Raw genomic sequence first — 57278 nt, 5'->3', positions numbered from 1 at the left:
CCAACGCCGACGGACGGGCCGTCACCACCGACGCGAACGGCGGCTTCAGCAAGCAGCTCCCGGTCGCCGAACCGCCGGCTCCCTGCCCCTGTGTGGTGCACGTGGCCACCGTGACCGGCGCCGGTGCCGCCGCGGACGCCGCCTTCGAGGTCGCCGGACACCCCGTCGAGGCGCTGCCCGCAGAGTCCACCGGCGGTCGCCTGTCGATGCTCACCGACATCCGCCTCGACGGCTCCTCGGGCCTGCTGACCTGGTTCGGCGCGCCCCCGTCCCGCACCCTCGTCTTCACCATCGGCAACGCGGGCACCTCCACCCTCAAGGACCCCGTCTTCCAGGTCGGCACCGCACACGGCGTGTTCGCGCCCCAGTGGGACGAGCAGCAGTGGCACGGCACCCTCGCGCCCGGCAGGAAGGCCCAGGTCGAACTGCCCGTCGAACTCTCCGCCGGGGCGCACGGCGACTACACCGTCTCCCTCAGGTACGACGGCAGGTCGCTCGCCCAGGAGCCCTGGGGCGTCGGCCGCCCCTGGGGCGTGACCGTCTTCTGGATCCTGCTCTGCGTGGTCGTCCCGGCCGCGGTCTTCCGCATCGGCATGGCCGTGGTGGACCGGGTACGGCCGCCCCGCGCCGGCGGCATCCGGCACCGGGGGGTACCCCGCCCGGTCCTGCGCGTGCCGCACCTGCGCACGCCGGAGCCCGCGCCCGCGCCCGCGACGACCTCCACCCCCTCGACCCTGCCGTGGTTCACCCCGGACTCGGATCCGGGCGCGACGGCCGGCCGGCTCTCCGCACCGCACGACGACAGTTCCACGAGTCCCACGACTCCGACGACGAAAGGACCCACGTGATCATGCGAAGGAGAGTGACACCGGTACCGGCCAGAGCGGGCGCGGCGGCGGCCGCCCTGGTCCTCGCCGGGGCGGGCGCCCTGCTCGGCGCGACCGCGGGGACCGCCCAGGCGGCCGAGGTGTCCTACGCCACCCACTGCGTACCGCCCGCGGCGGTCGCCGACCCGGTCGACGGCACCACCAAGGTCGAGATCACCGCGCCCGCCGCCGCGAAGGTCGGCGACACCGTCGACATCACCTGGAAGTTCGTGCAGGCCGCGTCCAAGAACCCGGACATCATCGTCATCGAGAAGAACAAGGTCCAGCCGTCCGGCACGCTCAAGGCGGCCGGTGCCCAGACCGCCGACATCGCCATGCAGGGGCCGCGCGAGAACCCGGAGATCCCCAAGGGCGGCGCCATGGTGCTGTCCGACATGACCGGCAAGCTGAAACTGACGTCGCCCGGCGAGGTGACGCTCACGCCGGACGCGTACACGGTCAACGCGTACTCGACGGACACCGTGTGCACGCCGACGCAGACGGTGCCGAAGGCGGCGACCATCGAGGTCACCGGAACCGGTTCGAGCGACTCGGCGAGCCCGTCGGACAGCACCTCGGCCTCGGCCTCGGCGTCCCCCTCCGACTCGGCCTCGGCGTCGGCGTCGGCCTCCGCGTCCACGTCGGCGTCCGCGTCGGCCTCCGCGTCCGCCTCCGACGGCACGGGCAGCGACCAGACCGACTTCACGGGCAAGGAGGTCAAGATCCCCTACGCCTGCAAGACGCCCCTCGGCGACAAGAGCGCGACCTCGCCGGTGCAGATCAACGCCAAGAAGGACGGCGGCAGCTTCGACCTCACCGTGAAGTTCAACGGGTCGGTGATGGACAGCCCGGCCCCCATCCCGGCGGACTCGGTGAAGCCGTCGATGGAGGTCGTCCTGGGCGGCGCCGACAAGGGCACGGTCCATGTGGAGGGCCCGACCAACTCCTCGGCCATCAACACCGGCGACCCGATCACGATCCCCGACCTGACGGGTACGTACAAGCCGGGGGCGAGCGGCGAGTCGACCCTGTCGCCGGGCGTCCTGACGGTCAAGGCCCTCGGCACGACCACGACCTGCACACCGACGAAGACGGCGGTCTCCCTGACCCTGGACACGACGCAACAGGCGAGCGGCGCGTCGGGTTCGTCGAGCAGCAGTAGCAGCACCAGCGGTGGCCTGGCCGAGACGGGCGACAACAGCCATGGCGCGCTGAAGGCGCTCGGACTGGTGGCGGGAACGGCGATCCTGTTGGGTGGCGCCGTGTTCACCTTCATGCCTCGAAAGGGGACACGGTGATCCCCTGCCTTTGCCTTTAGGGGCGCGGGGAACTGCGCGATCAACCCCCACGCACCGTCAGTCGAAAACGCACGAGGGCCACCGGGATCCGAGAATCCCGGTGGCCCTGCGTCGAAGACGTCAGTGCACGTCGCCCATGAGCTCCCGCACCTTCTTCCGGTACACCCACACGGCCACACCGGCGAGCACCGCGAGCACCGCCTGGAACGTCACGATCCCCGTCTTGTTCAGGTCGACACCCGCGATGGAGAGCAGACCGGTCGTCGCGTCGCCCGCGGTGACCGCCAGGAACCACACGCCCATCATCTGGGACGCGTACTTCGCCGGAGCCATCTTGGTGGTGACCGACAGACCCACCGGGGACAGCATCAGCTCACCCACGGTCTGCACGAAGTAGATCCCGACCAGCCACATCGCCGCGGCCTTGTGACCGCCGTCCGCGATCGACAGCGGCGCGAGGAACAGGAAGAACGACGCACCGATCAGCACCAGGCCACCGGCGAACTTCACGGCCGTGCTCGGCTCCTTGCCGCGCCGCGCCATCGCCAGCCACGCCCAGGCGAACACCGGCGCGAACGCCATGATCATGACCGGGTTGACGGACTGGTACCAGGAGACCGGGAAGTTCCAGCCGAAGATCGTGTTCTTCGCGGACGCGTCGGCGAACAGGGAGACGGTCGAGCCGCCCTGGTCGTAGATCATCCAGAAGACCGCGGCGGCCACGAAGAACCAGATGTAGGCGCTCATCTTGGACTGCTCGGCGCGGTCCAGGTCCCTGTCCCGCTTGATGCGCGCGATGACGACGACCGGGATCAGCAGACCGGCGATCGTGATCGGGACCAGCAGCCAGTTCAGCGTGTAGACGCCGGAGACACCGACGACGAGGTAGAAGACCGCGGCGACGGCGGCCCAGAAGCCGGCCTTCGTCAGCGTCGCCTTCTTCTCCGCGGCGGACAGCGGCGTGGGGACGATGTCCGAGCGCGAGCTCAGGTGGCGGGTGCCGAGCAGGAACTGGGCCAGGCCCAGCGCCATGCCGACCGCGGCCAGCGCGAAGCCGAGGTGCCAGTTGTAGTTCTCGCCGACCGTGCCGATGACCAGCGGGGCGGCGAACGCGCCCAGGTTGATGCCGATGTAGAAGAGCGTGAAGCCACCGTCACGGCGCGGGTCGTCCGGGCCGTCGTACAGGTGGCCGACCATCGTGGAGATGTTGGCCTTCAGCAGACCTGAACCTATGGCGACCAGGCCGAGGCCGGCGAAGAAGGTGCCGGAGCTGGGCAGCGCCAGCGTCAGGTGACCGAGCATGATGACCGTGCCCGCGACGGCGACCGTCTTGCGGGGGCCGAGGACACGGTCGGCGAACCAGCCGCCCGGCAGGGCGAGCAGGTACACGAGCGACAGGTACACGGAGTAGATCGCCGTCGCCGTGGCCGCGGTCATGTGCAGGCCGCCGGGAGCGACCAGGTACAGCGGGAGCAGGGCCTTCATGCCGTAGTAGGAGAACCGCTCCCACATCTCGGTCATGAAGAGAGTGGCCAGTCCGCGGGGGTGGCCGAAGAAGGTCTTCTCGGAACCGGGGGTGCCCGGTCGGACCGAGTCCTTCGTCAGGCTGGACGCCATGGTCGTTCCTTGCTGGTCGGAGCGCGCGGTGGGGCTCTGCGCACCCGTGGGGGGAGCGGCCGGCACCGGCAGGGTCCGCCGGTATCCACGCCCCGTGACGCTGTGTCGCGTCCGGAGCCCGGCCAGAGGTCATTCCTTTCGGGGCTGGCCGGGCCAACCCGCACACAAAAGAGACCTTCAGCGTCTATATGCCCGCCAAAGGTCACTGGGTGTACTACAGGCGTTCACATCACTGTACGTCAGGACACTGCCGGATATGGAAGGACTTGAGACACGGATCACAGGTGTCGATGGAACCTCGCACCCGGTTTCGAAGGTCCTTCCTACGATCGCACCTTTCGCCCGTAGGTTCGTACCGCTGTGCCCCAAGGTAAGAATCCCTGGTGCCGATCACACTCCAGTACTGCGCGTAATCGGACTACCATCACCCCATGACCCGTGTACTGCTCGCCGAGGACGACGCGTCCATCTCGGAGCCGCTGGCCCGCGCACTGCGCCGGGAAGGTTACGAGGTCGAGGTGCGCGAGGACGGACCCACCGCGCTCGACGCCGGAATGCAGGGCGGCGTCGATCTGGTCGTGCTGGACCTCGGGCTGCCCGGTATGGACGGCCTGGAGGTGGCGCGCCGGCTGCGTGCCGAGGGCCACACCGTGCCGATCCTCATCCTGACCGCGCGGGCCGACGAGGTGGACACCGTCGTCGGTCTCGACGCGGGTGCCGACGACTACGTCACCAAGCCGTTCCGCCTCGCCGAACTGCTGGCCCGGGTACGGGCGCTGCTCCGCCGCGGTGCCGCGGAGCCCGCGCAGCCGCCGGCCACCCACGGGGTGCGGATCGACGTGGAGTCGCACCGGGCGTGGATGGGTGACGAGGAACTCCAGCTCACCGCGAAGGAGTTCGACCTGCTGCGGGTGCTGGTGCGGGACGCGGGGCGGGTCGTCACGCGGGACCAGCTGATGCGGGAGGTCTGGGACACGACGTGGTGGTCGTCGACCAAGACGCTCGACATGCACATCTCGTGGCTGCGCAAGAAGCTCGGCGACGACGCGGCGAACCCCCGGTACATCGCCACCGTGCGTGGTGTCGGGTTCCGTTTCGAGAAGAGCTAGTCGGCTCCGCGCGTCGCGCCGTGGTGGCTCGGGCAGGTGTGCGGCCTGCTGTCGTGTGTGGCTGGTCGCGCCCACGCGGCGGAGCCGCACATGTTCAGGGCCCCGCGCCCCCGCAGGGGCGCTGAAGTCGCCGTTTCCCGGAGAGTGCCGTGCGCCGTCGTCTGATCCAGTCCACCCTCGCCGTCGTACTCGTCGTGATCGCCGTCTTCGGCGTCTCTCTCGTCATCGTCGAGTCGCGCACCATCAGCAACAGCGCCCAGGAGCGCGTCGACTCCGAAGCCCTTCGGCTCGCCAGCATCGTCGACAGCCGCATCCTCGAGAACGAGGACATCACCGCCGAGATACTGCGCAGCCAGGTCGGCAAGGAGCAGTACGCCGTCATCCGGATCCCCCGGAAGCCGCCGATCGAGCTGGGTGTGAAGCCCGAGGGCGATGTCATCCACTACACGGCCGACGGCGAGGAGGGCGAGACGGTCACCGTGCAGGAGCCGCGGTCGACCGTGACCCGGGAGGTCGGCCGTACGCTCCTGATCATCGGGGCGGTCGCGCTGCTCGCCGTGATCGCCGCCGTGCTGCTCGCCATCCGGCAGGCCAACCGGCTCGCCTCCCCGCTCACCGATCTCGCGGAGACCGCCGAGCGGCTGGGATCCGGTGACCCGCGGCCCCGGCACAAGCGGTACGGGGTTCCGGAGCTGGACCGGGTCGCGGACGTGCTGGACTCGTCCGCCGAGCGGATCGGGCGGATGCTCACCGCCGAGCGGCGGCTGGCCGCCGACGCCTCCCACCAGCTGCGCACCCCCCTGACCGCGCTGTCCATGCGCCTTGAGGAGATCACCCTCACCGACGACCCGGACATCGTGAAGGAGGAGGCGAACGTGGCGCTCACGCAGGTGGAGCGGCTCACGGACGTCGTCGAGCGGCTGCTGACGAACTCCCGGGACCCGCGCACCGGCTCGGCCGTCTCCTTCGACCTGGACGAGGTCATCCAGCAGCAGCTCGCCGAGTGGCGGCCCGCCTACCGCAGCTCCGGCCGGGCGATCGTCAGCTCCGGCAAACGGCACCTGCGGGCGGTGGGCACGCCGGGCGCGGTGGCCCAGGTACTGGCCGCGCTGATCGAGAACTCGCTGATGCACGGGGGCGGCACGGTCGCCCTGCGGACCCGGGTGACCGGCAACCAGGCGGTGGTCGAGGTGACCGACGAGGGCGCCGGAGTCCCGGCCGACCTCGGCAACCGGATCTTCGAGCGGACCATCAGCGGCCGTAACTCCACCGGGATCGGGCTGGCCGTCGCGCGTGACCTCGCCGAGGCCGACGGCGGCCGTCTGGAGCTGCTCCAGGCCCAGCCCCCGGTGTTCGGCCTGTTCCTGTCCCGTACCCCGCCCGCGCACAAGCCGGACGCCGACCAGCCGATGGTCAGGTGACGAAGCCCCGGCGGACCCGCCCGCCGGACCCGCCTAGCGGACCCGCTGCCTGGGCTTCTCGGTGTCGGCGGCCCGCTCCAGGATCGCCTCCGCGTCCGCGACCGTCTCGCGGGCCGGCAGCGTCTTGAAGACCCAGGTGCGGTACGACCAGAAGCGGAACAGCGTCGCCACGCCGATGCCGACGAACTTGAATACGTTGCTCTGCAGCGGGCTGTCCCAGCCGAAGCCGTAGGTGGCGAGATACAGCAGACCGTTCTCGATCACCAGGCCGACCGCGCTGAACAGCAGGAACAGGGTGAGTTCCTTGGTGCGGCCGCTCTTCTCGCGGTCCCGGTACGTCCAGTAGCGGAAGCCGAGGTAATTGAAGATGATGGCGACGACGGTCGCTATGACGCTGGCCCGCACCACCGGCAGGTCCGTGACATGCCGGACCACGTTGAACACGCCGAGATTGACGAGAATGCCGGCCCCGCCGACCGCGCCGAATTTGGCGACCTCGCGTACGAGCCGTTGCAGCCCCGAGGAACCACGTTCCATGGTTGTGCGGGCTCCTGTCCGTAGGTATTGCGACCCAGCCACTCTAACGACCCAGTATGTCCTGCGCCTGTGGATGGCGACACAGGTCGGGAACGGCTTGGAAAGAGCACCGGAAAAGCGGGGCAAGAGACGGCGAAGCGGCCGGTAAGAGGCCTGGTCGAGGGCGCGGAATCAGGCCACCCTGGCGCGGCCGATACCCTAGGGGCGTGACGTTCCCGGTAGTCGGCATGGTCGGCGGGGGTCAGCTCGCGCGTATGACGCACGAGGCGGGCATCCCGCTGGGCATCAGGTTCAAGCTCCTCAGTGACACTCCGCAGGATTCCGCGGCCCAGGTGGTGAGCGATGTCGTCGTCGGCGACTACCGCGACCTGGAGACGCTGCGTGCCTTCGCGCGCGGCTGCGACGTGATCACCTTCGACCACGAGCACGTGCCCACCGAGCACCTGCGGGCCCTGGAGGCGGACGGCATCCCCGTGCGACCCGGCCCCGACGCGCTGGTGCACGCCCAGGACAAGGGCGTGATGCGGGCCAGGCTCGACGCGATCGGCATCCCGTGCCCGCGCCACCGCATCGTGGCCGACCCGGAGGATGTCGTCCGCTTCGCCGCCGAGGGCGACGGCTTCCCCGTCGTCCTGAAGACCGTGCGCGGCGGCTACGACGGCAAGGGCGTGTGGGTCGTCGAGACCGCGGAGGAGGCCGCCGACCCCTTCCGGGCCGGCGTGCCCGTCCTCGCCGAGGAGAAGGTCGACTACGTCCGCGAGCTCGCGGCCAACGTCGTGCGCTCCCCGCACGGCCAGGCCGTCGCCTACCCGGTGGTCGAGTCCCGGCAGGTCAACGGCGTCTGTGACACCGTCATCGCGCCCGCCCCCGACCTGGACGAGTCCCTCGCCCTGCGGGCCGAGGAGATGGCCCTGCGGATCGCCAAGGAACTGGGCGTGGTCGGCCACCTGGCCGTCGAGCTGTTCCAGACCCGCGACGGCCGCGTCCTCGTCAACGAGCTGGCGATGCGTCCGCACAACTCCGGCCACTGGAGCCAGGACGGCGCGATCACCAGCCAGTTCGCCAACCACGTCCGCGCGGTCCTCGACCTGCCCCTGGGCGACCCGCGCCCGCGGGCGAAGTGGACGGTCATGGTCAACGTCCTGGGCGGTGACTACCCGGACATGTACTCCGCGTACCTGCACTGCATGGCCCGCGACCCCAAACTGAAGATCCACATGTACGGCAAGGACGTGAAGCCCGGCCGTAAGGTCGGCCACGTCAACACCTACGGCGACGACCTGGACGACGTTCTCGACCGCGCACGTCACGCTGCCGGCTACCTGAGAGGCACGATCACCGAATGAGCCCCGTTGTTGGCATCGTCATGGGTTCGGACTCCGACTGGCCCGTGATGGAGGCCGCCGCCAAGGCCCTCGACGAGTTCGAGATCGCGTACGAGGTCGACGTCGTCTCCGCGCACCGCATGCCGCGCGAGATGGTGACGTACGGCGAGCAGGCCGCCGAGCGCGGTCTGAAGGTGATCATCGCGGGCGCGGGCGGCGCCGCCCACCTGCCCGGCATGCTCGCCTCCGTGACCCCCCTCCCGGTCATCGGCGTGCCCGTCCCGCTGAAGTACCTGGACGGCATGGACTCCCTGCTCTCCATCGTGCAGATGCCGGCCGGTGTCCCGGTCGCCGCGGTCTCGGTCGCCGGTGCCCGCAACGCGGGCCTGCTGGCCGCGCGGATCCTCGCCACCCACGACGAGGACCTGCTCGGCCGGATGCGCGACTTCCAGCAGGACCTCAACGACCAGGCCACCGAGAAGGGCAAGCGGCTGCGGGCCAAGGTCGAGGGCGGCTCGAACGGCTTCGGCTTCGGCAAGTAGGACTCCGGGAAGTAACAGGCAATGACGTCCCTCGATGAAGCCCGGTCCCTGCTGCGCGAGTTCCCGGTCGTCGACGGCCACAACGACCTGCCGTACGCACTGCGCGAGCAGGTCCGCTACGACCTCGACGCCCTTGACATCGCCGCCCACCAGAACGCGCGTCTGCACACCGACATCCCGCGGCTGCGCGAGGGCGGGGTCGGCGCGCAGTACTGGTCGGTGTACGTCCGCTCGGACCTGCCGGGCGCGGTCCCGGCGACCCTCGAACAGATCGACTGCGTACGGCAGCTGATCGCCCGTTACCCGGCCGACCTGCGGGCCGCCCTGACCGCCTCCGACATGGAGGCGGCGCGCGCCGAGGGCCGTATCGCCTCCCTGATGGGTGCGGAGGGCGGCCACTCCATCGACAACTCGCTGGGCACCCTGCGCGGTCTGTACGAGCTGGGCGTGCGCTACATGACGCTCACCCACAACGACAACAACGACTGGGCGGACTCGGCGACGGACCAGCCGAACGTGGGCGGTCTGTCGGCCTTCGGCCGCGAGGTCGTGCGGGAGATGAACCGCCTGGGCATGCTGGTGGACCTGTCCCATGTGGCGGCGACGACCATGCGCGCCGCCCTCGACACCAGCACCGCCCCGGTGATCTTCTCCCACTCCTCCGCGCGGGCCGTCTGCGACCATCCCCGCAACGTCCCGGACGACGTCCTCGAACGCCTCTCCGGCAACGGCGGCATGGCCATGGTGACGTTCGTACCGAAGTTCGTGCTCCAGGCGGCGGTCGACTGGACGGCGGCGGCCGACGAGAACATGCGCGCCCACGGCCTCCACCACCTCGACACCACCGAGGAGGCGATGAAGGTCCACCGGGCCTTCGAGGAGACCACCCCGCGGCCGGTCGCCACCGTCTCCACCGTCGCCGACCACCTCGACCACATGCGCGAGGTGGCCGGCATCGACCATGTCGGCATCGGCGGCGACTACGACGGCACGGCCTTCACCCCCGACGGCCTGAACGACGTCTCCGGCTACCCCAACCTCGTCGCCGAACTGCTGGACCGCGGCTGGTCCCGCCCCGACCTGGCCAAGCTCACCTGGCAGAACGCGGTCCGGGTGCTGGGCGCGGCGGAGGACGTGGCCCGGGACCTCCGGGAGACGCGGGGTCCGTCGAACGCGACGATCGAGTCCCTCGACGGCTGACCGCACGGCTCGAAGCGACCTTGGCCGATGTGCGTCCCCGCGGCGCCATCGGCCACGCCGGGAGAGCGGCAGTCTGTTGAACGTCCGCCGTCATGGGTAAACCTCCCACGAAGTCCAAGGCGAGGTGCATCTCCGCGGAGGAGGGGGGAACGGCGTTGGCCGGAGACCTTGGTGCAGTCGTCTGGTGGAAAAGCAGCCACAGCGGGAACGACGACGACAACTGCTGCGAGATCGCTGTGTCGTCCGGGCGGGTGCGGGTGCGTGATTCCAAACATCCGGAGGCGGCCAGGCTCTCGTTCGCCCCTGCCGCCTGGCTGTCGGCGCTGCCCATGTTCTTGACCCCGTACGGTGCCGGGCAGGACCATGGGTGACCCGCATCCAGCCGGACGGACGATGAACGGTCAGAGTGGACGGTCGACGACCAGGGAGCCCGGTGTCCTCGGGTACTGCCTGGTGACCGGTGTGTTCGCCTCCGCCGCGGGGGCGGGCGCGTCCCTGCTGGGCGGGAACCTGTGGGTACGCCTGGCGACCTGGGTGACCGTGCTGGTCGCGGTGACCGTCGGTGCGGGCTGGTGGTGGGTGAGGTCACCGGTCAGGGCCCGTCGATGGACGGTCGGTCTTCTGGTGCCTTCGGCAACGCGGGACGCACCGACTCGAAAAGCCTGATGAAGCTCCGGACCAACACCGGGCCGCTGCCGACGCTGCCGACCCAGCAGACCTCCGGTGACACGCCCATCCTGATGCCGGCGTAGGCCACCAGGGCGGAGGACGCCGAGAAGAACAGCAGCATCGCGGCGACCGCGCGCAGGACGCGTAGAACGTCGTCCACGTGGGTGCTGCGGCGCCGGATGTCGCTGTCGGTCACCGCTGTGTTCAGCAGGAGGAAGCGGGCACAGGCGTCCCGGCTCTCGAGCGCCGCGCGGCCGAGGACCGTGCTCCTCGGCCGCCGAGCGGGCCCGGGGCCCGGGACAGCGGCAGGACGCGAGGGGTCCCCCGGCGTACCGTCGGCGTTCGGCTCGGGGCCGCGTCGCCTGTGCCTGCTGTTGTCCGTCCTCATGACTCCCCCCGGGCCCCCTGGCACGCCGTGTAGGTCAGGCGGGCTGCAACTGTTCGATCAGTTCGTCGAGCATCGTCAGGGTGTCCTCCCTGCCGAGGGACTTGCTTCGAAGATCCTCGAAGCACTCCTGGTAACGGGCGACCACCGCACGGTCGTCGCGCACCGTGTCCACACCCCCCGGACCGGCCTTGTAGAGCACGTCCTCGTCATCCTTGAAACCCAGGAGGAAGAAACTGCCGTCCAGGCTGTCGTGCGCGCCCGCCGTGAAGGGCAGCACCCGCAGGACGGCCTTGTTCTCCGTGATGAGCTCCTTCAGGAACCCGAGCTGGCGGCGCATGACGGCGGGCCCTCCCAGCTGACGGCGTACCGCCGCCTCGTCAAGGATCATTTCCAGTTCGGGGCCGCCCTCCTGGAAGGCCCGGTCCTGCCGTGCCATGCGGAGGTCCAGACGGCGCTGGATGCTGGCCGGACTCCGCCCGCCCTCGAAGATGGCGGTGATGTAGTCCGCGGTCTGAAGGTGTCCGGGAATCAGACTCGGGTGGTATCCCCGGATGTTGGTCGCCGCGCTCTCGTACCCCAGGTACTGGGCGAACGGTGGACTGATGACGTCGTTGTACTCGGTCCACCACGACTGGCCCTTGCTGCCGCGGGCGGCCTCCTCCAGTTCGGCGACGACGTTCTGGTCTTCGACCCCGTACTCCCGGAGCAGCGCGCGAAGATCCGTGACGGACAGGCTGACGGTGCCCGCCTCGATACGGATGAGCTTCGACAGCGACCACTCCAGCGCCTCCGCGGCCTCCCGCTGGGTCAGCCCGCGTTTGTCGCGGGCCGCCTTCAGGGCGAGGCGTAGCTTGCGGCGGTTCAGGCTCGGGTCGACGGCCGTGGGCATGATGCTCCTCTTCTGCGTGACGGTCGATGGCGGAAGACGCGAGTCCTCCACATCGACCATCGCCATCGGCGAGGCGGCGTTACGGTGTTGCTCAATTGCAGCCGTCCGCTGGCCATGGGCGTCAAGCCGGGCGCGCATCGATACCGTCATTCGGGTGACTACCCGAATGACATGTCTCTAATCGCCATAGTCCGGAGTGAGCCGCAGATATTTCCATGTTCGAGGGATAGGGGAGAAGGAATTGCTGAGAGATGGGGGATTTCGCTGAAGTTCTTCGGGGTGGGCGGGTGTTCTGTGAGTGCCGGACACGCGGACGGTCACTCGTGAGGTGACGGGCGGCAGCCGTACCCCGAACGCCCCGTCCACCAGGAACCCCCAGGCCAGGCGTGCGACGGTGAGCTACAGCCGCATTTCGACGTAGCTCGCGACGACGTACGGAGCCGCCATGGCCGACCTCCAGGACCACATCCCCACGACGACCGAGGTCGGCGAGGACGGCGGTTTTCTGGACGCCCCGCTCCCGGTGGCGTCCGGCGCCGAGTTCCTGGCGCGGGCCCGTGCCCTGCTGGCCCTGCATCCGGTCGCGGACGGGTACAGCGGGCTGCCCCGGGCGCTCGTGCCGTTGCCCTGGTACGACCTGGAGCTGGGAGAGGCGGCCGTGGACACGGATGTGCCCCGGCTGCGCGAGGGGCATGTGGGCGCGCTGTTCTGGTCGCTGGACCTGCCGGCGGCGGAGCGCGGCGACCGGGCCGTGGGAGCCACGCTGGAACAACTGGACCTGGCACGCCGGGTGGTGGAGGCACACCCGGAAGGGCTCCGGCTGGTGCGCACCGCCGGGCAGGTCATCGACGCCCGCAACTGCGGCCGGGTGGCCGTGGTGCTCGGCCCGGCCTCCGTCAGCGCCCTCGGCGACTCCCTCGGCATCCTGCGCGTGCTGCAGTCCCTGGGCCTGCGCGTGCTCAGCCTGGCCGGTGCCGCCTGGGCCGGGCATGAGGGGCTGACCCGGTTCGGCGAGGAGGTGGTCCGCGAGATGAACCGGCTCGGAGTGCTGGCCGACCTGTCCGGCGCCCCGGAGGCTGTGCTCGCCCGGGTGATCGCCCTTTCCAAGACGCCGGTCCTGTGCACCCGCTCCGCCGCCGCGGCCGTACGCCCCCACCCCGCCAACCTCTCCGACACGCTGCTCGTGCGGCTCGGCGAGCAGAGAGGCCTGTGCATGGTGCCGCTGAGCGCCGAGCAGAGCGGGCCGACCGTCTCCGACGTCGCCGACCACCTCGACCACGTCCGTATCGTCGCCGGCCCCGAGTGCGTCGCCCTGTCCGGTACCTATGACTCCGGCGTCGCCCACCCCCGCGACCTCGCCGACACCTCCTGCTACCCCCACCTGATCGCCGAACTGCTCCGGCGCGACTGGTCCGAGACCGAGCTGTCCATGCTGACTTGGGGAAACGTCCAGCGGGTCCTGCGCAGCGCCGACTTCACCGCCCGCGCGACCCAGCGCCGCCGCGAGCCGAACCCGCCTCGGCCGGCCGACACCGAGCCCTGACCGGCCGGGGCGGGTCCGGCCGGCGCTCGATCGGCCGGGACGTGACCGGCCGGGGCCCGATCAGTCGATCCGGCACAGGCAGAACGGGTGGCCGGCCGGGTCGGTGTAGACCCGGAAGTCCTCGGCGACCGGGTCCTTCTCCCGTCGCAGCAGCCGGGCCCCCAGCGCCAGCACCTTCTTCTCCGCCACGTCGACGTCCTCCCACGTCGGCCCCGCGTCGAAGTCCAGATGGAACTGCTGGGAGTTGTGGTCGGCCCGCGGCCACTCCGGCGGCGTGTACCCCTGCGCCAGCTGGAAGCCCAGCCGCAGCCCGTCCGGCAGCCTCAGCACGACCCAGTCGTCCTCCTCGGCCACCAGGGTGCCCCCGGCGACGGCCGCGTAGAAGGCGGCCAGGGCATGCGGGTCGGGACAGTCGATCACCACGTTGCGCAGACGGGCGACGGACGCCATGAGCGGTCCTCCTTGTCTCAGCCTTGTCTCAGCAGGCGCAGAGACAGAAAGGGTGCCCCGCCGGGTCGGCGTACACACGGAAGGAACGCGACCGGTCCGCCGCGTCCAGCGGCTTCGCGCCCAGCTCCAGCACGCCCTTCTCGGCCGTGTCCAGGTCGTCCACCACCAGGTCCAGGTGGAACTGCTGCGAGTCGTCCGGCGCGGGCCACTTCGGCGCCACGAACCCGGGCGCCTTCTGGAACGCCAGCGCCTGCCCGCCGGGCACCGCCAGGTCCACCCAGTCGCCGTCCCCGTCCCCCTCGACACTGCCGCCCAGCACCCCGGCGTAGAAACCGGCGAGCGCGGACGGGTCGGGACAGTCCAGGACGACGACACCGAGCTTGGCGAGAGCCATGACTTCCTCCTCTTACCTCTTAGGCGGAGTTACCCTTTGAACGGGTCAACCAGTAACTTCGGTTACCGCATGCTCCCGCACAGGGAGTAACGCCGCAACCGGATTCCGGGAGGTAACTTGCAGGGATGAGTGAGAGATCGCCCGCGCCGGGCGGCCTGGCCCTGGTCGAGGCCCTGGTGAACACGCTGGACGTGGAGTCGGGCGCCGACGCGCTCGACACGGCGGACGGCAGGGCACGCCTCGGCGTCACGGAGGCCGAACTCCCACCGGCCCGCGTCCTGCGCGAGTCCCTGCGCGCCGCCCTTCTCGCACACGCCGGGTACCCCGCGCACCGCGAGGTCACCCCACTGGGCGAACTGCTCGCGCGCGCCCCCCTGTACGCCGCCGTCGACCCTGCCGACGGCTCGGCACGCCTCCTGCCGGGCGACGAGGACGCGCTGGTCTCCCGGGTGGCGGCGGCCGTCGCCACCGCCGCGATCGAGGGCACCTGGACCCGCCTCAAGGCCTGCGAGGCCGACACCTGCCACTGGGCGTACTACGACCGCAGCCCGGCCGGCCGCGGCCGCTGGTGCTCGATGCAGGTGTGCGGGGCGCGGGCGAAGATGCGCCGCTACCGGGCCAAGGACCGGTAAGGCACAGCCGGTTCACCGCTCACAGCCGTGCCGCGTGGTGCAGAATGCAACAAGACACCGGTTCGGCCGACTGAGCCTCGGCCGAACCGGTGTCACCTGTTGATCTCGGACAGATGCGGTGCCATGCAGTTCCCCGCACCGGAGCGTCCCTTCAGGGGCGCGGGGAACTGCGCGACAAACCCCCACCGGCCCGCAGTTTCAGGCGGTGGGACGCCCCATGGCGCGATACGTCCACCCCGCCCGCCGCCAGATCTCGGGATCCAGAGCGTTACGTCCGTCGAGCAGCACCCGAGCCGCGGCCACCTCTCCCAGCGCCGCCGCATCCAGCTCCCTGAACTCCCGCCACTCGGTCAGGTGCAGCACCACATCAGCCCCCCGCACACACTCCTCGGCGCTGTCGGCGTAGCCAAGCGTCGGAAACAGCCGCCGCGCGTTCGCCATCCCCTTCGGGTCGTACACCGTCACCTGGCCGCCCTGGAGATGGATCTGCCCGGCGACGTTCAGCGCCGGCGAGTCCCGCACGTCGTCCGAGTCCGGCTTGAAGGTCGCGCCGAGCACCGCGACCCGCTTCCCGAGGAAGGACCCGCCGCCGAGCGCGTCCCGGGCCATCTCGACCATCTGCCCGCGGCGCCGCATGTTGATGGAGTCGATCTCGCGCAGGAAGGTCAGCGCCTGGTCGGCGCCCAGTTCGCCCGCGCGGGCCATGAACGCCCGGATGTCCTTCGGTAGACAGCCGCCGCCGAACCCGATGCCGGCACGCAGGAACTTCTTCCCGATCCGGTCGTCGTACCCGATCGCCTCGGCCAGCTTGACCACGTCACCGCCCGCGGCCTCGCAGACCTCGGCCATGGCGTTGATGAAGGAGATCTTGGTCGCCAGGAAGGAGTTCGCGGCCGTCTTCACCAGCTCGGCGGTCGGGAAGTCGGTCACCACGAACGGCGTGCCCTCGCCGAGCGGCGTCGCGTACACCTCGCGCAGCAGTTTCTCGGCGCGCTCGCTGCGCACGCCGACCACGACCCGGTCCGGGTGCAGCGTGTCCTGGACGGCGAAGCCCTCGCGCAGGAACTCCGGGTTCCAGGCCAGCTCGGCATCGGCCCCGGCCGGCGCGTGCTCGGCGAGGTAGGCGGCCAGCCGGTCCGCCGAACCGACCGGCACCGTCGACTTGCCGACGACGAGGGCGGGCCCGGTCAGATGCGGGGCCAGCGACGCGATCGCGGAGTCGACGTACGACATGTCGCAGGCGTACTCGCCGTGCTTCTGCGGGGTGTTCACACAGACGAAGTGGATGTCACCGAAGGCGCCGGCCTCGGCCCAGTCGGTGGTGAAGCGCAGCCGCCCGGAGGAGCCCTCGAAGCCGGTCACGTGCCGGCGCAGCAACTCGTCGAGCCCCGGCTCGTACATCGGGGTCTCGCCGCGCTCCAGCATCGCGATCTTCTCGGGCACGACGTCCAGCCCGAGCACCTCGAAGCCCAGCTCGGCCATGGCCGCTGCATGGGTGGCGCCGAGATAGCCGGTGCCGATCACGGTGATCTTGAGGCTCATGAATGCTCCAGCTCGGGGACGTCGGTGCGGGCTGCGGCCCGAGCATAACCGGGCCGTGTTCCGGGCAACTTTCCCGCTGTCGCCAAGCTCACGTGACCTATCCGTGGGCCACGTTCTAAACTTTGAGTTACTTAACAGTAATTAGTGTCAGCACCACTGCGTCTGGAGTGAGAGACCTTGGCCGGATCGGCTGACTTCGACCTGTACCGCCCGTCCGAGGAGCACGACATGCTCCGTGACGTCGTCCGTGCGCTGGTCGAGGCGAAGATCGCCCCGTACGCCGCCGCGGTCGACGAGGAGGCCCGCTTCCCGCGGGAGGCGCTGGACGCGCTGGTCGCGAACGACCTGCACGCGGTGCACGTCCCCGAGGAGTACGGCGGGGCCGGTGCCGACGCGCTCGCCACCGTCATCGTGATCGAGGAGGTCGCTCGCGCCTGCGTCTCCTCCTCCCTGATCCCGGCCGTGAACAAGCTGGGCTCGCTCCCGGTGATCCTCTCCGGCGGCGAGGAGCTGAAGAAGAAGTACCTGACCCCGCTCGCCAAGGGCGACGCGATGTTCTCGTACTGCCTCTCCGAGCCGGAGGCCGGCTCGGACGCGGCCGGCATGAAGACGAAGGCGGTCCGCGACGGCGACCACTACGTCCTCAACGGCGTGAAGCGCTGGATCACCAACGCGGGCGTCTCCGACTACTACACGGTCATGGCCGTCACGGACCCGTCGCAGCGCTCGAAGGGCATCTCCGCCTTCGTCGTCGAGAAGGCCGACGAGGGCGTCTCCTTCGGCGCCCCGGAGAAGAAGCTCGGCATCAAGGGCTCCCCGACCCGCGAGGTCTACTTCGACAACGTCCGCATCCCCGCCGACCGCATGATCGGCGACGAGGGCACCGGCTTCGCCACCGCGATGAAGACGCTGGACCACACCCGGATCACCATCGCCGCCCAGGCCCTCGGGGTCGCCCAGGGCGCCCTCGACTACGCCAAGGGCTATGTCCAGGAGCGCAAGCAGTTCGGCAAGCCGATCGCCGACTTCCAGGGCATCCAGTTCATGCTCGCCGACATGGCCATGAAGATCGCCGCCGCCCGCGCCCTCACCTACCAGGCCGCGGCCGCCTCCGAGCGCGGCGACGCCGACCTCACCTTCCAGGGCGCGGCGGCGAAGTGCTTCGCCTCCGACGTCGCCATGGAGGTCACCACCGACGCCGTCCAGCTTCTCGGCGGCTACGGCTACACCCGCGACTACCCCGTCGAGCGCATGATGCGCGACGCCAAGATCACCCAGATCTACGAGGGCACCAACCAGGTCCAGCGCATCGTCATGGCCCGCAACCTGCCGTAACGGCACCCGCATTCGGCGGAGAGGCGCCCCTCGGGGCGCCTTTTCCATGCCCGTCCCGAATGGCACTACCGGTCGGTCGGGCTTAGGAACGAAAGCGAACGGGGCCCACCCCGGGCCCTCCCCCTCCCCTGGAGGAGCCATGACCCAGACCGGACCGATGACCGCCATGTCCAAGCAGATGCAGGACTGCGTCAACATGTGCATGGCCACCCACACGATGTGCGAGGAGACCATGAGCTCCTGCATGTCGATGGAGGGCGGCCAGGCCCAGATGCGCATCATGCGCGCGCTGATGGACTGCTCCGAGGCGACCCGGATGTGCGCCGACATGATGATGCGGCGCTCGCCGCTCTCGCCCGAGATGTGTGCGATGTGCGCCAAGGCCTGTGACATGTGCGCCGAGGCGTGTATGACCATGCCGGACGACCCGCAGATGAAGCGCTGCGCGGACGCGTGTCGCCGCTGCGCGGAGATGTGCCGCTCGATGGCGGGCATCGCCATGTGATTCCCCGGGAAGGAGAGCGAGGGCACCCAACGGGGTGCCCTCGGTTCCGCAGCGGATCAGCTCGGTCGGATCAGACCATGTTCGTGCAGTTGGCGATCTGTTCGTCACCCTCCATGACCGCTACCTGGATGCCGACCCCGTTCATGTGACCGGTCGAGTCGTCGGCGCTGAGCGTCCAGCTCTTTGTGGTCCCTTTGCCGTCGTAGAGGTGATGCCACTTCCAGTACTTCAGGTTGTACGCGTTGTCCTGTGAGACGAAGCGGATCGCCACGTGATGGCCGTCCGCGGCGTCGTCGTTGACCTTCAGAATCATGTCGACGTGCTTGGGCGTCCAGTCGCTGAACCATCCGTTGCCGAGCACGCCAGGCGTCTCGCAGTCCGTGTAGAACGGATACGACACGGCGTGAGCGGGCTCCGTGGCCCCCACGATCATGAGCAGGGCCCCGACGCTGGTCCCCAAAGCTGCGAGTCTCTTACCCACAAACCCTCCCCGTATGGAATTGGTAAGAAGCAGGAGCATCTTTGGATGATCTTGGCGGCGCGTCAAGTCGGTTTCCGCGCAGCGAAGTTGAACGCGGCGCTCCGTCTCCGGAGCGCGTCACGTCAATTCCCGGACACGGTGACCTTCTCGTCGTTCTTCAGCTCGTCCACCAGGGTCTTCACCTTCGCCTTGTCCCAGACCAGGTTCCCGTTGACGGAGCCGGAGATCGGCATGTTCATGGAGACGCCGTCGCCGCCGTTGACGTCCTTCATCGCGAAGAACATCGACGCCAGGTCCCACAGACTCATGTCCTTGTCCACGGTCAGCGAGTCGAGGCCCGCGCCGAGCGTGGGGTAGAGCTTGAAGGGGTTCAGGACCGTCGACGGGGTCGCCACCTGGTGGGCCAGGGCGGCCAGGAACTTCTGCTGGTTCTTGGTGCGCTGCAGGTCGGAGGTGGCGAAGGCGTGCCGGGTCCGGACGAAGGCCAGCGCCTCCTCGCCGTTCAGGGTCTGCTTGCCGGCCTTGAAGTTCGCGCCCGAGTAGCTGTCCTTGAAGCCCTTGTCGATGGTGATCGTGACACCGCCGACCGCGTCCACGATGTCCGCGAAACCGGCGAAGCCGATCTCCACGTAGTGGTCGATGTGCAGACCGGTGTTGAACTCGACCGTGCGGACGAGGAGGGTCGGGCCGTCCTCGGCGTAGGCCGCGTTGAGCTTCGTCTGACGGCCGGTGCCCTGGTAGACCTTGCCGGACGTGGACCCCTTGTAGGACGGGATCTCCACGTTCGAGTCACGGGGGAGCGAGACCAGCGTGTCGCCGTTGTCGCCGACGTGCAGGATCATCATCGAGTCCGTGCGCTGGCCCACGGCCGACCCGGTGTGCAGCTTCTTCTTCTCCTCGGCCGACATGCCCTTGCGGCTGTCGGAGCCGACGATCAGGTAGTTGGTGCCCTTGCCTGCCGCGGGCCGGTCGATCACCTTGGACAGGTCGACGTCCCGGTGCAGCTTGGAGTCGGCCCAGAAGTAGGTCGAGACGGATGTGACGATCAGCACGCTGAGCACCACGATCGCCGTCCACTTGATGCGCTTGCGCCAGTTGGCGGCCGGGCGCGGACCGCGCTCCTGCGTGCCGCCGGGTCCCCCGCCGCCGGGGCCGCCGCCGTAGACCTGGCCGCTGTTGTAGCCGCTGTCGTAGCCGTCGTACCCGCCGCCGCTGTCTCCGTACCCGCCGCCGTACGACGGCTGCTGCGGGACCCCGGCGTATCCGCCGCCGCCCTGCTGCGGGGCGCCGTACGGCGGTGCCGACGGCTCGCCACGCCGTACCTGGCGCATCACGCGGGCGCCCTCAGGCTGCGCGCTTGCGCTACCGCGGCCGTACTGGTTGCCACGGTTGTCGTCCGACCATCCCTCGGGCCATTCGCTCATGGGCCCCAGTGTGCAGGCAGCGCCCATGTCTCTTACAAGGGTCGTCGGAAAATCAGGGCACCGCTGTTGCGAAGCCGACACAAATTCCGCGATTGTCGCATCGGCATAAGGTGGGGGCCATGACAGACCAGGCCCCCGAGGCGGAATCCGGTATACCCGGCAAGCCGACGTCCGCGTCCCGGACCACCCTGAGCCACATCATGACCCACAGCGACACCAACCTCCTGGGGACGGTGCACGGCGGCGTGATCATGAAGCTCGTGGACGACGCGGCGGGCGCGGTCGCCGGCCGGCACTCGGGCGGTCCCGCCGTCACCGCGTCCATGGACGAGATGGCGTTCCTGGAGCCGGTCCGCGTCGGCGACCTGGTCCATGTCAAGGCCCAGGTCAACTGGACCGGCCGGACGTCGATGGAGGTGGGGGTGCGGGTCCTCGCCGAGCGCTGGAACGAGTCGACCCCGGCCACCCAGGTCGGCTCGGCCTACCTGGTCTTCGCGGCGGTGGACGCCGACGGCAAGCCGCGCCGGGTGCCGCCGGTCCTGCCGGAGACCGACCGCGACCGCCGGCGCTACCAGGAGGCCCAGATCAGACGCACGCACCGGCTGGCGCGGCGCCGGGAGATCAGGGAGCTGCGCGAGCGCAGGGCGGCCGAAGGGTACGTGGACTAGGACGGCCGGTGCGTCGTCGGCCGCGGGTGCGTTGGGGGTTGCCCGCGCAGTTCCCCGCGCCCCCAAAAGAAGGGGCGCCGAGCAACCCCCTGTTTTTTTAGGGGCGCGGGGAACTGCGCGACCAGCCCCCACCGGCCCGCAGCCGAACCACGACCCTCAGCAGACCTTCTCATCCCCCCGGATAACGGAAGACTCCACCGGCGGCGTCGCCGGCGCAGCCACCCGCACCGGCCGCACCGCGCCCGTGAAGTCCGCCCCCACCGTCACCCGCAGCACCGGCCCCAGCCCCGGCACGGCCCGCAGCTCGCTGCCCGGCAGCGCCGCCGCCAGTGACCGCGCCGAGCGGTCCCAGCGCGGGTCGAAGGAGACCACCGTCCGCCGCACGTCGTGCCGGGCGGCGCTCACCGGCAGGTGGTTCGTCGCGAAGCCCGCCGCCGCCAGCGCCGCGTCCATCCGCCGCGCCAGCCCCGCCGTACCCGTGCCGTTCTCCGCCTGGACCCGGATCTGGCCCGGTGCCACCTCCACCGTCGCCGGCACCGGCCCCCGCGGCTCCGACGCATGCGTGGGCGTGGGCGTCGGCGAGGGCGTCGGCGTGGGCGCGTGCGCCGACGAGGTGGCGAGCGGCTTATCGTCGCGCAGGGACCGGAACAGCCGGTCCGCCCCGGCCCGGTCCCACTTCAGCGTCGAGCCGATGCCCTTCACGGCGAACCCCAGCTGTCCGACGGGGACGGTCGTGAACTCGGACGAGGACGGCGAGAAGTTGCGCATCGCCCGGCCGAGGTCCAGCAACTCGTCCGTGCCGAAGCCGGTGTCGGCCCGCACCGACCCCAGCACCGCCCGCGTCACGTCCCGGAACCTGATCGGGTTGAGCAGCACCCCGCTCGACGTCGCCCGCTCGATCAGCGCCGCCAGGAACCGCTGCTGCCGCTTCATCCGGCCCAGGTCGCTCGCCGCGTCGACGTGCCGGGAGCGGACGTACTGCAGGGCCTGGCCGCCGCCCAGTGTGTGCGAGCCGGCGGAGAGGTTCAGGCCGGTGTAGGAGTCCTTGAGCGGCTGGGCGGTGCAGATCCGGACCCCGCCGAGCACGTCGACGGTCCGCATGAACGTGATGAAGTCGACCTCCAGGTAGTGGTCGATCTTCAGATGGGTCATGTCCTCGACCGTGCGGACGGTCAGCTGCGGGCCGCCCTCCGCGTACGCCGCGTTCAGCTTGATGGGGTGCGCGGCGTGCGGCCGGCCGGTCGTCCCGTCGAGGTGCGCCGGGACCTCGGCGTACGAGTCGCGCGGCAGGCTGACCACCGTCGCCCGCTCCCGGTCCGCCGAGATGTGCACGATCATGATCGTGTCGGTGCAGTGGCAGGGCGCCCCGCCCAGCCGGTACTTCCGCCGCTCCCGCTCGGTGATCTTGTCGCGGCCGTCGGTGCCGACCAGCAGCACGTTCATGCCGTGGCCCGCGGCGGGACGGTTCTTCATGTCCTTGAAGGGGTCGACCCGGGCGATGTCCGCGTCCAGGCCGGCCATCACCGAGTGCCCGATCCCGGCCGATGCCAGCACCACCACCGAGAGCGTGGTCACCGCCCGCATGGCCCAGCGCGGCCGCCGGGGCCTTCTGGGTCGTACCGGCGGCCGCGGGGCCTGACGGGTGGGCTGCGGTCGGCGCTGCGGCCGGGCGGGCCGGGCGGGGGACCGGGGCGGGCTGGCGGACAAAGGACACCTCCGGACGAGGCCGTACGTGGGATCCGTGAGCACGGTAGGCCGATACGACCTTCAGCCCGCGGCGCCGCCCATGCGGCGCGCACCGGTGTCCCCCGTTCGCGGTAACGTGAGCCCCCTATGAACGCCAAGCCCGACGTGCGGCACCCCGCAGTTTCTGTGATCATGCCCGTCCTCGACGAGGAGCGGCATCTGCGCGGGGCCGTCCAAGCGATCCTCGCGCAGGAGTACGCCGGAGAGCTGGAGGTCGTCATCGCCCTCGGTCCGTCCACGGACCGCACGGACGAGATCGCCGCCGAGCTCGTCGCGGAAACTGCATCATTCAAAAGCAAGCGCGTGCACACCGTCCCGAACCCGACCGGGCGCACCCCGGCCGCGCTGAACGCCGCGATCAAGGCCTCCCGGCATCCGATCGTGGTCCGCGTCGACGGCCACGGCATGCTCTCCCCGAACTACATCGCCACCGCGGTACGGCTCCTTGAGGAGACCGGCGCGATGAACGTCGGCGGCATCATGCACGCCGAGGGCGAGAACGACTGGGAGCACGCGGTCGCCGCGGCCATGACCTCGAAGATCGGCGTCGGCAACGCGGCCTTCCACACCGGCGGCGCGGCCGGCCCCGCCGACACCGTCTACCTCGGTGTCTTCCGGCGCGAGGCGCTGGAGCAACAGGGCGGCTACAACGAGGAGTTCATCCGCGCCCAGGACTGGGAGCTGAACTTCCGGATCCGGGAGGCCGGCGGGCTGATCTGGTTCTCGCCGGAGCTGAAGGTGTCGTACCGGCCGCGGCCCAGCGTGCGGGCGCTCGCCAAGCAGTACAAGGACTACGGCCGCTGGCGGCACGTCGTCGCCCGCTACCACGAGGGCTCCATCAACCTACGCTACCTCGCCCCGCCGGTGGCGGTGTGCGCGATCGCCGCGGGCGTCGTGGCGGGGGCGCTGGTCACCCCGTTCGGGTTCCTGATCCCCGGCGGCTACCTCGCGGCGATCGTCGCCGGGTCGCTGCCGGCCGGCAAGGGGCTGCCGCTCGGTGCCCGGCTCCGGATACCCGTCGCCCTCGCCACCATGCACATGTCGTGGGGGTGGGGCTTCCTGACCAGCCCCAGGTCGCTGGCGAAGCGGGTCATCGCGTCCCGTCGCCCGGCCGTGCTCAGCCCCGTGTCCGACTGAGCACCGCCCGGCGCTCCCGCTACCAGGTGTAGTCCGGGTCGACGTGCATGCACGCCTTGGTGTCCGAGGCGTTGAGGGCGTTCGCCGACGTCGGGGTGGTGTCGTCGTCGGCGGTGTACTTCGTGCCCGAGCGCCAGTCGGCGCCGACGACCACCGTGACGCCGTCGACGGCCGTGGACTTCTTCACCTGCGCGGCCGGGATGCCCAGGACCTTGGCGACCCGCTGGGCGTCGCCCGCCAGGTCCGCGCTCGGATAGCGCACCAGGGTCTGGTCCGCACTGAGCAGCGCCGAGCTGTCGGCGGCCGCCTTGGTGAAGCCCTTGCCGACCAGCAGCTGGGTGACCGCGGCGGCCCGGCCGGTGACGGCGGACTCCGCGCTGCTCTTCGTGCCGTTCTGCACCTGTACGGCGATCCTGTCGTCGGCCGCCGCCTTGTCGGTGACCTTCGCGGCGGTCGCGGTCTTCTTCTTGTCCTTGCCGTCCAGGGCGATGTCCTCGCGCACCAGCCGCCACAGCTTGGCCGCGTCGGTGGGCTTGGGCAGCACCCGGTTGCCGTCGGCGGAGTACACGAACGGCATCGTCGTCATGGTGATGCGGGCGGTGGGGACCTTCTTCAGCTCCTTGCTCAGGGCGTAGAGCTTGGTGACCGAGCCGAGGCCGGTGTCGACCGTGACCGCCTTGGTGGCCGTCTCGGCGAGCCCCAGGAGCTTGTCGGGGTTGCTGAGGGTGGCGTTGGAGCGCAGCTGGCGGACCATCGAGTTCATGTACATGTGCTGGGCCTTGGTCCGGGCTATGTCGCTGCCGTCCTCGAAGCCGTAGCGGGTGCGCAGCCACTGGAGGGCCTGCTTGCCCTTGACGGAGGTGGTGCCCTTCTTCAGCTTCAGGCCGGAGCCGTGTCCCGAGGAGGTGTGCGAGTAGATGTTGGCGTCCACACACACCGGCACACCGCCGATCGCGTCGGCCATGGACACCACGCCCGAGAAGTCGACCATCATGAAGTGGTCGATGTGGATGCCGGTGAGCTTCTCCCAGGTGGCCACCGTGCAGCCGGGGCCGCCGCGTTCCAGGGAGGCGTTGGTCATCGTGTCGGCGGTGGCCGGGTACACCTTGCCGGTCTTGGCGTCGGTGCACTTCGGGATGGAGACCAGGGTGTCGCGGGGCATGGACACCACCGACATGTTGGTGCGGTCGGCGGAGACGTGCAGCAGCATCTGGACGTCGGCGCGGGCGGCGGTGCCGATGTCCCTGGCACCGCCCAGCTTCACGTTCTCGGCGGAGTCCCGGGCGTCGGAGCCGATCAGCAGGATGTTCAGCGGGGTCTGGCCGGCCGCGTTCGCCCTGGTCTTCGTCGCCCGGTCCTTGGAGTCCCCGATGTTCAGGGACTCCTTCTTGATGTTGTGGTTGAGGTGCTCGTAGTACAGGTAGCCGGCGGTGGCGGTGCTGGCCATGGCCAGCGCCAGGACCGAGGCCGACCAGCGCACGACCCGGCGTCTGCGGCGTCTTCTGCGGTCGTCGTCCGTACCGCGTCCGGAGCCGTCGTCCGTGCCGGGTCCGCCCGGTCCGCCGTCACCCTCCTGGAGCGTGAGAGGCATGGTGTCCTCGACCGCGGACACCACGTCGGACACCTCCCCCCGCACATTGCTGCGCACCACCTTGCCCGCCCTCCCGCTCACACCCGCCACCACACCCGGAACTCCCGGGCACCTGGGCACGGCGGCAGTGTCGTGCAGGCGTATAGGAGTTGCCTGTGCCTACCTGTGCGGACCTGTGTGTTCCCGCTACCAGCGATAGGGCGCGTACACGTCCATGCACTGCTTGGTGTCCGAGCCGTTGATGGCGTCGGCGTTGTCCGGCAGGTCCCCGGCCTTCGGCGCGCTCTGCTTCGGGTACGCCGTACCGGTTCGCCAGTCGGCGCCGACGACGAGCGTGACCCCCGACACGGCGGTGGTCTGCTGCACCTGGTCGGTGGGTATCCCCAGCGCCTTGGCGACCGCCTGCGCGTCGCCCTCCAGGTCCGCGCTCGGGTACCGGACGACCGTCTTCTCCACCGACTGCGAGGCCGCCGAGGTGTCCGCCGCCGCCCTGGTGTAGCCCTTGCCGGCCAGTTCCTGGGCGAGCGCCCGGGCCCGGCCGCCGACCGCGGCCTCGGTGGCGGTCCCCGTGGCGTTCTGCACCAGCACGCCGAGGCTGCCCGCGGAGAGGGACGGCTCCTTGGCCGGCTGGGCGCTCGCCGTGGTCTTCTTCTTGTTCTCCGCGGCGCTGCCGTTCTTGTCGAACGCCACGTCGTCGCGGATCATCCGCCACATCTTGTCGGCGTCCGTGGCGGCCGGCACGACGTGGTCGGAGTTCTGCGGGTCCTGGACGTTCGGCATCGTGACGCTGGTGATGCGGTTGGTCGGCACCGACTTCAGCTGCATGGCCAGGCCGTACAGCTTGTTGACCGTGCCGATCTCCTCGGACACCCCCAGCGAGTCCGTGGCCGCCTCGGCCAGGTCCATCAGCCGTGGCGTGTCGGTGAAGACGTTCTGCCCCTTCAGCGTCCGGATCATCGAGTTGAGGTACATGTGCTGGGCGCGGGCCCGCATCAGGTCGCTGCCCCAGGCGTGCCGGGTGCGCAGCCACTGCAGGGCCTGCTTGCCCTGCACCTTGTGGGTGCCGGCGGTCAGCTTGAGCCCGGAGCCGCCGGGCACCGCGGGGGTCGGGTGGTCCCACACGTTCTGCCTGACACACACGTCGACACCGCCGATCGCGTCGGCCATCTTCACCACACCGGAGAAGTCGATCGTCATCCAGTGGTCGATGTAGACACCGGTGAGGTTCTCCCAAGTGGCCAGCGTGCAGCCGGCACCGCCCCGGGCCAGCGACTCGTTGATGATGGTGTTGGTCGCCGGGTACACCTTGCCGGAGTCCGGGTCCGTGCACTTGGGTATGTCGACGCGGGTGTCCCGGGGGATGCTCACCAGCGCCGCGCTCTTGCGGTCCGCGGACAGGTGGATGAGCATCTGGACGTCGCCGAGCGGCGGGCTGCCCCGGTCGTACTTGGCGCCGCCGAGCTTCACGTTCTCGGCGGAGTTACGGCTGTCGGAGCCGATCAGCAGGATGTTCATCGGGGTCTGCCCGGCCGAGTTCGGCGCGGTCTTCCTCGCCTTGGAGTCGCCGCCGCTGTCGCGCTCGCCCTTGTGGATGTTGCCGTTCAGGTGCTGGTAGTAGAGGTAGCCGGCACCGGCCGTACCGAGGACCACCACCGACAGCACGGCCGCCGACCAGCGCAGCACCCGTCGTCCGCGCCCGCCCCGCCCGCTTCGACCACTGTTCGGCCCGTCGGACGAGTCACCGCCCGAGCCGCTCTTCGCACCGTCCTTCGCGCCGTCCTTCGCGCCGTCCTTCGGGCCGTCCTTCGGGCCGCCTCTGCGAGGTCTGCCGTCGGGTCTGCCCGGCGCCCGGGGTGCCTTCGGTGCGAGGGACATCGTGTCCTCGACCGCAGGCACCTCCTCCCCCCGCACATCGCTCTGCGTCAACTCCCTGCCCTCCCCACCCTGCGCCCTGCGCACACAGGCCCGCCGCCACGCCCCCCGTCGGACGCCACACGGACCACACGGGTCCGCCCCGCGCCCGGTTAGACGCGCGACGGACCCATAGGGTTACCTGCTTTTTCGCGGTTACTTGACGCTCGTCCGGCGTAACTCTTCGTGGTGGCGCCCTACTTGGCGCACGTCACCTTGTCCGCCGTCGTCTTGCTGTCCACGTCCGGCGCCTTTGTCGGTGTGGTGAGGGAGACTCCCGCCCCCTGGAAGTCCTTGCCCAGCGTCAGCGTGATCGCGGGCAGGCCCTGGGAGTTGACCACGCTCTTGCCGGGCTTCATCGCGGAGCCGGACAGCCCCATGAGGCTGGCCAGCTTGCGCGCCTGATCGGCCTGGTCGGGGGCGTACTCCAGGGTGGTCTTGCTGAGTTCGGCGTCGGCGTTGCCGGCGTTCTCCGACTTCAGGACGCCCTCCTGGTTCTGGAGCCAGCTGAGGGTCTCCTGGGCACTGCCCGCCGGGGCCCCGCCGTTGAGGATCCGCACCCGCACCGCGGAGGCCGCCGACTTGGTGCCCTCCAGACGGGCCGCCGCCGCGTCCTTGCTGGCCTGCGCCTGCTTCTTCTTGACGGCCGTGAAGGAGACGTCGTCCTTGATCGCCTGGAAGACGGCGGGGGCCTTCGTCTCGTTGAGCACGACGGTCACCTTCACCTTCTCCGCCGGGTTGTCCAGCACCGGGATGGTGGTGAAGGTCAGGTTCTTCGGGTTGAGCTTGCCGAGCTCCAGACCGAGGTCCTTCAGCTTGCCGATGCTGTCCAGCTGGGAGTCGACGGTGAGCGCCTTGGTGCCGACCTCGGCCAGCTTCAGCAGCTTGGTCGGGCTGGTGAGCGTCGAGTTGGAGCTGAGCTTGCGCATGAGGGCGCTGAGGAACTGCTGCTGGAGCTGGATCCGGCTCAGGTCGCCGCCGAAACCGACCGAGTGCCGGGTGCGCACGAACGCCAGCGCGGTCTCGCCGGAGATGTTGTGGGTGCCCTTGGACAGCTTCAGGTGCGAGTCCGAGTCGTCGATGTCCTTGGCCAGACACACCTCGACCCCGCCGACCGCGTCGGTCAGCGTCTTGACCGCGTTGAAGTCGGCCACCATGAAGTTGTCGGCCTGGATCCCGGTCAGCTCGGTCACCGTGCGCACGGTGCAGCTGGCGGTACGGCCGTCCTGGCCGAGGCTGGTGTTGAAGCGGACGTTCTCGGTGCCCGCGATGACCTTCTCGCTCCCGTCCGACTGCTGTGTCTGGCAGTCGGGCACATCGACGATGAGGTCACGCGGAATGCTCAGCGCGGTGGCGTTCGAGCGGTCCTTGGAGATGTGCAGCAGGATCGTGGTGTCGGCGTGCCCGACGCTGCCGGTGTCGCCGTAGCCCTCGTTGCCCGCGCCCGTCCGCTTGTCGGTACCGATGATCAGCAGGTTGATCGCCTTGTCCTTGCTGAAACCACCGGTGCTCGCGCCGTCGTCGGAGACGGACGTGATGTTGTCGTTGAGGTGCTTGATGTACAGGTAGCCGGCGGCCGAGGCGGCGACCAGCACGAAGGCCATCGTCCCGCCGGTCCACAGCAGGATCTTCTTGGCCTTCGACTTCTTCTTCACCGGCTGCCGCCGCGAGCGGCGTCCGGGCGGCGGCTCGGGCTCGGCGCGCCGCCTGCGCTGTCCCGGCACCTCCGGGCTCACGGTCTCCCGGGCACCGCCCGCGGCAGGACCCGGCGAGGCCGGTCTGCGCGGCCCGGGTACCGGCGACGACTGCGGTGCGGAAGGTGCCAGTCGCAGTTCGTATTCACCGGTGTTCGGATTGAGCACCCACTGGTCTGCGGGATCGATGTTGTCCGCCCGCCCACGGCCTTGCGCGTCCACGGTTGTCCGAATCCTCCGTCGGGGCCACGCGGCGCCTTCCCCCCACCAAGACGCTCGGTCACGTTTCGCGGTGCGCGACCCCAGGACGGACCTCGCGGCCGGGTGCACCGGAGCGCTCACACTATCCGCCCAGTTCAGCGTCGAGTGACGCCAGTGACAAATTCGTCGTCCCTACAACCGGGCAATCCATCTCATTTAACTGACAACGAACGGAGCGGAAGTTCGCCGCCTTGGCACGTGCTTTACGCGCAACTGTCCTCGGCGGCGGTGTTACCGCGAAACGTGGGCTCCGCGGAGTTCTCGGAAGAGGGGTCGTCCTTCTCGCCCGTGACGTAGTCGGCGACCTTCACGGGGGCGTCCGCCCGCAACAGCGCGAACAGCGCGTCCGCCTTGCCGGCCATCAACTGGTCGCGGTTGGAGTCGTACACATACGGCTCCCGCGGGGCGGTGAGGAACTGCACATGGTCCGTGGGGACGTTCCGCAACCCGCGTACCAGCTGGTACAGACCGCGCAGACTGGCCAGTTCGGGATCGGTGGTGAGGGCGGAGGTCGCCGCGTCCAGCAACGGATAGAGCTTCGCCGGGTTCAGCAGTACGTCACTGCTCTGCACCTTGTTGACGAGCGCCCCCAGGAACTGCTGCTGCCGGTCCATCCGCCCGGTGTCGCTGCCGTCCCCGATCGACTTGCGCGCCCGTACGTACCCCAGGGCCTGCTCCCCGTCGAGCGTGACCCGCCCGGCGGGCAGCCGCAGCTTCGCCGCCTTGTCGTCGATGGGCTTCTTCAGACACACCGTCACCCCGTCGATGGCGTCGACCATGTCCTTGAACCCGCTGAAGTCGACGACGGCGTAGTGATCGACGCGGATGTCCGTGAGCTTCTCCACGGTACGCACGGTGCAGGCCGAACCACCCACCTCGAAGGCCGAGTTGAACAGCGTGAACGAGGGCTCGCTGCGCCGCCCGTCGCCGCGCAGGCAGTCGGGCACGTGCACCATCAGGTCCCGGGGCAGCGAGACGGCGGTGGCACTGCGCCGGTCACGGGCGAGATGCAGCAGGATCGTGGTGTCGGACCGCTGGGTGCCCGAATCCTTGCCGTAGCGGCGGTTCCCGTCCCCGGCCCGGCTGTCCGACCCGATCAGCAGGATGTTCTGCGCGCCCCGCACCAGCTCGGTGGGCCGCTCCCGCTCGTACCGGGCGAGCTCGTCGGCGGCCGCGTCGTCGGCGGTGATGTTGTGACTGAGCTTGGCGTAGAGGGCCCAGCCGCCGCCGACGGCCCCGACCAGCAGCACGCCGGCACCGAGCGCCGCCCCCCGCAGCCAACGCCGCCGCCGCGACCGGGCAAGCCCGTACCCGGTGGCGGATGCCCCTACGACGTCGGTCACTCCTCAACAGTGCCTCGGCCCGACGCGCAAGGGCGTGACAACTGACCCAGACGAGTGACCGATCCGAGCAAGGGCCCACAGCGGCTTACACGGGGCGTCTGGTCCCGCCTTCTTACGCGGGGCGTCTGGTCCCGCCTTCTTGGGGGCGCGGGGAACTGCGCGAACGGCCCCCACCGGCCCGCGGCCGACGAACGGCCTCACCACGCCCGCAGCCGATGAACGCCCTCACCGCGCCCGCGCCGAAGCAGTCACCCGCTCACTCTCGATCCGCTTCGCGACCCCTTCCTCCGCCAGCTCCCCCAGATGCCGGCACAGCACCACCGACCCCCCGACCGCGAGCGGCGCGTACAACCCCGCGCTCAACCCCTCCCACGTGTCGTACGACAGCCCCGACAACAACCGCGACCCCGGCCCGGTCAGATCCAGCCCCGCCGCATCCCCGAGCGCCCGCTCCACGACCTCGGCCCCGCTCAGCTCCGCCCCCGCCACGATCAGCGCGGGCTCGTCCGGATCGACGGGCGAGAACGCAACGAACCGGTCCCCCTGGCTCGGCACCTCCACCGCGTAGTCCACGAACCCGTCCGGGACCGCCGGGAACCGCCCGCCCAGCGGCCGCAGCGCGAGAGCGACCCGCTCACCCCGGCACGCCCTGGCCGCCTCCAACGAGTCCGGCCCGCTGACGACGACGTCGGCCGCCGCCGGGTCCCCGGCCACGTCGGCGATCGCGCCCACCGACGAACACGCCAGCAACCACACCGCCGTCTGCCAGTGCGCGGGCAGCAGCAGGGCCACCCGGTCACCCGGCCCCGTACCGAGGTCGCCCTGCAGCAGATTCGCCGTCTTGGCCACCCAATTGGCCAAGGTGGCCACGGACAATTCGACGCGCTCGCCCGTCGCGTCGTCGTAGAAGGTCACCAGGGGGCGTCCGGGGTCCGCGGCGAGCGCGGAACGCAGCAGGTCGGCAGGGGTGCGATCGGTGGCGTTCACCCGCGCAAGGGTACGCCGCGCCCGGCGTCCGCACCGGCCGGAGGCGCCACCGGTTCGGCGTAACCGGACCCGACGGGACGTCAATTCCCCGCCGGGCAGGTCTGTCTGACTGTGTTCAATATCGGGGGCATGCGTGGATTCCTGACTTGCTCGATCGGCGTCACCTGCGCGGCGGCCCTCACCCTCCCGGCCGCCGTGCTGAACGCGCCCTCCGCGGCCGCCGCACCGGCGGACCCGGCCACGACGACCACCGGCCGCCCCACCGCAGCGGCGGCCCTCGCCGGCAGCACCCGGTCGCTGCCCCTCACCCCCCGCACCCGCGAGCGTGTCCTCGGCCAGGCCCCCGAACAGGGCGCCTACAGCGTCGGTGGACGGCACTTCTCGCTCGTCGGCGTCGTCTGGGACAACCCCGGAACCGAACTGCACGGCCGGGTCCAGGTACGCACCCGGTCCGCCGCCACCGGCCACTGGTCGGGCTGGCAGGACGTCGACACGCACACCGCCGACCACGGCGCCGACCCGGACACGGCGGAGGCCGCCTCCGGCCGGGTGCACGGCGCCACCGCCCCCCTGTGGGTGGGCGACTCGGACGGAGCCGAGGTACGCGTACGCGCCGAACCCGAACCCGGAACCGAGCCGGGAGCGGAACCCGAACCCGAACCCGAACCCGAACCCGAGGCCGGGGCCGGGATCGGGTTCGAGCCTGAAGCAGAACCCGCGTCCGAGGCCGAGGCCGGGACCGGGGTCGAGCCCGAAGCCGAACCCGAGTCCCAAGCCCAAGCCCAACCCGAGTCTGAGGCCGGTGCCGGTGCCGGTGCCGGTGCCGGTGCCGGTGTCGGTGTCGGGGTCGAGCCTGAAGCAGAACCTGCGGCCGAAGCGGAACCCGCGTCCGAGACCGGTGCCGGGGTCGGGGTCGAGCCCGAAGCCGAGTCCGAGGTCGGGACCGAGTCCGGGGCCGGGGCCGCCGACGCCCCCGGGGCAGCCGACGCCCCCGGCTCCCGCGGCAGTGGCGGTGTCGGCATCGGACGCGACCTGCTCCCGGCAGGCCTGCGCCTCGAACTCGTCGACCCCGGCGACGAGTCGCCGTCCCAGGGCCCGCCGGCCAACGACCCCCGTACCGACGTCGCGGCCGACCCCGCGGCCGCGGTCAACGCCGGCCTCGTGTCCTTCGGCGCCACCGAGATCCCCGCACTGAGCCGGGAGGACACCGAACGCGAACTGCGCGAGCTGACCGCCGCCGGCGCCGCCGCCCCGCTCGGGAAGCCGTACATCGGGCCGCGCCCGAGGATCGTCACCCGCCACGGCTGGGGCGCCGACGAGGCGCTGCGCGAGAAGGGGTTCGTCTACACGGGGAAGATCAAGGCGGCCTTCGTCCACCACACCGCCTCCGGCAACGGTTACCGCTGCTCCGAGGCCCCGTCCGTCATCCGCAGTATCTACCGCTACCACGTCGTGAGCATGGGCTGGCGGGACATCGGCTACAACTTCCTCGTGGACAAGTGCGGAACCATCTACGAGGGCCGTGCCGGGGGCGTGGCGAAGGCCGTCAGAGGCGCCCACACCCTCGGGTTCAACAACCACAGCATGGGCATCGCGGTGATCGGCACATACGGCTCGCGCAAGCCGTCCGCGGCCGCCGTGACCGCCGTCGCCAAGCTCACCGCATGGAAGCTCGGGCTCTTCGGCGCCAATCCCAGGGGAAAGACATATCTGAAGTCCGGGGGTGGCAATCTCTACCCAAAGGGGAAGAACGTACGACTGAACGTGATCTCCGGCCACCGGGACGGGTACGCCACCGAATGCCCAGGCGCCAAGCTCTACGCCAAGCTCGGCTCGGCCCGGACCAGCTCCGCGCACCTGCAAGGGCGCTGAGAACGGGGGCCGCGTTCAGCGCCGTCGGGGGCAGTCGGGGGAAACCGCACACCCATGCCGCGTGGCACCACGCGGCTGTCGAGGGCGCCGTCGCACGGTCTGCATACACTGGCCGGCCGACAGAGAGTTCGGCCGGTCCCGGCAGGAAGCAGAGACGACAGGTGACAGAAGCGATCCTCCTGGTCGGCGGCAAAGGCACCCGGCTGCGCCCGCTCACGGTCCACACGCCCAAGCCGATGGTCCCGGCGGCCGGCGTGCCGTTCCTGACACACCAGCTGGCCAGAGCCAGAGCGGCGGGCGTGGAGCACATCGTCCTCGCGACGAGTTACCTGGCGGAGGTCTTCGAGCCGTACTTCGGCGACGGCGCGGCACTCGGCTTGCACATCGAGTACGTCACCGAGGAGGAACCCCTCGGCACCGGCGGCGCGATCCGCAACGTGGCCGCCCGGCTGCACTCCGGCCCCGACGACCCGGTCCTGGTCTTCAACGGCGACATCCTGACCGGGCTGGACATCGGTGCCCTGGTGGCCACGCACGAGTCGACCTCGGCGGACGTCTCCCTGCACCTCACGCAGGTGACGGACCCCCGTGCGTACGGCCTCGTCCCCACCGACGGGACGGGCAGGGTGCTGGCCTTCCTGGAGAAGCCCCAGACCCCCGAGGAGATCGTCACCGACCAGATCAACGCGGGGGCGTACGTCTTCCGCCGCTCGGTCATCGACACGATCCCGGCGGGCCGCCCGGTGTCCGTGGAGCGCGAGACCTTCCCGGAACTGCTCGCGGCCGGCGCCCACCTCCAGGGCATGGTCGACTCCACGTACTGGCTGGACCTGGGCACGCCCGCGGCCTTCGTGCGCGGCTCCGCCGACCTCGTGCTGGGCCGCGCCCCTTCCCCCGCGGTCCCGGGCCGCTGCGGCGACCGCCTCGTGCTGCCCACGGCCCGGGTCGCGGCGGACGCGAAGCTGACGGGTGGCACGGTGGTGGGCGAGGGCGCGTTCGTGGCGGAGGGCGCACGGGTCTTCGGCTCGACGATCCTGCCGGGTGCCGTGATCGAACCCGGCGCCGTCATCACCGACTCCCTGATCGGCAACCGGGCCCGCGTCGGCGAACGCTCGGTCCTCACGGGCACGGTGATCGGCGACGGCGCGGTCATCGGCGCCGACAACGAACTGCGGGACGGCGCGAGGGTGTGGTGCGACGCGAGGATCCCGGCGGGAGCGGTGCGGTTCTCGTCGGACCAGTAGGGGTGGTGCGGTAGTCGCTTCGGGCGGCGGGCGCGTGGGAGCTGATCGCGCAGTTCCCCGCGTGTCCTGCACAGCTGCGGGCAGGCGTGCCGCAGGGCACCACGGGTGGGCGCAGCGGCACCCGGCAAGCGCCGGCAAGCGCCGGTAAGCGTCCCCACCCCTCGGCCCTCACCCCCGCCCCCGCCCGGCCCTCACCCCCCGCACATCACAACCGGCCTATATCCCCTCGCGGCATCCGCGGTGCCCGCCTCGCAGGCGTCTGCCCACTCAGCAGGATCAACCGAGCCGCCCGATGCCGCTGCCCCGCATAGGGTTCGAGCAGCCGCAGCATCGCCTCGTCGTCGGCGTCCCGGTCCCCGGCCAGCGCCCACCCCACGATCCCCGGCAGATGCAGGTCCCCGACCGTCACCGCGTCCGCCGCCCCATGACTGCGCTGCACTGTCTCCGCCGACGTCCACGGCCCCACCCCCGGCACCACCTCCAGCCGGGTCTGCGCAGCCTCCGCCGCCATCCCCACGGCCTGTTCGAGCCGCGCGGCGACCCGTACGGCCCGCAGGATCGTCGAGGCCCGCTTGTCGTCGACCCCGGCCTTGTGCCACTCCCACGACGGGATCAGCGCCCAGGTACGCGGTGCCGGCATCACCCACATCGGCCGCTCACCCACCCCCGCGGGGCCCGGCGCCCGCTCCCCGAACCTCCGCACCAGCGACCGCCAGGCCCGGTAGGCCTCGTCGGTGGTGACCTTCTGCTCCAGCACCGACGGGATCAACGACTCCAGCACCAGCCCGGTCCGTGTCAGCCGCAACCCCGGCCGCCGGTGCCGGGCCGCCGCCACGACCCGGTGTCTGGGCACGAACGCGGACGGGTCGTCGGCCGCACCGAGCAGCTCCGGCAACTGCCCGAGCAGCCACTCGGCCCCCGGGCCCCAGGCCTCCCCGCGCACCTCACCGCCGTACACGGCGACCCGCAGGGTCCCGGGTCCGGCGGGTGTCAGACTGGCCCGCCACACGGACCCGTCCCGGCCGGCCCGGAACGTGGGATCCCCGGGTCCACGCCGCAGCGGCCCGAGCACGAGTCCCAGATCAAGAGCCCCGTCGGGCTTCCACAGCCGGACCCGCCCGGGCGCGGCAGCCTGCCGAGGCATCCCGGCAGGCACGACAACCTGCCCACCCCGCACGGTCGCACGCGTGGACTTCGGAGCAAACCGACCAGCCATCCAAGGAATCCTAGGCGTCAGCGCCCCGTCAGGGGCGCGGGGAACTGCGCGATCAACCCCCACAACCTGCACTCGCCCACGAACCAGCGGACCCCGAACCGAGGGCGTCAAGAACTCACCGCACCTCGATGAAGTCCCCGACATCCCTCGGCGCCCGCTCCTTCGGCTCCTCCGCGGCCTTCCCCACCGCGACCGCCCCCATCGGGTCCCACTCGGCGGGAAGCGCGAGCGCATCCCGCACCACGTCTCGGCAGAACATCGTCGACGAGACCCACGCCGACCCCAGCTGCTCCCCGGCCAGCGCGACCAGGAAGTTCTGCACCCCGGCCCCCGCCGCGACCACGAACATCTCGCGCTCCGCGGCATCGCGCCGCGGATCCCCGTACGTGTGCGCCCCGTCCGTCACCAGACAGGGCACGACCAGGTACGGCGCGTTCCGCAGCACATCCCCCCGCCGCACCCGCTTCGCGACGGACTCCTCCGACTTCCCGTCCCCGCGCAGGTCGGCGAGCCACGCGTCCCGCATCGCGTCCAGCAGCCGGACGCGCGCCTCCTCGGACTCCAGCAGCACGAACCGCCACGGCGTCGTGTGGTGCGGCGCCGGCGCGGTCACGGCCGCGGCGACCGCCCGCCGTACCGCCCCGGGGTCGACGGGGTCGTCCGTGAAGGCCCGTACCGTCCGCCGCAGCGTCACCGCCTCCCGGACCGCCTCGGAGGTGCCGAGCCGGAACAGGTCGCTGGCCGCGTCCCGGACCAGGGCCCGTGCGGCGTCCCCGTCGTCGTCGGCGTCCGCCACGACATGCGCGAGGCCTCGCACCACGGCGACCGGCATCCCCGTCGCCTTGCCCTTTACCAGGTCGCCGGCGGCGGCCAGTTCGTCGGCGGTGGCGACCACCGTCGCGACCAGCGGATTGCCGTGCGCGTCCACGCCCCCGCGCAGATCGTCGAGAACCATCACGCCGGCGGCGCCGATGGTGACGTCCGTGAGCCCCGCGCGCCAGGGTCGCCCGAAGGTGTCCGTGACGATCACCCCGACGTTGACGCCCAGCGTGTCCCTGAGGCCCGCGCGGACGGCACGGGCCGAGGCGTCGGGATCCTCGGGCAGCAACAGCACCGTCCCGGACGGGGTGTTGGACGCGTCCACCCCGGCGGCCGCCATCACCAGCCCCTGCCGGTTCTCCACGATCCGCAGGGTCCCGCGCCGGGCCACCACCCGTACGGTCTCGGCGTCGATCGCGGCCTCCCGGTCGGCCGCCTCGACGATCCGCCCCTCGGCCTTGGAGACGATCTTGGAGGTGACGATCACCACGTCCCCGTCGGCCAGCCCCGGCTCGGCCGCGGCGATCAGCTTCGCCAGGTCGTCGCCCTGCTGGACCTCGGGGATCCCGGGCAGCGCCCACACCCGGTACGCGGGCACCGCGTCGGCCGTGCCCGTTGTGCCCGTCGTGGCAGTCGCCTCGGTCGTGGCCGTCGTGGCCGTCGTGCCGGTCGTGTCCGTCGTGTTCGTCGTGCCGGTCATGCCCCGCGCACCTCCTCGGCCAGCGCCAGCGCCTCCCGGGCCATCTGCGCCGCCGTGTCCGGGTCGGTCATCATCAGGGGCACCGCCCGGCAGCGGATGCCGGCCGCCTCCACGCGCGCGACGCTGCCCGCGTCCACGGAGTCGACCAGCCAGCCGTCCAGCAGCCCGGAGCCGTAGTGCTCGGCGACCGCCGCCGCCGTCGACTCCACGCCCACCGCCGCGAGCACCTTGTCCGCCATCCCGCGCACCGGCGCGTCCCCGACGATGGGGGAGAGGCCCACCACCGGCACCCCGGCGTTCGCGATCGCCTCCCGGATGCCGGGCACCGCGAGGATCGTGCCGACGGAGACCACCGGGTTGGACGGCGGGAAGAGGATCACGTCCGCCTCGGCGATGGCCTCCAGGACGCCGGGCGCCGGCTTGGACTGCTCGGCGCCGACGGGGACCACCGCCTCGGCGGGGACGCCCGCCCGCAGCCGCACCCAGTACTCCTGGAAGTGCACCACCCTGCGCTCGCCGTCGGTCTCGACGGCCACATGGGTCTCGACCCGGTCGTCGGTCATCGGGATCAGCCTGACGCCCGGCTTCCAGCGGTCGCACAGCGCCTCGGTCACCGCGCTCAGCGGGTAGCCGGCGCCCAGCATCTGCGTGCGCACGACGTGCGTCGCGAAGTCCCGGTCACCGAGCCCGAACCAGTCCGGCCCCACCCCGTAGGCGGCGAGCTCCTCCTTGAGACGGAAGGTCTCGTCGGCCCGCCCCCAGCCCTGCTCCTCGTCGATACCGCCACCGAGTGTGTACATCACCGTGTCGAGGTCCGGGCAGACCTTCAGCCCGAACAGGTGGATGTCGTCCCCGGTGTTGCCGATGACGGTCACGTCGGCGTCCGGCACGGCCTGCTTCAGACCGCGCAGGAACCGGGCACCGCCGATGCCGCCTGCCAGAACCACAATGCGCATGCGCCAAGTCTTGCAGGCGGGTCCGACAACGCGGCCACGCGTCCCGTGCGACGGGTCACGCGGTGACGGGACGCGCTGCCGCGCAGCTCTGCGTGGTGTGCATCGGCATCTCGGTCAGGCCCGGGTAGTAGACGTGCAGGCTCACCGCCGGCTCCAGCGCGTCGTTCACCACCTCGTGCACGTACCCCGGCGCGAACACCCGTTGTGCACCGGCGCTCAACGCGCGCGTGCCGCGCTCGGTGCGTTCGGCGAGCGTGCCCTCCAGGACGGTCAGCACGCCGGAGGAGCGGCCGTGGTCGTGCAGCCCGCTGCCCTGTCCGGGCACCCAGGACAGCAGCCAGACCTCGTAGCCGGGGCCGGTGCGCAGCCGGTGGTACCAGCGGCTGGTCGCGTCGTACTCGACGAGGTGCTCCCACTGCGCGCGGTCGGCGGCGATCGCGCGGGCCAGGCCGACGAACTCGGCCACGGTCACCGGGTGCTCGCGCCGGGGCTGCAGCAGGTGCTGGACCTCGAGGATGTCGCCGGCGATCTGGAGGTCGTTGTCGCTGTTCATGGGGGTGCGTGGTTCCTCAGTGAAGAAGGTCAGCGGGGAACGAAAAGCGAAAACCGAGCCCGGGGGACTCGGTCTGCAGCTGGAGCGGGAGCGGTCGGATACGGCTACGGCTCAACAGCTGGAACAACAACAGCTACAGCGAGCACGGGCAGCACCGTGGGACCCGGCGGTGCGGGTCGAGGTGAGTGCCAAGTTCGCGAGCATGCCCACAAGGACATCGGTTCACACTTCCCGTGTCAACTCGACGCCCGGTATGTGGGACACGGTTCACCTCATCCGGTTCATCTCGCTGCCGAAAGGTTTGTGCAGAGAGCACCCGGGACACATGGCGCACAACCGGGCGCGTGAGCCACTTCGGAACGCGATCGAACATCTGGGCGTCTTTCTCCGTACAAGCTCTGTATGGGGTCGGAGGCCCGCGCGGGGCCTCGTCTGCATGTCAAGGTTTATGGCGATTTGAACACTTTCCGCACGGCCTTGGTTCCGCAGAGTGAATAACGGGCCCAATAGCAGATCTCGGCTTGACTCGCCCGGAGCAGCACACTTGTAATTTCACTCGTGTCGTTCAGCCGAAATCGGTAACGGCCGGGCACGGGGACGTGGAAGACAGACGAGGGGCGCACATGACCGAGCTGGTGCAGCAACTGCTGGTCGACGACGCGGACGAGGAACTCGGCTGGCAGGAGCGCGCGCTGTGCGCCCAGACCGATCCCGAGTCCTTCTTCCCCGAGAAGGGCGGCTCCACCAGGGAGGCCAAGAAGGTCTGCCTCGCCTGCGAGGTGCGCTCCGAGTGCCTCGAGTACGCCCTCGCCAACGACGAACGGTTCGGTATCTGGGGCGGACTCTCCGAGCGGGAACGCCGCCGCCTCAAGAAGGCCGCCGTCTGACCGGACGTACCCGGTACGTACAGATCTGAGCTGCGCGAACGGCCCGTCGCCGGTGGGTTATCCACAGGCGGCGGGCCGTCGACATGCCCAGCCGATAGTGTGGTCGCTCGTCCGAGACGTCTCGCCGCCACCAGCGGGCGCAGGAGTCCACCGCAGTCCATCGAACCGGGGCCCGTACCTCGATGTCCGTGCACAGCCACATGGCAGCCCAAGAGACGGCTGCCACACCAGAGTTTCCGCGTCATGTGGTGACCGCGGTCCTCGTCTCCCACGACGGTGCCCGCTGGCTGCCCACCGCGCTCGCCGGGCTGCTCGGCCAGGAGCGCCCCGTCCAGTACGCGGTGGCGGCCGACACCGGCAGCGCGGACGAGTCCGCCCAACTGCTCACCGAGTCCCTCGGCGACGCCAACGTCCTGCACCTGGCCCGCCGCACCGGCTTCGGCCAGGCCGTCGAGGAGGCGAGCCGCACCGCGCCCCTCCTCACCCCGGACGAGCTGCCGTACCTGAAGCGGCCCAGCGGCTGGGACCCGGTCACCCGCCAGTGGCGCGACGACGCCTACGACATGCCCGAGCTGCCGTACGGCGAGCCGGTCCAGTGGCTGTGGCTGCTGCACGACGACTGCGCCCCGGAACCCGACGCCCTCGCCCAGCTGCTGCGGGTCGTCGACAACGAGCTGGAGCTGGGCCGCGACGACGTGGCGGTCGTCGGCCCCAAGCTGCGCGGCTGGTACGACCGCCGGCAACTGCTGGAGGTCGGCGTCACCATCGCCGATTCCGGGCGCCGCTGGACCGGCCTGGACCGCCGTGAGCAGGACCAGGGCCAGCACGACCACGTGCGGCCCGTGCTCTCCGTCTCCACCGCCGGCATGCTGATCCGCCGCGATGTCTTCGAGGAACTCGGCGGCTTCGACCGCCGGCTGCCCCTGATGCGCGACGACGTCGACCTGTGCTGGCGCGCGCACAACGCCGGACACCGCGTCCTGGTCGCCCCCGAGGCCGTCGTACGGCACGCCGAGGCCGCCTCCCGCGAGCGCCGCGCCGTCGACTGCGCCGGCCGCACCACCGCCTCCCCGCACAAGGTCGACAAGGCCGGCGCCGTCTACACCCTGCTGGTCAACGCCCGTACGGCAGCGCTGCCCTGGATCCTGCTGCGCCTGGTCCTCGGCACCCTGCTGCGCACGCTCGCCTACCTCGTCGGCAAGGTCCCGGGGCAGGCCCTCGACGAGATCCGCGGTCTGCTGGGCACCCTGCTGCGGCCCGAGCGGATCATCGCCGGGCGGCGCAGGCGCGGCCGCTCCCAGCTCGACAAGGGCGAGCTGCGCCCGCTGTTCCCGCCGCCCGGCGCCACCGTCCGGGCCACCGTCGAACAGGCCGCGGGCAACTTCTTCGGCGGCGACGACGAGATCTCCGCGGCCGGCCGGCACGGCGGCGCGGTCGAGTCCGGGCCCGGCGGCGACGACGCCGACTTCCTGGAGATCGAGCAGTTCGCCCGCCTCAAGCGGATCGCCCGCAAACCGGGCCCGGTGCTCTTCCTGGTGCTGCTGCTGATCTCGCTGGCCGCCTGCCGCGCCCTGCTCGGCTCCGGCGCGCTCGCGGGCGGCGCCCTGCTGCCCGCCCCGGGCACCGCGAGCGAGCTGTGGTCGCGCTACCTGGACGCCTGGCACGCGGTCGGCGCCGGCGGCACCCCGGCCGCACCGCCGTACCTCGCGATCGTCGCCGCGCTGGCCTCCCTGCTGTTCGGCTCGACCGGGCTCGCGGTCACCGTGCTGCTGGTCGCCTCGGTGCCGCTGGCCGGATGCACCGCCTACTTCGCCTCCCGCCCGCTGGTCACCTCCCGCCTGCTGCGCGCCTGGGCGGCCATCGCCTACGCCTTCCTGCCCGCCGCCACCGGCGCCCTCGCCGGCGGCCGCATCGGCACCGCCGTCCTCGCGATCCTGCTGCCGCTGATCGCCCGCGCGGGCATCGCGGCCGGCGGCCTCGCGGACCCCTCCGGAGCGCGCGGCAGCTGGCGCGCCACCTGGGCGTACGCACTGCTGCTGACCATCACCACCGCGTTCACACCGATCATCTGGCCGATCGCCCTGGTCCTCGGCCTCGCCGTGCTCGCCGTGCGCCGCTCCGACCTGGTCGCCTCCGGCCTGCGGCTGCTGGTCCAGCTCGGCACCCCGCTGCTGATCCTCGCCCCCTGGTCGCTGACCCTGCTGCCGTTCGGCTTCTTCAAGGAGGCCGGGCTGGAGTACGGCTCCTCGGCCGCCTCCGCCCTCGACCTGCTCGGTGCCAGCCCGGGTGGCCCCGGCACGGTCGACGGGCTGATGCTCATCGGCGTCGTCCTGGCCGCGCTCGCCGCCCTGCTGCGCTCCGAGCGCCAGTCGGCGATCCGCACCGCCTGGGCGGTCGCCCTGATCGGCCTGGTCTTCGCGGTCCTGTCCAACAAGTCCACCTGGGCCGGACCCGCGACCCTCGTCTACGGCATCGCGATCCTGTCCGCGGCCGCCCTCGGCGCCGACGGGGCACGCTCCCGTGTCGCCGAGCAGAGCTTCGGCTGGCGCCAGCCGGTGGCCGCCCTGATCGCCTTCGCCGCCGCCGCCGGCCCGCTGCTGCTCGCCGCCGGCTGGATGCTCGCGGGCGCCGACGGCCCGGTCGAACGGCGCGACCCCTCCCAGGTGCCCGCCTTCGTCGCCGAGGACAGCACCACCACCGACCAGGTGCGCACCCTCGTCCTCGACAGCGACAGCACCGCGCGCGTGTCCTACATGCTGGTGCGCGGCTCCGGCGCCCGGATGGGAGACGCCGAGGTGGCCGCCGCCGACGGCGAGAACGCCACGCTCGACAAGGTCGTCGCCAACCTGGTCGCCGGCTCCGGCGCCGACCAGGCCGACCAGCTCGGCGGGTTCGCGGTGCGCTACGTCCTCGTCCACAAGGGCACGCCGCGCGACATCACGCGCGTGCTCGACGCCACCCCCGGCCTGTCCCGGCTCAGCCAGCAGAACGGCAGCGCCCTGTGGCGCGTCGACCAGCAGGTCTCCCGGGCGACCATCGTGGCGGCGGACGGCTCCGGCACGCCCGGCTCGGTGCCCTCCGGCCCCGTCGACATCCACACCACCATCCCGACCGGCGGCGAGGGCCGCGTCCTGCGCCTGGCCGACTCGGCGTCCCCGGAGTGGACGGCCACCCTGGACGGCAAGCCGCTCACCCGAACCACCGTCGACGGCTGGGCCCAGGGCTTCCGGCTCCCCTCCTCCGGCGGGAAGCTGGACGTCACCTACGACACGCCGTTCACCCACAGCGCCTGGCTGTGGGCGCAGGGCGCGCTCGCCGTCGTCCTGGTCGTCCTCGCCCTGCCCGGCCGCCGCCGCGACGTCGACGACGACCTGCCCGAGGAGCAGCCGATCCCCGCCCAGGCCGTCGAGGGCGAGGGCCGCCGCGCCCGCCGCCTGCGCGCCCAGGCGGAGGCCGAGGAGGAGTCCCAGGAGGCTCAGCAGTACGAGGAGCACCCGGAGCACCTGGAGACTCCGGAGGGCACCGACTTCCCGTCGGCGGCTCCACAGGCTCCGCAGGCCTCGCAGGAGGATCCCCCGGCCGCGGTCCCGCACCAGCCGTCGTACGACGAGTGGGACCCCGCCTCCTACCCGGCGGCCGACGGCTACGACACCGGCTACGCCGACCAGTACCAGGACGCCGGCCCCGGCCCGTACCAGACCGGCGGCTACGACCAGCAGCAGCAGACGTACGACCCGTACCAGAGCGGCCAGTACGACCCGTACGCCTACGGCGGGCAGCAGGGACAGGCCGGGTACGACCCGACGTACCAGCAGGGCTACGACCCCGCCTATGACCCGGCCGCCCAGCACCAGCAGGGCACCGGCGGCGAGCACCACGACGGGAGCCAGCAGTGAACCGCACCACCCTGTCCCTGCTCGCCGGTACCGCGGCCCTCGCGGCGGTCACCGGGTTCGCCGCGCTCGACCCGCCGGCCACCGCCCCCGCGCACACCGCCGAGGCGGCCGCCCAGCTGCCCGTGGAGCGCACCACGCTGCTGTGCCCGGCACCCAGCCTGTCCGACATCGCCGACACCTCGTACACGTCGTTCACGCCCGTCACCCAGGGCACCACGAGCGACGGCAAGGCAGAACTCCAGGCCGCCGCCGAGCAGTCGGCGGACGGGACGGGCAGCGCAGGCGGCAAGAAGAAGGCCGCCAAGCCCGTCCTCACCCCCAAGACGCCCGGCACCCCGGCCACCGGGGACACCTCCGGTGCCGACGGGCCCGCCTACGTCGGCACCGCCGAGGGCAAGTACGCCCCCGGCTGGACGCTCCAGGAGACCACCGAGGTCGCCGCGGGCACCGGGCGCGGCCTCCAGGGGGTCAGCTGCACCGCGGCCGACACCGACTTCTGGTTCCCCGGCGCCAGCACCGCCGCGAGCCGCACCGACTACGTGCACCTCACCAACCCCGACGACAGCGCCGCCGTCGTCGACATCGAGCTGTACGGCAAGGACGGCCAGCTCAAGTCACCCGTGGGGGAGGGCATCACGGTCCAGCCGCACGCCAGTGAGCCGGTCCTGCTGTCCACGCTCACCGACGAGCGGCAGACCGACCTGACCGTGCACGTGAGCGTGCGCAGCGGCCGGGTCGGCGCGAGCGTGCAGGCCCTGGACGACAAGTCGGGCGGCGACTGGCTGGCCGCCTCCGCCGACCCGGCCGGCAGCCTGGTGCTGCCCGGCATCCCCAAGGACGCCACCGACGTCCGGCTGATCGCCTTCACCACCGGCGACAGCGACGCGGACCTGAAGGTGCGCCTCGCCTCCCCGGACGGCACGATCACCCCGGCCGGCAACGAGACGCTGCACGTGAAGTCGGGCATGACCACCGCGACCGACCTCGGCGACGTCACGCGCGGCGAGGCGGGCTCGCTGATCCTCACCCCCACCGACCAGTCCGTCCCGGTGGTGGCCGCGCTGCGCGTCACCCGCGGCAAGGCCGGCAACCAGGAGACCGCGTACATCCCGGCGACCGCGCCGGTCGGCACGCGCGCGACGTCCGCGGACAACAGCGGCAAGGGCACCACCCTCTCCCTGACCGCGCCGACCGGGACCGCCCAGGTCAAGGTCACGGCGTCGGCGGGCAGCGGCGGCGGCACGGCGGTGTCCAAGACGTTCACGATCAAGTCCGGCACCACCCAGAACGTCGACGCCCCGGTCCCGTCCGGTCTCAAGGGCACCTACGCCCTGACCGTGGAGACGGTCTCCGGCGGCCCGGTCTACGGCGCCCGCACCCTGGCGGCCACCGAGGAGGGCGTCCCGGGCTTCACGATCCAGACCCTTCCGGACGACCGCGGCACGGTGGCCGTACCGGAGACGGACCAGGACGTGTCGGTGCTGCAGAAGTAGGCGGGTGGCGCGGGGTCGCCGGGGGCTCAGTCCTCGCCGTAGCGGGGATCGACGGTCTCCGGGGTGAGGCCGAGCAGCTCGGCGACCTGCTCCACGACGACCTCGTGCACCAGCGCGGCCCGCTCGTCGCGCCCCTTGGTGCGGATCTCGACCGGCCGCCGGTAGACGACCACCCGGGCCCGGCGTCCCTCGCGCGCGGGGATGATGCCGCCCAGCGGCACCGCCTCGTCGTCCCAGCTGTCACCGTGCCGGTCCTGGAGCCGGGGTACTTCGAGGACCAGGAAATCGATGTCGGCGAGCTGCGGCCAGCGCCGCTCCAGACGCTCCACGGAGTCCTGCACCAGATCCGCGAACACGTCGGCGCGACTCGCGGCCAGCGGCACCTGAGGTGGCGCGATCGGCCCGCGCATGCCCCGACCGTGGCGATCGCGTCGACGAGGCCCGGGGCCGGCGGCACGGGGCGGTACAGGGTTGTCCATCACTGGTGAAGCGTAGTCCTCGCGGGCTCCGGCCGTGCCGCTCCACGCACCCACACCGCCCGGCCCGGCATGTCGCATGATGACCATTCCAGCCAACGTTGGGCTCGTTTCCGTATCTCCACAAGACCGGCGAGCTCAAGGCAATTGACGGTGTTTGTACCGACCCGTGACCGGATGCGGTGCCGACCATGACTCCGGGCCGCCCCTTCCGAGCAGGTCAGCGGGGCGTGTCCGGAGGGGTGTGTGGGGCGTTTCACAGTACGACACGGTGGGGTGACCTGGGGGAGAGTCGTCGCGGCCCGCTCAAGAGTGCGGTACCGTCCAACGTCGTGAGCCCTGTACGTCGCTGTTCGCGAACCGCCTGCGGCCGACCCGCCGTCGCGACGCTGACGTACGTCTACGCCGACTCGACCGCGGTCCTCGGCCCGCTCGCCACCTACGCCGAACCCCACTGCTACGACCTGTGCGCCGAGCACTCCGAGCGCCTCACCGCCCCGCGCGGCTGGGAGGTCGTCCGACTCATCGACGGCTCCGCTCCCGCGCGTCCGAGCGGGGACGACCTGGAAGCCCTGGCGAACGCGGTCCGCGAGGCGGCCCGCCCCCAGGAACGGGCGGCCGGAGCGGGCGGCGGCGGCCGTGGCGCCGACCCGATGGAGGTCGCACGACGCGGCCACCTGCGGGTCCTGCGGTCACCGGACAACTGACGTCTCACCGCCCCCTGTCCCTGGCGCTTCCCGCGGCGCACGCCGCACGCCCGACCGCCGGCGGAGAACCACTCGTCGCGGCCCTCTCGAACGTCCGGATCCCACCGGTCGAGGACTGACCACTGGCGATGGCGAACCGGGTCCACGACCGGTCCACGACCGGTCCGCGACCGTCCCTTCCCGGACATCGTCAACCAGACGGCCGAACCGGTCGGAGGAAATCTCCGCACCCGGCCGAACATCTCCCCGTCCCCCTGACGGCATCACAGCGCGACGGACTCGGCCGCCCCGCGTCCGAGCCGGATCGCCGCAGATCACAGCGAGGAGTCGGCGGGGGGACCCACCGGGTGATCCACCGGGGGATCCCGCATCGGCCCCTTACCGGGGGCAGGTAGTTTGGGGCGACCGAGAGGATTTCAGGAGGGTTGGCCAGTGGCTGTTGCTGATCTGTCGCAGATCGTGAAGGCGTACGACGTGCGCGGGGTGGTTCCGGACCAGTGGGACGAGGCGCTCGCCGAGCTGTTCGGCGCCGCGTTCGTGCAGGTGACCGGCGCCGCGGCGATCGTCGTCGGCCACGACATGCGGCCGTCCTCGCCCGGCCTGTCCCGCGCCTTCGCGCGCGGTGCCGCGGCCCGTGGCGTCGACGTCACCGAGATCGGCCTGTGCTCGACCGACCAGCTGTACTACGCCTCGGGCGCCCTCGGCCTGCCCGGCGCGATGTTCACCGCCTCGCACAACCCGGCGCAGTACAACGGCATCAAGATGTGCCGCGCGGGAGCCGCGCCGGTGGGCCAGGACACGGGCCTGTCGGAGATCCGCGAGCTGGCGGAGCGCTGGTCCCGGGAGGGCGCCCCCGAGCCGGCCGCCACGCCGGGGACCATCACCTCCCGCGACACGCTGTCGGACTACGCGGCCTACCTGCGTTCGCTCGTGGACCTCACCTCCGTCCGCCCGCTGAAGGTCGTGGTCGACGCGGGCAACGGCATGGGCGGCCACACGGTCCCGACGGTCTTCGAGGGCCTGCCGCTGACGCTGGTCCCGATGTACTTCGAGCTGGACGGCACCTTCCCGAACCACGAGGCCAACCCGCTCGACCCCGCCAACATCGTCGACCTCCAGCAGCGCGTGCGCGCCGAGTCCGCCGACCTCGGGCTGGCCTTCGACGGCGACGCCGACCGCTGCTTCGTCGTGGACGAGCGCGGCGAGCCGGTCTCCCCCTCGGCGATCACCGCGCTGGTGGCCGCACGCGAGCTGGCGAAGAACGGCGGCAAGGGCACGGTCATCCACAACCTGATCACGTCCTGGACCGTCCCCGAGGTGGTCCGGGAGAACGGCGGCACCCCCGTCCGCACCCGCGTCGGCCACTCCTTCATCAAGGCCGAGATGGCGACGTCCGGCGCGATCTTCGGCGGCGAGCACTCGGCCCACTACTACTTCAAGGACTTCTGGAACGCCGACACGGGCATGCTGGCCGCCCTGCACGTCCTCGCGGCCCTCGGCGGCCAGTCCGCCCCCCTCTCCTCCCTCGTCGACCAGTACGACCGCTACACCGGCTCCGGCGAGATCAACTCCACGGTCGCCGACCAGCAGGCCAGCATCGCGGCGATCCGCGCGGCCTACGGAGACCGGGACGACGTCACCCTGGACGACCTCGACGGCCTCACCGTCACCGCCGCCGACTGGTGGTTCAACGTCCGCCCCTCCAACACGGAACCGCTGCTGCGCCTGAACGCGGAGGCAAGGGACGAGACGACGATGACGAAGATCCGCGACGAGGTCCTGGCCATCATCAGGGCCTGACGCCGCTCCGGCCTCCCGACGCTCCCGACCGAGTCACCTCGTACCCCTGGCTCCTCTCGACCGACCGAGTGGCCTCGCCCCGCCCTCGCTTCTCAACTCACCGAGTCGGGTGGTGGGTGGGCGAGGGCCTCGGGGGTCCAGGGGGCGGAGCCCCCTGGACGGTCACCCCGGCGGACGGTCACCGGTCACGGGCGGTCAGCCCGACCCACCCCACCGGCGGTAACCTGACCGCACGCGAACACCCACCCCCGAAGGGAACCCCCATGCCGCTCGAAGCCGGCCTCCTGGAGATCCTCGCCTGCCCGGCCTGCCACGCCCCCCTCAAGGAGCAGGACACCGAGCTGATCTGCACCGGCCAGGACTGCGGCCTGGCGTACCCCGTCCGCGACGACATCCCCGTCCTCCTCGTCGACGAGGCCCGCCGCCCGGCGTAGCCAGCGGACCCCACAACCGCCAGACCACAGGACCCCGGCAACCGGAGGCCGCTCCATGCTCGACGAATCGCTGCTCGACACCCCGGAGGAGCTCGCGGCGGCAGACCGCCGAGGCCTGCTGCGCGGCGCGGCCGAGGCCGGTGCCCGCGTCCGTACGGCAGCCCGGCAGGCCACCGAGGCCGGTGTCCAGGAGCTGAAACCGGACGGCCGCCCGCGTGCCGTCCTGATCGCCGGCCCCGGCGTCGCCGCCACCCACGCCGCCGACCTCCTCGGCACCCTGGCCGGCCCCGGCAGCCCCGTCACCCGCCTGGCCCCCACCGGCGTCGCCCCGGCCGCCGGCGCCCTGCGCTGGGAGCTCCCCGGCTGGGCCGGCTCCGTCGACCTGCTGCTGATCGCCACCCCGGACGGCACCGAACCCAGCCTCTCCCTCCTCGCCGACCAGGCCTACCGGCGCGGCTGCTCCGTCGCCGCCGTGGCCCCCGCCGGCACCCCGCTCGCCGAGGCGGTGGCCGGCGCCCACGGCCTGTTCATGCCGATGGCGACCGCCCCGTACGACCACGGCGAGCCGCTCGCCGGCTCCTCCCCGGGCGTGCTGTGGGCGCTGCTCACCCCACTGCTCACGCTCCTCGACCGCATCGGCCTGGTCACCGCCCCGCCGGACGCCCTGGAGAAGGTCGCCGACCGCCTCGACCACGTCGCCGAGCGCTGCGGCCCGGCCATCGTGACCTACAGCAACCCGGCCAAGACCCTCGCCTCGGAACTCGCCGACGCGCTCCCCGTGGTCTGGACGGAGGGCGAATCAGCAGGCCCCGCCGGCCGCCGCTTCGCCGCCGCCCTCGCCGAGCTGGCCGGCCGCCCCGCCCTGGCCGCCGAACTCCCCGAGGCCCTGGCGGCCCACACCGCCCTGCTCGCCGGCCCGCTCGCCGCCAGCGCCGACCCCGACGACTTCTTCCGCGACCGCGTGAACGAGCCGCCCGCGCTGCACGCACGCGTGGTGCTGCTCCGCGACCGCCCCATCGGCGGCCTCACCGCCGCCCCCGCCGCCCGCGACCTCGCCCTCGGCCACGACACTCCGATCAGCGAACTGGAGCCCGAGGAGGGCGACGAGCTGGAGACCCTGGCGGAACTGATCGCCGTCACGGATTTCGCCGCCGTTTACCTGACGCTCGCTTCGAGGGCCTGAGGTGGACACCGGCACCGGTCCCGTCGTACGAAGGACGCCCTGAGGGTCGTACCGAAGGCGAACCGGTGGGGAGGCACACGGTGAACACGTGAGCCGTGTCACGCCGTTGCCCACGCCCACCTCCGTACGCACAGAGAACCGGCAGAGAGAAGTCATGGACCGCCTCGACAACACCGTCCGCCCCTACGCCTGGGGTTCCCCGACCGCCATCCCGAAGCTCCTCGGGGTCGAGCCGAGCGGCGAGCCGCAGGCGGAGATGTGGATGGGCGCCCACCCGGGCGCCCCCTCGCGCACCGCGCGCGGCACCCTCGTCGAGGTCATCGACGCGGACCCGAAGGCCGAACTGGGCGAGGCGGCCGTGGCCAGGTTCGGCCCGCGCCTGCCCTTCCTGCTCAAGATCCTCGCCGCCGGCGCCCCGCTCTCCCTCCAGGTGCACCCCGACCTGGAGCAGGCCAGGGAGGGATACGAGGACGAGGAACGGCGCGGCATCCCGGTCGACGCCCCGGACCGCAACTACAAGGACGCCAACCACAAGCCCGAACTGATCTGCGCGCTCACCGAGTTCGACGGCCTGTGCGGCTTCCGCGACCCGGAGCGGACGGCCGAACTCCTCGACGGCCTCGGCGTCGACTCCCTCAAGCCGTACGTCGACCTGCTGCGCGCCCGCCCCGAGGACGCGGCCCTGCGCGAGGTACTCACCGCGATCCTCGCCGCCGACCGCGAGGAGATGGCCCACACGGTCGCCGAGGCCACGGCCGCCTGCACCCGCCTCGGCGGCGACTACGCGCCCTACGCCGACATCGCCCACCACTACCCGGGCGACCCCGGCGTGATCGCCGCCATGCTCCTCAACCACGTCCGCCTGCAGCCCGGCGAAGCCCTCTTCCTCGGCGCCGGCATCCCGCACGCCTACCTCAACGGCCTCGGCGTCGAGATCATGGCCAACTCCGACAACGTCCTGCGCTGCGGCCTGACCCCCAAGCACGTCGACGTCCCCGAACTCCTGCGTATCGTCCGCTTCGAGGCGGGCGACGCGGGCGTGCTGCGCCCCGAGGCGGCCCCGGACGGCGAGGAGGTCTACGAGACGCCGATCGACGAGTTCCGGCTCTCCCGGTACGTCCTGCCCGAGGGCACCGCAGCCCACGACCTGACCGTCCCCACCCCGCAGATCCTGCTCTGCACGGCCGGTACGGTCCGCGTCGGCGCGTACGACCTGACCGCCGGCGCGTCGGTGTTCGTCCCGGCGGGCGAGAAGGCGGAGGCGTCGGGCGCGGGCACGCTCTTCCGTGCCACGGTGATCGTCTGAGGGCGGCCCGGATCTCTCGCTGAGGGGCTGCAAGAATGGCCCACCGGCAAAGCACGGGCAAAGACGCCTGCCGGTGAGGACGAGTACCGGCGAAGACGGGTACCGGCGAAGACGAGAACGAGAAGGGACCACGCGAACTCATGAGCGCGTCAGGCGGCACCAGGGCGATCGTGGCGGCACTCGGCGCCAACCTCGCGATCGCGGTATCGAAGTTCGTGGCGTTCGCGTTCAGCGGCTCCTCGTCGATGCTCGCCGAGGGCGTCCACTCGCTCGCCGACTCCGGCAACCAGTTCCTGCTGCTCATCGGCGGCAAGAAGGCCCAGCGCGAGGCGACCCCGCAACACCCCTTCGGCTACGGCCGCGAGCGGTACATCTACGCCTTCCTCGTCTCCATCGTGCTCTTCTCGGTCGGCGGCATGTTCGCCATCTACGAGGGCTACGAGAAGATCAGCCACCCGCACCAGGTCGAGCACTGGTACTGGCCGGTCGGCGTGCTGCTCTTCGCGATCATCGCCGAGGGCTTCTCGTTCCGCACGGCCATCAAGGAGTCCAACGAGCTGCGCGGCAAGCTGTCCTGGTCACAGTTCATCCGCCGAGCCAAGGCCCCGGAACTGCCGGTCGTCCTCCTTGAGGACTTCGGCGCCCTCATCGGCCTCGTCCTCGCCCTGGGCGGTGTCGGCCTCGCCCTGCTCACCGGCGACGGCGTCTGGGACGGCATCGGCACGGTCTGCATCGGTGTCCTGCTCGTCCTGATCGCCCTCGTCCTCGCCGCCGAGACCAAGTCCCTCCTGCTCGGCGAGGCCGCGGGCGTCGAGGAGGTCAAGAAGATCGAGGCCGCGATCGTCGACGGAGACACGGTCACCGGCATCATCCACATGCGCACCCTCCACCTCGGCCCCGAGGAGCTCCTCGTCGCCGCCAAGATCGCCGTCCAGCACGACGACACGGCCGCCGAGGTCGCCAAGGCCATCAACGCCGCCGAGGCCCGCATCCGCACCGCGGTCCCCATCACCCGCGTGATCTACCTGGAACCCGACATCTACAGCGAGGCGGAGGCCGCCAAGGGCCCCGACCCGGCAGCCACCCCGGGCGGCCCGACCCCGCACCCCGCCGACCACTGAATCCCCCGTCGGCCACCCCTCACCCCCTCGAACGGCGTGATCTGTCCGGAGGCGGACTGGGGACGGCCCGCTCCTCCGGTGTAGCTTGGGACGGAGCCAGACGTCGCTGCTGATGGCGGTCGGGCGGTCCCCTACGGACCGTCCGAGGGAGAGAGGGCCTCCGACGGACTGCGCTGCGCGTACGTGGGCATGCCTGTGTCCTTTTCTCGGGCACCCCTTTGTCCGCCGCCGCGCAGACCAGCCGTACCCACCCTCGACCCAACCCGAGGAGCAGTTCGCAATGACGACTGTCGACAACCGACAGGACTTCAAGGTCGCCGACCTCTCCCTGGCCGCCTTCGGCCGCAAGGAGATCACCCTCGCCGAGCACGAGATGCCCGGCCTGATGTCGATCCGCAAGGAGTACGCGGCGGCGCAGCCCCTGGCCGGCGCCCGCGTCACCGGCTCCCTGCACATGACCGTGCAGACCGCCGTCCTGATCGAGACCCTGGTAGCCCTGGGCGCGCAGGTCCGCTGGGCGTCCTGCAACATCTTCTCCACCCAGGACCACGCGGCCGCCGCCATCGCCGTCGGCCCGAACGGCACGCCCGACAACCCGCAGGGCGTCCCGGTCTTCGCCTGGAAGGGCGAGACCCTGGAGGAGTACTGGTGGTGCACCGAGCAGGCGCTGACCTGGCCGGACAGCCCCACCGGCGGCCCCAACATGATCCTCGACGACGGCGGTGACGCCACCCTCCTCGTCCACAAGGGCGTCGAGTACGAGAAGGACGGCAAGGTCCCCTCGGTCGACACCGCCGAGTCCGACGAGCACCGCGTCATCCTCGAACTCCTGCACCGCACCATCACGGACGGCTCGCAGAAGTGGACCCAGCTGGCGTCCGAGATCCGCGGCGTGACCGAGGAGACCACGACCGGCGTCCACCGCCTGTACGAGATGCAGCGCGACGGCGACCTCCTGTTCCCGGCGATCAACGTCAACGACGCCGTCACCAAGTCGAAGTTCGACAACAAGTACGGCTGCCGCCACTCGCTGATCGACGGCATCAACCGCGCCACCGACGTCCTGATCGGCGGCAAGACCGCGGTCGTCTGCGGCTACGGCGACGTGGGCAAGGGCTGCGCGGAGTCCCTGCGCGGACAGGGCGCCCGCGTGATCGTCACCGAGATCGACCCGATCTGCGCCCTCCAGGCCGCGATGGACGGTTACCAGGTCACAACCCTCGACGAGGTCGTCGACAAGGCCGACATCTTCGTCACCACGACCGGCAACAAGGACATCATCATGGCCTCGGACATGGCCAAGATGAAGCACCAGGCCATCGTCGGCAACATCGGCCACTTCGACAACGAGATCGACATGGCCGGCCTCGCCAAGGTCCCCGGCATCGTCAAGGACGAGGTCAAGCCGCAGGTCCACACCTGGACCTTCCCCGACGGCAAGGTCCTCATCGTGCTCTCCGAGGGCCGCCTGCTGAACCTGGGCAACGCCACCGGCCACCCCTCGTTCGTGATGTCCAACTCCTTCGCGGACCAGACCCTGGCCCAGATCGAGCTGTTCACCAAGCCCGACGAGTACCCGGTCGGCGTCTACACGCTGCCCAAGCACCTCGACGAGAAGGTCGCCCGGCTGCACCTGGACTCGCTCGGCGTGAAGCTGACGACGCTCCGCCCCGAGCAGGCCGCGTACATCGGCGTGGAGGTCGAGGGTCCGTACAAGTCGGACCACTACCGCTACTGAGTCCGAACTCCGGTCCGCCGGGACAGGCCCCCGCACCCCCGTGCCGGGGGCCTGTCCCTTTGGCCGGCGTGGCCCGTCGACCGCCCGCGCCGCCGTACCGCAGGTCCGAGCGCCGGACCCACACCCCCGTCAAGCCCCAGGACCCCCATGCCCCGCGGCCGCTATTCGCTCCACGATCCGCACGATCACACCCCCCTCGGCGAAGAACACTTCCAGTGCGCCCCCGGCCCCTCCGGCTGGCGCTACGTCTCCCAGGTGACCACCCCCTCCGGCGACCACCACGGCTCGGTCGATCTCGCGCTCGACGACCTCGGCCGCCCCATCCGCCTCGAACTCCACGCCGGCGGCTGGCAGGTACGTGGCGCCGCCCTCGACGGCGTCACCTGGGTCCGTACGGATCCCACCGGCACCCATGCCACCGAAGGCAATGTGCGCGCCCACGCCTTCACCGGCACGTCCCCCGCGTTCCTGGTCGCCACCGCTCGTCTGCTGCGCCTCACCCCTTCCGCCGCCGGGACCCGCGTACGCCTCGTGGCCTTCACGGACCCGGTCCTCGCCCCACGCACCGTGGACCAGTCCTGGGCCCTGCTGAAAAGAGAAGCACACGCCACTGACAACGGCCCTCTGACCGTGGACGAATACCAGGTCACAGCCCTGGACACGGGCGAACAGCACTCCGTGCACCTCGCCGGCGACGTGGTCCTGGCAGCCCCCGGAATCGAGCTGGAGGACCTGAAGTCACCGCCGTCGGTCTTCACGGACCCCGACGACCATGCCGACGACCGGCACGACGACCGCTCCGACGACCGCTCCGACGACTGAACAACGGGCGGGCAGACCGGACCGCGCCTAGGCCGGTGGCACGAACCCGGTGGCGGGCCGCTCGGCCGCCGCCGCGGGAGGGACGACGGGCACAGCCGACGGCGCTGGGGCTGGCGCTGGGGATGGGACAGGCAAAGGCGCAGGCAAGGGTGCGGGGACAGGCGCAGGCACCGGAGCAGCGGCAGGGGGCGCACCGGGTGCCGGAGGCGCGTACGCGTCAGTGACACCGGGGGACGGAGGCACCTGGCCGGCGAAGGCCCGCCGGGCTTCGCGGGCCTGCCGCTCCTGCACCACCGCCGCCAGATACGCGGCCGGCGGAATGTCCGGAGGCGCCGGAGTCCCCGTCCGGGCCGCGAGATCACCCGCCAGCTGTACGGCCATCGCCCACGACACCTGCGGATCGAGCTGCTGCATCCGCGTCAGGTACTGCCGGACCCCGAGCCACAGCGCGTCCGGAACGGCCGACAGGTCCAGCCCGGCGAACCGTCCCGCCAGCCAGGGCGGAGGCGGCGGAACGAAACGGGCCGGCCCGACGGGCACCCGCTCCCGTACGACCAGGGTCCCCGCGAACACATCCCCCAGCCGCCGCCCACGCGCCGAGACCAGCGAGGCGATACAGGCGACGACCCCGAACGTCATCAGAATCTCGACCACGCCGAGAGCCCCCCGCACCAGCGCATGCCGGAACCGGATGGGCCCGCCGTCGTCCCGCACGACCCGCAGTCCGCACGCCATCTTCCCGAGCGAGCGCCCGTGGCTCAGCGTCTCCACCGCGATCGGCGCACCGACCAGCACCAGCAGAAAGGCCGCGATCGTCAGGGCGATCTGCGCGGCGTCGTCGAGCGAGGCCGTGGCCGCCGCCAGGCCTATCGAAATACCGATGTACACGGTGAAGGCCACGATCAGGTCGAGCAGCACGGCCAGCGCCCTGCTGGGCAGCCTCGCGGGACGCAGTTCGAGCGCCACCGCCTCGCCCGTCACCAGCTCACTCACGCCCGCCGCCTTCCCCTGGTCTGCCCTGTACAGAGCAAGTCTGCCAAGCTGAGGGCGGATCGCGCCGCAGTACGACAAGCTGACAGCCGCGACATTGCTACGACAGGCAGTCGACGACCAGCCGAGGAGCAGGCAGACCCGATGGACCTCGACGTCTTCGTCTCCGCACACCGAGCCGAGTGGGACCGTCTCGACGCGCTCCTCCGCCGCCAGCGGCGCCTCAACGGAACCGAGGCCGACGAACTCGTCGCGCTCTACCAGCGCACCGCCACCCACCTCTCCCTGATCCAGTCCAGTGCCCCCGATCCCCAGCTCACCGGCCGTCTCAGCCAACTCGTGGCACGCGCGCGTGCCGCCGTGACAGGCACCCGTCGCGCGTCCTGGCGCGATGTCGCCCGATTCCTGGGGCAGGGATTCCCGGCGGCCGTCTACCGCTCCCGGCACTGGTGGGTCCCCACCGCGCTGATCTCCACTGCCGTCGCGATCGTCCTGGGGTGGTGGATCGGCAGCCACCCGGACGTCCAGGCGACCATCGCGGCCCCCAGCCAGCTCCGCGAGCTGACCCGCCCCGGCGGTGAGTACGAGACCTACTACTCCAGCCATCCCGCGGCTTCCTTCGCGGCCCAGGTGTGGACGAACAACGCCAGGGCCGCCGCGATGTGCCTCGTCCTGGGCGTCTTCCTCGGTCTTCCGGTCCTCCTGATCCTCTTCGAGAACATGCTCAACCTGGCCGTCGGCTTCGGCCTGATGTCCTCGGCCGGCCGCCTGGACACCTTCCTTGGCCTGGTTCTGCCGCACGGACTGCTGGAACTCACCGCGGTCTTCGTGGCCGCGGGAACCGGGCTCCGACTCGGCTGGACCCTCGTCGACCCGGGTCCGCGCAGCCGCCGTACCGCCCTGGCCGAAGAGGGGCGCGCCGCCGTGGGCATGGCGATCGGACTGGCCCTCGTCCTGTTCGTCTCCGGTGCCATCGAAGGCTTCGTCACCCCCTCCGGCCTGCCCACCTGGGCGCGCATCGGCATCGGGATCGCGGCTGAGCTGGTCTTCCTGCTCTACGTCTTCGTCGTCGGCGGCAGGGCCGCTCGCGCCGGCGAGACGGGTGACCTTGAGGAGACCGAGCGCAGCGCGTTCGTCCCGACGGCCGCCTGATGTGCGGAGACCTCCTGTGAGCTGCTAGTCTCCTCTTCGCCCCGGAAAACCCGTTGACACGGGTGGGATGGGGAGGTAGATTCAAACAGTTGCCTAGAACTGGACAGGTTCAGGGCCGATCGTTAGAATCGATCTGCTTCATAACGGAGAGTTCTCTCCGAACATCGAAGCCACCCCCGATTTACTCAGAAATGAGTGGCCGGTCAGACCGGCCAAGAACTTCTGATAAAGTCGGACTCGCCGAAAGAAAGCCGGAAGGCAATCAAATAGGCAAAGGCCCTCCAACGGCCACCGGAAATGAATTCCGACCGGAAACGGAACGGAAAACGGATCTGGTAAGGTTGGAAACACCGAAGGGAAGCCCGGAGGAAAGCCCGAGAGGGTGAGTACAAAGGAAGCGACCGTTCC

General features: G+C 71.1%; 49 protein-coding genes (1 of these 49 running past the window's edge). 28 read left to right on the top strand and 21 right to left on the bottom strand.

The features are described from left to right. Together IEZ11_RS40120 and IEZ11_RS40115 are read left to right on the top strand one after the other, a co-directional pair. Window positions 1-848, top strand: the 3' portion of a protein-coding gene (locus IEZ11_RS40120; protein ID WP_189268056.1) for a neocarzinostatin apoprotein domain-containing protein. The gene continues 172 nt to the left of window position 1, outside the view; only the last 848 of its 1020 coding nucleotides appear in the window; the start codon falls outside the window, past its left edge; its stop codon occupies window positions 846-848. Window positions 849-850: 2 nt separating this feature from the next. After that, entirely contained in the window at window positions 851-2164 is a 1314-nt protein-coding gene (locus IEZ11_RS40115) for a hypothetical protein (RefSeq protein ID WP_189267974.1), read from the top strand. A gap of 120 nt (window positions 2165-2284) precedes the next feature. On the opposite strand, the gene IEZ11_RS40110 is transcribed toward IEZ11_RS40115, so the two are convergent. Next, window positions 2285-3781: an oligopeptide:H+ symporter gene (locus IEZ11_RS40110; protein WP_189267973.1), complete on the bottom strand. Its 1497-nt coding sequence runs from the start codon at window positions 3779-3781 to the stop codon at window positions 2285-2287. Window positions 3782-4212: 431 nt separating this feature from the next. Between IEZ11_RS40110 and IEZ11_RS40105 the strand changes: the two genes are divergently transcribed. Continuing rightward, complete coding sequence (locus tag IEZ11_RS40105; protein WP_058928367.1) at window positions 4213-4890, top strand: response regulator transcription factor; 678 nt, start codon at window positions 4213-4215, stop codon at window positions 4888-4890. A 149-nt stretch (window positions 4891-5039) separates the two neighbouring features. Then, window positions 5040-6311, top strand: coding sequence for a sensor histidine kinase (locus IEZ11_RS40100; protein ID WP_189267972.1), 1272 nt, complete (start codon window positions 5040-5042; stop codon window positions 6309-6311). Window positions 6312-6344: 33 nt separating this feature from the next. Here IEZ11_RS40100 and IEZ11_RS40095 read toward each other — a convergent pair whose 3' ends face one another. Further along, on the bottom strand, window positions 6345-6848 hold the full coding sequence (locus IEZ11_RS40095; RefSeq protein WP_189267971.1) for a GtrA family protein: 504 nt from the start codon (window positions 6846-6848) through the stop codon (window positions 6345-6347). Between the two features lie 206 nt (window positions 6849-7054). On the opposite strand from IEZ11_RS40095, the gene IEZ11_RS40090 reads away from it, so the two are divergent. The 4 genes from IEZ11_RS40090 to IEZ11_RS40075 all read left to right on the top strand — a co-directional run bounded on the left by IEZ11_RS40090 (window position 7055) and on the right by IEZ11_RS40075 (window position 10286). After that, window positions 7055-8194, top strand: coding sequence for a 5-(carboxyamino)imidazole ribonucleotide synthase (locus IEZ11_RS40090; RefSeq protein ID WP_189267970.1), 1140 nt, complete (start codon window positions 7055-7057; stop codon window positions 8192-8194). Beyond that, window positions 8191-8715, top strand: coding sequence for a 5-(carboxyamino)imidazole ribonucleotide mutase (gene purE, locus IEZ11_RS40085; RefSeq protein ID WP_189267969.1), 525 nt, complete (start codon window positions 8191-8193; stop codon window positions 8713-8715). The genes IEZ11_RS40090 and purE overlap by 4 nt, the downstream gene beginning before the upstream one ends. A gap of 21 nt (window positions 8716-8736) precedes the next feature. Continuing rightward, a complete protein-coding gene (locus IEZ11_RS40080) occupies window positions 8737-9915 on the top strand; it encodes a dipeptidase (RefSeq protein WP_189267968.1) in 1179 nt (392 codons plus the stop codon). A 92-nt stretch (window positions 9916-10007) separates the two neighbouring features. After that, entirely contained in the window at window positions 10008-10286 is a 279-nt protein-coding gene (locus IEZ11_RS40075; RefSeq protein ID WP_189267967.1) for a DUF397 domain-containing protein, read from the top strand. Window positions 10287-10507: 221 nt separating this feature from the next. Here the strand turns inward: IEZ11_RS40075 and IEZ11_RS40070 are convergent, their stop codons facing one another. Beyond that, window positions 10508-10780, bottom strand: a complete 273-nt coding sequence (locus tag IEZ11_RS40070; protein ID WP_189267966.1) for a hypothetical protein — start codon at window positions 10778-10780, stop codon at window positions 10508-10510. 226 nt (window positions 10781-11006) lie between these two features. Beyond that, complete coding sequence (locus tag IEZ11_RS40065; RefSeq protein ID WP_189267965.1) at window positions 11007-11861, bottom strand: helix-turn-helix domain-containing protein; 855 nt, start codon at window positions 11859-11861, stop codon at window positions 11007-11009. Between the two features lie 445 nt (window positions 11862-12306). Here IEZ11_RS40065 and IEZ11_RS40060 point away from each other — a divergent pair, with 445 nt between their 5' ends. Next, entirely contained in the window at window positions 12307-13404 is a 1098-nt protein-coding gene (locus tag IEZ11_RS40060; protein ID WP_189267964.1) for a dipeptidase, read from the top strand. A 60-nt stretch (window positions 13405-13464) separates the two neighbouring features. Here the strand turns inward: IEZ11_RS40060 and IEZ11_RS40055 are convergent, their stop codons facing one another. Together IEZ11_RS40055 and IEZ11_RS40050 are read right to left on the bottom strand one after the other, a co-directional pair. Continuing rightward, complete coding sequence (locus tag IEZ11_RS40055) at window positions 13465-13854, bottom strand: VOC family protein (protein WP_189267963.1); 390 nt, start codon at window positions 13852-13854, stop codon at window positions 13465-13467. A 28-nt stretch (window positions 13855-13882) separates the two neighbouring features. Further along, the gene (locus IEZ11_RS40050) at window positions 13883-14248 is read right to left on the bottom strand and encodes a VOC family protein (RefSeq protein WP_189267962.1); all 366 of its coding nucleotides are present in this window, start codon (window positions 14246-14248) and stop codon (window positions 13883-13885) included. 125 nt (window positions 14249-14373) lie between these two features. Here IEZ11_RS40050 and IEZ11_RS40045 point away from each other — a divergent pair, with 125 nt between their 5' ends. Then, a complete protein-coding gene (locus IEZ11_RS40045) occupies window positions 14374-14880 on the top strand; it encodes a CGNR zinc finger domain-containing protein (RefSeq protein ID WP_189267961.1) in 507 nt (168 codons plus the stop codon). A gap of 198 nt (window positions 14881-15078) precedes the next feature. Here IEZ11_RS40045 and IEZ11_RS40040 read toward each other — a convergent pair whose 3' ends face one another. Then, window positions 15079-16422 carry a UDP-glucose dehydrogenase family protein gene (locus tag IEZ11_RS40040; RefSeq protein WP_189267960.1) on the bottom strand — a complete coding sequence of 448 codons (1344 nt, stop codon included), beginning with the start codon at window positions 16420-16422 and terminating at the stop codon, window positions 15079-15081. A 177-nt stretch (window positions 16423-16599) separates the two neighbouring features. Between IEZ11_RS40040 and IEZ11_RS40035 the strand changes: the two genes are divergently transcribed. Both IEZ11_RS40035 and IEZ11_RS40030 read left to right on the top strand, forming a co-directional pair. Further along, the gene (locus tag IEZ11_RS40035) at window positions 16600-17757 is read left to right on the top strand and encodes an acyl-CoA dehydrogenase (RefSeq protein WP_268239953.1); all 1158 of its coding nucleotides are present in this window, start codon (window positions 16600-16602) and stop codon (window positions 17755-17757) included. A gap of 139 nt (window positions 17758-17896) precedes the next feature. Further along, a complete protein-coding gene (locus tag IEZ11_RS40030; protein WP_189267959.1) occupies window positions 17897-18262 on the top strand; it encodes a four-helix bundle copper-binding protein in 366 nt (121 codons plus the stop codon). A gap of 70 nt (window positions 18263-18332) precedes the next feature. On the opposite strand, the gene IEZ11_RS40025 is transcribed toward IEZ11_RS40030, so the two are convergent. Together IEZ11_RS40025 and IEZ11_RS40020 are read right to left on the bottom strand one after the other, a co-directional pair. Further along, window positions 18333-18722 (bottom strand): hypothetical protein, encoded by a 390-nt coding sequence (locus tag IEZ11_RS40025; protein WP_189267958.1) that lies wholly within the window; start codon window positions 18720-18722, stop codon window positions 18333-18335. 143 nt (window positions 18723-18865) lie between these two features. Then, window positions 18866-20167 carry an LCP family protein gene (locus IEZ11_RS40020; RefSeq protein ID WP_189267957.1) on the bottom strand — a complete coding sequence of 434 codons (1302 nt, stop codon included), beginning with the start codon at window positions 20165-20167 and terminating at the stop codon, window positions 18866-18868. 119 nt (window positions 20168-20286) lie between these two features. On the opposite strand from IEZ11_RS40020, the gene IEZ11_RS40015 reads away from it, so the two are divergent. Beyond that, entirely contained in the window at window positions 20287-20835 is a 549-nt protein-coding gene (locus tag IEZ11_RS40015; protein WP_189267956.1) for an acyl-CoA thioesterase, read from the top strand. A gap of 156 nt (window positions 20836-20991) precedes the next feature. On the opposite strand, the gene IEZ11_RS40010 is transcribed toward IEZ11_RS40015, so the two are convergent. Beyond that, entirely contained in the window at window positions 20992-22542 is a 1551-nt protein-coding gene (locus IEZ11_RS40010; RefSeq protein WP_189267955.1) for an LCP family protein, read from the bottom strand. A gap of 126 nt (window positions 22543-22668) precedes the next feature. Here IEZ11_RS40010 and IEZ11_RS40005 point away from each other — a divergent pair, with 126 nt between their 5' ends. Further along, on the top strand, window positions 22669-23718 hold the full coding sequence (locus IEZ11_RS40005) for a glycosyltransferase family 2 protein (RefSeq protein WP_189267954.1): 1050 nt from the start codon (window positions 22669-22671) through the stop codon (window positions 23716-23718). A gap of 19 nt (window positions 23719-23737) precedes the next feature. Here the strand turns inward: IEZ11_RS40005 and IEZ11_RS40000 are convergent, their stop codons facing one another. From IEZ11_RS40000 to IEZ11_RS39980, 5 genes are all read right to left on the bottom strand, one after another. Continuing rightward, entirely contained in the window at window positions 23738-25309 is a 1572-nt protein-coding gene (locus IEZ11_RS40000; protein ID WP_189268054.1) for an LCP family protein, read from the bottom strand. Window positions 25310-25495: 186 nt separating this feature from the next. Then, entirely contained in the window at window positions 25496-27235 is a 1740-nt protein-coding gene (locus tag IEZ11_RS39995; protein ID WP_229713653.1) for an LCP family protein, read from the bottom strand. 182 nt (window positions 27236-27417) lie between these two features. Further along, window positions 27418-29136: an LCP family protein gene (locus IEZ11_RS39990; RefSeq protein WP_189267953.1), complete on the bottom strand. Its 1719-nt coding sequence runs from the start codon at window positions 29134-29136 to the stop codon at window positions 27418-27420. 242 nt (window positions 29137-29378) lie between these two features. After that, window positions 29379-30518, bottom strand: coding sequence for an LCP family protein (locus IEZ11_RS39985; protein WP_189267952.1), 1140 nt, complete (start codon window positions 30516-30518; stop codon window positions 29379-29381). Between the two features lie 225 nt (window positions 30519-30743). Further along, window positions 30744-31505 carry a TIGR03089 family protein gene (locus tag IEZ11_RS39980; RefSeq protein WP_189267951.1) on the bottom strand — a complete coding sequence of 254 codons (762 nt, stop codon included), beginning with the start codon at window positions 31503-31505 and terminating at the stop codon, window positions 30744-30746. 129 nt (window positions 31506-31634) lie between these two features. On the opposite strand from IEZ11_RS39980, the gene IEZ11_RS39975 reads away from it, so the two are divergent. Both IEZ11_RS39975 and manB read left to right on the top strand, forming a co-directional pair. Then, window positions 31635-33377, top strand: a complete 1743-nt coding sequence (locus tag IEZ11_RS39975; protein ID WP_189267950.1) for a peptidoglycan recognition protein family protein — start codon at window positions 31635-31637, stop codon at window positions 33375-33377. A 161-nt stretch (window positions 33378-33538) separates the two neighbouring features. Next, window positions 33539-34621: a mannose-1-phosphate guanylyltransferase gene (gene manB, locus IEZ11_RS39970; protein WP_189267949.1), complete on the top strand. Its 1083-nt coding sequence runs from the start codon at window positions 33539-33541 to the stop codon at window positions 34619-34621. A gap of 205 nt (window positions 34622-34826) precedes the next feature. On the opposite strand, the gene IEZ11_RS39965 is transcribed toward manB, so the two are convergent. From IEZ11_RS39965 to IEZ11_RS39950, 4 genes are all read right to left on the bottom strand, one after another. Continuing rightward, window positions 34827-35837, bottom strand: coding sequence for a DNA-3-methyladenine glycosylase family protein (locus tag IEZ11_RS39965; protein ID WP_189267948.1), 1011 nt, complete (start codon window positions 35835-35837; stop codon window positions 34827-34829). A 115-nt stretch (window positions 35838-35952) separates the two neighbouring features. Next, window positions 35953-37356, bottom strand: coding sequence for a coenzyme F420-0:L-glutamate ligase (locus IEZ11_RS39960; RefSeq protein ID WP_189267947.1), 1404 nt, complete (start codon window positions 37354-37356; stop codon window positions 35953-35955). Next, window positions 37353-38312 (bottom strand): 2-phospho-L-lactate transferase, encoded by a 960-nt coding sequence (gene cofD / locus IEZ11_RS39955; RefSeq protein ID WP_189267946.1) that lies wholly within the window; start codon window positions 38310-38312, stop codon window positions 37353-37355. Before cofD ends, IEZ11_RS39960 begins: the two co-directional genes overlap by 4 nt. 55 nt (window positions 38313-38367) lie before the next feature. After that, a complete protein-coding gene (locus tag IEZ11_RS39950) occupies window positions 38368-38865 on the bottom strand; it encodes a cysteine dioxygenase (protein WP_189267945.1) in 498 nt (165 codons plus the stop codon). A gap of 623 nt (window positions 38866-39488) precedes the next feature. Here IEZ11_RS39950 and IEZ11_RS39945 point away from each other — a divergent pair. From IEZ11_RS39945 to IEZ11_RS39935, 3 genes are all read left to right on the top strand, one after another. Continuing rightward, window positions 39489-39752, top strand: coding sequence for a WhiB family transcriptional regulator (locus IEZ11_RS39945; protein ID WP_003975777.1), 264 nt, complete (start codon window positions 39489-39491; stop codon window positions 39750-39752). Between the two features lie 182 nt (window positions 39753-39934). Then, on the top strand, window positions 39935-43648 hold the full coding sequence (locus IEZ11_RS39940) for a glycosyltransferase (RefSeq protein ID WP_189267944.1): 3714 nt from the start codon (window positions 39935-39937) through the stop codon (window positions 43646-43648). Beyond that, window positions 43645-45141, top strand: a complete 1497-nt coding sequence (locus tag IEZ11_RS39935) for a DUF5719 family protein (RefSeq protein ID WP_189267943.1) — start codon at window positions 43645-43647, stop codon at window positions 45139-45141. Before IEZ11_RS39940 ends, IEZ11_RS39935 begins: the two co-directional genes overlap by 4 nt. Before the next feature lie 26 nt (window positions 45142-45167). On the opposite strand, the gene IEZ11_RS39930 is transcribed toward IEZ11_RS39935, so the two are convergent. Continuing rightward, entirely contained in the window at window positions 45168-45620 is a 453-nt protein-coding gene (locus IEZ11_RS39930) for a metallopeptidase family protein (protein WP_189268052.1), read from the bottom strand. 278 nt (window positions 45621-45898) lie between these two features. Between IEZ11_RS39930 and IEZ11_RS39925 the strand changes: the two genes are divergently transcribed. From IEZ11_RS39925 to IEZ11_RS39890, 8 genes are all read left to right on the top strand, one after another. Continuing rightward, a complete protein-coding gene (locus IEZ11_RS39925) occupies window positions 45899-46324 on the top strand; it encodes a DUF3499 domain-containing protein (RefSeq protein ID WP_189268051.1) in 426 nt (141 codons plus the stop codon). 432 nt (window positions 46325-46756) lie between these two features. After that, window positions 46757-48124 carry a phosphomannomutase/phosphoglucomutase gene (locus tag IEZ11_RS39920; protein WP_189267942.1) on the top strand — a complete coding sequence of 456 codons (1368 nt, stop codon included), beginning with the start codon at window positions 46757-46759 and terminating at the stop codon, window positions 48122-48124. 263 nt (window positions 48125-48387) lie between these two features. Continuing rightward, window positions 48388-48558, top strand: a complete 171-nt coding sequence (locus IEZ11_RS39915) for a Trm112 family protein (RefSeq protein ID WP_133046004.1) — start codon at window positions 48388-48390, stop codon at window positions 48556-48558. A gap of 55 nt (window positions 48559-48613) precedes the next feature. Continuing rightward, window positions 48614-49741 carry an SIS domain-containing protein gene (locus IEZ11_RS39910; protein WP_189267941.1) on the top strand — a complete coding sequence of 376 codons (1128 nt, stop codon included), beginning with the start codon at window positions 48614-48616 and terminating at the stop codon, window positions 49739-49741. A gap of 154 nt (window positions 49742-49895) precedes the next feature. Next, on the top strand, window positions 49896-51047 hold the full coding sequence (gene manA / locus IEZ11_RS39905) for a mannose-6-phosphate isomerase, class I (protein WP_189267940.1): 1152 nt from the start codon (window positions 49896-49898) through the stop codon (window positions 51045-51047). Between the two features lie 140 nt (window positions 51048-51187). Further along, window positions 51188-52168, top strand: a complete 981-nt coding sequence (locus IEZ11_RS39900) for a cation diffusion facilitator family transporter (protein WP_189267939.1) — start codon at window positions 51188-51190, stop codon at window positions 52166-52168. 280 nt (window positions 52169-52448) lie between these two features. Continuing rightward, window positions 52449-53906, top strand: a complete 1458-nt coding sequence (gene ahcY, locus IEZ11_RS39895) for an adenosylhomocysteinase (protein ID WP_189267938.1) — start codon at window positions 52449-52451, stop codon at window positions 53904-53906. A gap of 147 nt (window positions 53907-54053) precedes the next feature. Then, window positions 54054-54728: a hypothetical protein gene (locus tag IEZ11_RS39890; RefSeq protein ID WP_189267937.1), complete on the top strand. Its 675-nt coding sequence runs from the start codon at window positions 54054-54056 to the stop codon at window positions 54726-54728. Window positions 54729-54755: 27 nt separating this feature from the next. Here IEZ11_RS39890 and IEZ11_RS39885 read toward each other — a convergent pair whose 3' ends face one another. Then, window positions 54756-55721 carry an RDD family protein gene (locus tag IEZ11_RS39885; protein WP_189267936.1) on the bottom strand — a complete coding sequence of 322 codons (966 nt, stop codon included), beginning with the start codon at window positions 55719-55721 and terminating at the stop codon, window positions 54756-54758. 141 nt (window positions 55722-55862) lie between these two features. On the opposite strand from IEZ11_RS39885, the gene IEZ11_RS39880 reads away from it, so the two are divergent. Continuing rightward, window positions 55863-56870 (top strand): stage II sporulation protein M, encoded by a 1008-nt coding sequence (locus IEZ11_RS39880; protein WP_189267935.1) that lies wholly within the window; start codon window positions 55863-55865, stop codon window positions 56868-56870. The last annotated feature ends 408 nt before the right edge of the window (window positions 56871-57278 follow it).

It is taken from the genome of Streptomyces fuscichromogenes, from assembly GCF_014645815.1.
Classification (GTDB): domain Bacteria; phylum Actinomycetota; class Actinomycetes; order Streptomycetales; family Streptomycetaceae; genus Streptomyces; species Streptomyces fuscichromogenes.
This window is presented reverse-complemented; position numbering and strand designations above follow the sequence as displayed.

Coding starts and splice junctions, on each gene's coding strand:
- IEZ11_RS40115 (WP_189267974.1), top strand. CDS start 851: ATGCGAAGGAGAGTGACACCGGTACCGGCCAGAGCGGGCGCGGCGGCG.
- IEZ11_RS40110 (WP_189267973.1), bottom strand. CDS start 3,781: ATGGCGTCCAGCCTGACGAAGGACTCGGTCCGACCGGGCACCCCCGGT.
- IEZ11_RS40105 (WP_058928367.1), top strand. CDS start 4,213: ATGACCCGTGTACTGCTCGCCGAGGACGACGCGTCCATCTCGGAGCCG.
- IEZ11_RS40095 (WP_189267971.1), bottom strand. CDS start 6,848: ATGGAACGTGGTTCCTCGGGGCTGCAACGGCTCGTACGCGAGGTCGCC.
- purE (WP_189267969.1), top strand. CDS start 8,191: ATGAGCCCCGTTGTTGGCATCGTCATGGGTTCGGACTCCGACTGGCCC.
- IEZ11_RS40080 (WP_189267968.1), top strand. CDS start 8,737: ATGACGTCCCTCGATGAAGCCCGGTCCCTGCTGCGCGAGTTCCCGGTC.
- IEZ11_RS40075 (WP_189267967.1), top strand. CDS start 10,008: ATGGGTAAACCTCCCACGAAGTCCAAGGCGAGGTGCATCTCCGCGGAG.
- IEZ11_RS40065 (WP_189267965.1), bottom strand. CDS start 11,861: ATGCCCACGGCCGTCGACCCGAGCCTGAACCGCCGCAAGCTACGCCTC.
- IEZ11_RS40060 (WP_189267964.1), top strand. CDS start 12,307: ATGGCCGACCTCCAGGACCACATCCCCACGACGACCGAGGTCGGCGAG.
- IEZ11_RS40055 (WP_189267963.1), bottom strand. CDS start 13,854: ATGGCGTCCGTCGCCCGTCTGCGCAACGTGGTGATCGACTGTCCCGAC.
- IEZ11_RS40050 (WP_189267962.1), bottom strand. CDS start 14,248: ATGGCTCTCGCCAAGCTCGGTGTCGTCGTCCTGGACTGTCCCGACCCG.
- IEZ11_RS40045 (WP_189267961.1), top strand. CDS start 14,374: ATGAGTGAGAGATCGCCCGCGCCGGGCGGCCTGGCCCTGGTCGAGGCC.
- IEZ11_RS40040 (WP_189267960.1), bottom strand. CDS start 16,422: ATGAGCCTCAAGATCACCGTGATCGGCACCGGCTATCTCGGCGCCACC.
- IEZ11_RS40030 (WP_189267959.1), top strand. CDS start 17,897: ATGACCCAGACCGGACCGATGACCGCCATGTCCAAGCAGATGCAGGAC.
- IEZ11_RS40020 (WP_189267957.1), bottom strand. CDS start 20,167: ATGAGCGAATGGCCCGAGGGATGGTCGGACGACAACCGTGGCAACCAG.
- IEZ11_RS40015 (WP_189267956.1), top strand. CDS start 20,287: ATGACAGACCAGGCCCCCGAGGCGGAATCCGGTATACCCGGCAAGCCG.
- IEZ11_RS40005 (WP_189267954.1), top strand. CDS start 22,669: ATGAACGCCAAGCCCGACGTGCGGCACCCCGCAGTTTCTGTGATCATG.
- IEZ11_RS40000 (WP_189268054.1), bottom strand. CDS start 25,309: ATGCCTCTCACGCTCCAGGAGGGTGACGGCGGACCGGGCGGACCCGGC.
- IEZ11_RS39975 (WP_189267950.1), top strand. CDS start 31,635: ATGCGTGGATTCCTGACTTGCTCGATCGGCGTCACCTGCGCGGCGGCC.
- IEZ11_RS39965 (WP_189267948.1), bottom strand. CDS start 35,837: ATGGCTGGTCGGTTTGCTCCGAAGTCCACGCGTGCGACCGTGCGGGGT.
- IEZ11_RS39960 (WP_189267947.1), bottom strand. CDS start 37,356: ATGACCGGCACGACGAACACGACGGACACGACCGGCACGACGGCCACG.
- cofD (WP_189267946.1), bottom strand. CDS start 38,312: ATGCGCATTGTGGTTCTGGCAGGCGGCATCGGCGGTGCCCGGTTCCTG.
- IEZ11_RS39950 (WP_189267945.1), bottom strand. CDS start 38,865: ATGAACAGCGACAACGACCTCCAGATCGCCGGCGACATCCTCGAGGTC.
- IEZ11_RS39945 (WP_003975777.1), top strand. CDS start 39,489: ATGACCGAGCTGGTGCAGCAACTGCTGGTCGACGACGCGGACGAGGAA.
- IEZ11_RS39940 (WP_189267944.1), top strand. CDS start 39,935: ATGTCCGTGCACAGCCACATGGCAGCCCAAGAGACGGCTGCCACACCA.
- IEZ11_RS39930 (WP_189268052.1), bottom strand. CDS start 45,620: ATGGACAACCCTGTACCGCCCCGTGCCGCCGGCCCCGGGCCTCGTCGA.
- IEZ11_RS39915 (WP_133046004.1), top strand. CDS start 48,388: ATGCCGCTCGAAGCCGGCCTCCTGGAGATCCTCGCCTGCCCGGCCTGC.
- IEZ11_RS39910 (WP_189267941.1), top strand. CDS start 48,614: ATGCTCGACGAATCGCTGCTCGACACCCCGGAGGAGCTCGCGGCGGCA.
- manA (WP_189267940.1), top strand. CDS start 49,896: ATGGACCGCCTCGACAACACCGTCCGCCCCTACGCCTGGGGTTCCCCG.
- IEZ11_RS39900 (WP_189267939.1), top strand. CDS start 51,188: ATGAGCGCGTCAGGCGGCACCAGGGCGATCGTGGCGGCACTCGGCGCC.
- ahcY (WP_189267938.1), top strand. CDS start 52,449: ATGACGACTGTCGACAACCGACAGGACTTCAAGGTCGCCGACCTCTCC.
- IEZ11_RS39890 (WP_189267937.1), top strand. CDS start 54,054: ATGCCCCGCGGCCGCTATTCGCTCCACGATCCGCACGATCACACCCCC.
- IEZ11_RS39880 (WP_189267935.1), top strand. CDS start 55,863: ATGGACCTCGACGTCTTCGTCTCCGCACACCGAGCCGAGTGGGACCGT.